Origin of the sequence: Gemella sp. 27098_8_155 (assembly GCF_041433725.1) — a bacterium.
Classification (GTDB): Bacteria; Bacillota; Bacilli; order Staphylococcales; family Gemellaceae; genus Gemella; species Gemella haemolysans_D.
The window spans coordinates 1-50,807 of the sequence record NZ_JAPWCA010000014.1 but is presented as its reverse complement, the minus strand read 5'-3'; the positions used below and the strand labels follow the sequence as shown (position 1 = coordinate 50,807).

50 protein-coding genes, 1 tRNA gene, 2 pseudogenes, 1 riboswitch and 1 other annotated feature are annotated in these 50,807 nt (G+C 30.4%); of the genes and pseudogenes, 19 read left to right on the top strand and 34 right to left on the bottom strand.

The annotated features are described in order from the left end of the window. On the bottom strand, positions 1 to 2,410 hold a 2,410-nt coding region (locus O5Y44_RS06745; RefSeq protein ID WP_371465789.1), incomplete at its 3' end, for a Spy0128 family protein. Between the two features lie 747 nt (positions 2,411 to 3,157). Between O5Y44_RS06745 and prfB the strand changes: the two are divergent. After that, positions 3,158 to 3,274, top strand: a pseudogene (gene prfB / locus O5Y44_RS06740) (peptide chain release factor 2); the annotation flags it as partial. Positions 3,275 to 3,316: 42 nt separating this feature from the next. Here prfB and O5Y44_RS06735 read toward each other — a convergent pair. Both O5Y44_RS06735 and def read right to left on the bottom strand, forming a co-directional pair. Next, entirely contained in the window at positions 3,317 to 3,751 is a 435-nt protein-coding gene (locus tag O5Y44_RS06735; RefSeq protein ID WP_271965154.1) for a YehR family lipoprotein, read from the bottom strand. Positions 3,752 to 3,855: 104 nt separating this feature from the next. Beyond that, positions 3,856 to 4,410, bottom strand: a complete 555-nt coding sequence (gene def, locus O5Y44_RS06730) for a peptide deformylase (RefSeq protein ID WP_048802461.1) — start codon at positions 4,408 to 4,410, stop codon at positions 3,856 to 3,858. A 249-nt stretch (positions 4,411 to 4,659) separates the two neighbouring features. On the opposite strand from def, the gene O5Y44_RS06725 reads away from it, so the two are divergent. Continuing rightward, positions 4,660 to 6,351 carry a M3 family oligoendopeptidase gene (locus tag O5Y44_RS06725; RefSeq protein WP_371465787.1) on the top strand — a complete coding sequence of 564 codons (1,692 nt, stop codon included), beginning with the start codon at positions 4,660 to 4,662 and terminating at the stop codon, positions 6,349 to 6,351. A gap of 230 nt (positions 6,352 to 6,581) precedes the next feature. Next, positions 6,582 to 7,316 (top strand): HAD family hydrolase, encoded by a 735-nt coding sequence (locus O5Y44_RS06720; RefSeq protein WP_271965147.1) that lies wholly within the window; start codon positions 6,582 to 6,584, stop codon positions 7,314 to 7,316. A 76-nt stretch (positions 7,317 to 7,392) separates the two neighbouring features. On the opposite strand, the gene O5Y44_RS06715 is transcribed toward O5Y44_RS06720, so the two are convergent. After that, on the bottom strand, positions 7,393 to 8,100 hold the full coding sequence (locus O5Y44_RS06715) for a nicotinamide mononucleotide transporter family protein (RefSeq protein ID WP_371465785.1): 708 nt from the start codon (positions 8,098 to 8,100) through the stop codon (positions 7,393 to 7,395). A 395-nt stretch (positions 8,101 to 8,495) separates the two neighbouring features. Here O5Y44_RS06715 and efeO point away from each other — a divergent pair, with 395 nt between their 5' ends. Genes efeO through O5Y44_RS06690 form a run of 5 tightly spaced genes read left to right on the top strand, consistent with a single transcriptional unit; the run spans position 8,496 to position 13,204 of the window. After that, positions 8,496 to 9,374 (top strand): iron uptake system protein EfeO, encoded by an 879-nt coding sequence (efeO, locus tag O5Y44_RS06710; protein ID WP_371465784.1) that lies wholly within the window; start codon positions 8,496 to 8,498, stop codon positions 9,372 to 9,374. 1 nt (position 9,375) lies between these two features. Further along, entirely contained in the window at positions 9,376 to 10,611 is a 1,236-nt protein-coding gene (efeB, locus tag O5Y44_RS06705) for an iron uptake transporter deferrochelatase/peroxidase subunit (RefSeq protein WP_371465783.1), read from the top strand. Further along, positions 10,589 to 12,286: an FTR1 family iron permease gene (locus O5Y44_RS06700; RefSeq protein ID WP_271965137.1), complete on the top strand. Its 1,698-nt coding sequence runs from the start codon at positions 10,589 to 10,591 to the stop codon at positions 12,284 to 12,286. The genes efeB and O5Y44_RS06700 overlap by 23 nt, the downstream gene beginning before the upstream one ends. Before the next feature lie 7 nt (positions 12,287 to 12,293). Next, a complete protein-coding gene (gene tatC / locus O5Y44_RS06695; protein WP_316447087.1) occupies positions 12,294 to 13,010 on the top strand; it encodes a twin-arginine translocase subunit TatC in 717 nt (238 codons plus the stop codon). Continuing rightward, the gene (locus tag O5Y44_RS06690) at positions 13,010 to 13,204 is read left to right on the top strand and encodes a twin-arginine translocase TatA/TatE family subunit (protein ID WP_271965135.1); all 195 of its coding nucleotides are present in this window, start codon (positions 13,010 to 13,012) and stop codon (positions 13,202 to 13,204) included. Before tatC ends, O5Y44_RS06690 begins: the two co-directional genes overlap by 1 nt. A gap of 54 nt (positions 13,205 to 13,258) precedes the next feature. On the opposite strand, the gene O5Y44_RS06685 is transcribed toward O5Y44_RS06690, so the two are convergent. From O5Y44_RS06685 to treR, 7 genes are all read right to left on the bottom strand, one after another. Further along, positions 13,259 to 14,176, bottom strand: coding sequence for a homoserine O-succinyltransferase (locus O5Y44_RS06685; protein WP_271965134.1), 918 nt, complete (start codon positions 14,174 to 14,176; stop codon positions 13,259 to 13,261). A gap of 64 nt (positions 14,177 to 14,240) precedes the next feature. Then, positions 14,241 to 14,469, bottom strand: a binding site (T-box leader). Positions 14,470 to 14,574: 105 nt separating this feature from the next. Beyond that, positions 14,575 to 15,138 carry a histidine phosphatase family protein gene (locus O5Y44_RS06680; protein ID WP_048802870.1) on the bottom strand — a complete coding sequence of 188 codons (564 nt, stop codon included), beginning with the start codon at positions 15,136 to 15,138 and terminating at the stop codon, positions 14,575 to 14,577. A gap of 90 nt (positions 15,139 to 15,228) precedes the next feature. Beyond that, positions 15,229 to 15,795, bottom strand: a complete 567-nt coding sequence (locus tag O5Y44_RS06675) for a histidine phosphatase family protein (protein ID WP_271965131.1) — start codon at positions 15,793 to 15,795, stop codon at positions 15,229 to 15,231. Between the two features lie 9 nt (positions 15,796 to 15,804). Continuing rightward, the gene (gene nrdF / locus O5Y44_RS06670) at positions 15,805 to 16,773 is read right to left on the bottom strand and encodes a class 1b ribonucleoside-diphosphate reductase subunit beta (RefSeq protein WP_371465781.1); all 969 of its coding nucleotides are present in this window, start codon (positions 16,771 to 16,773) and stop codon (positions 15,805 to 15,807) included. A 24-nt stretch (positions 16,774 to 16,797) separates the two neighbouring features. Then, entirely contained in the window at positions 16,798 to 18,888 is a 2,091-nt protein-coding gene (gene nrdE, locus O5Y44_RS06665; RefSeq protein WP_371465779.1) for a class 1b ribonucleoside-diphosphate reductase subunit alpha, read from the bottom strand. Continuing rightward, entirely contained in the window at positions 18,875 to 19,255 is a 381-nt protein-coding gene (gene nrdI / locus O5Y44_RS06660; protein ID WP_003147301.1) for a class Ib ribonucleoside-diphosphate reductase assembly flavoprotein NrdI, read from the bottom strand. The genes nrdE and nrdI overlap by 14 nt, the downstream gene beginning before the upstream one ends. Positions 19,256 to 19,557: 302 nt before the next feature. Continuing rightward, entirely contained in the window at positions 19,558 to 20,280 is a 723-nt protein-coding gene (gene treR / locus O5Y44_RS06655) for a trehalose operon repressor (RefSeq protein WP_271986908.1), read from the bottom strand. Positions 20,281 to 20,453: 173 nt separating this feature from the next. On the opposite strand from treR, the gene O5Y44_RS06650 reads away from it, so the two are divergent. The 4 genes and pseudogenes from O5Y44_RS06650 (at position 20,454) to O5Y44_RS06635 (ending at position 22,461) form a co-directional block, all read left to right on the top strand. Beyond that, the gene (locus O5Y44_RS06650; RefSeq protein WP_316447082.1) at positions 20,454 to 21,134 is read left to right on the top strand and encodes a TIGR01906 family membrane protein; all 681 of its coding nucleotides are present in this window, start codon (positions 20,454 to 20,456) and stop codon (positions 21,132 to 21,134) included. Positions 21,135 to 21,225: 91 nt separating this feature from the next. After that, positions 21,226 to 21,540 (top strand): annotated as a pseudogene (locus O5Y44_RS06645) (YuzB family protein); the annotation flags it as partial. Positions 21,541 to 21,552: 12 nt separating this feature from the next. Beyond that, on the top strand, positions 21,553 to 21,777 hold the full coding sequence (locus tag O5Y44_RS06640) for an immunoglobulin-like domain-containing protein (protein WP_371465791.1): 225 nt from the start codon (positions 21,553 to 21,555) through the stop codon (positions 21,775 to 21,777). A gap of 183 nt (positions 21,778 to 21,960) precedes the next feature. Continuing rightward, positions 21,961 to 22,461, top strand: a complete 501-nt coding sequence (locus O5Y44_RS06635) for a universal stress protein (protein ID WP_271986911.1) — start codon at positions 21,961 to 21,963, stop codon at positions 22,459 to 22,461. Between the two features lie 107 nt (positions 22,462 to 22,568). Here the strand turns inward: O5Y44_RS06635 and alr are convergent, their stop codons facing one another. The 6 genes from alr to lysA all read right to left on the bottom strand — a co-directional run bounded on the left by alr (position 22,569) and on the right by lysA (position 29,013). Beyond that, on the bottom strand, positions 22,569 to 23,642 hold the full coding sequence (alr, locus tag O5Y44_RS06630; RefSeq protein ID WP_371465777.1) for an alanine racemase: 1,074 nt from the start codon (positions 23,640 to 23,642) through the stop codon (positions 22,569 to 22,571). A gap of 213 nt (positions 23,643 to 23,855) precedes the next feature. Then, positions 23,856 to 25,013 carry a M20 metallopeptidase family protein gene (locus tag O5Y44_RS06625; RefSeq protein ID WP_371465776.1) on the bottom strand — a complete coding sequence of 386 codons (1,158 nt, stop codon included), beginning with the start codon at positions 25,011 to 25,013 and terminating at the stop codon, positions 23,856 to 23,858. A gap of 17 nt (positions 25,014 to 25,030) precedes the next feature. Next, a complete protein-coding gene (dapD, locus tag O5Y44_RS06620) occupies positions 25,031 to 25,732 on the bottom strand; it encodes a 2,3,4,5-tetrahydropyridine-2,6-dicarboxylate N-acetyltransferase (RefSeq protein WP_371465775.1) in 702 nt (233 codons plus the stop codon). A 282-nt stretch (positions 25,733 to 26,014) separates the two neighbouring features. After that, positions 26,015 to 26,758 (bottom strand): 4-hydroxy-tetrahydrodipicolinate reductase, encoded by a 744-nt coding sequence (gene dapB, locus O5Y44_RS06615; RefSeq protein WP_316447079.1) that lies wholly within the window; start codon positions 26,756 to 26,758, stop codon positions 26,015 to 26,017. Between the two features lie 2 nt (positions 26,759 to 26,760). Continuing rightward, positions 26,761 to 27,651, bottom strand: coding sequence for a 4-hydroxy-tetrahydrodipicolinate synthase (dapA, locus tag O5Y44_RS06610; RefSeq protein ID WP_371465774.1), 891 nt, complete (start codon positions 27,649 to 27,651; stop codon positions 26,761 to 26,763). A 69-nt stretch (positions 27,652 to 27,720) separates the two neighbouring features. Next, entirely contained in the window at positions 27,721 to 29,013 is a 1,293-nt protein-coding gene (gene lysA, locus O5Y44_RS06605) for a diaminopimelate decarboxylase (protein WP_371465773.1), read from the bottom strand. A 95-nt stretch (positions 29,014 to 29,108) separates the two neighbouring features. After that, positions 29,109 to 29,244, bottom strand: a riboswitch (Lysine riboswitch). Between the two features lie 212 nt (positions 29,245 to 29,456). On the opposite strand from lysA, the gene O5Y44_RS06600 reads away from it, so the two are divergent. Next, positions 29,457 to 29,780 carry a thioredoxin family protein gene (locus O5Y44_RS06600; RefSeq protein ID WP_371465772.1) on the top strand — a complete coding sequence of 108 codons (324 nt, stop codon included), beginning with the start codon at positions 29,457 to 29,459 and terminating at the stop codon, positions 29,778 to 29,780. Between the two features lie 198 nt (positions 29,781 to 29,978). Here O5Y44_RS06600 and O5Y44_RS06595 read toward each other — a convergent pair whose 3' ends face one another. The 12 genes from O5Y44_RS06595 to spxA all read right to left on the bottom strand — a co-directional run bounded on the left by O5Y44_RS06595 (position 29,979) and on the right by spxA (position 39,876). Next, positions 29,979 to 30,869: a restriction endonuclease gene (locus O5Y44_RS06595; RefSeq protein ID WP_371465771.1), complete on the bottom strand. Its 891-nt coding sequence runs from the start codon at positions 30,867 to 30,869 to the stop codon at positions 29,979 to 29,981. Between the two features lie 777 nt (positions 30,870 to 31,646). After that, entirely contained in the window at positions 31,647 to 32,267 is a 621-nt protein-coding gene (locus O5Y44_RS06590; RefSeq protein ID WP_371465770.1) for a DNA alkylation repair protein, read from the bottom strand. A gap of 81 nt (positions 32,268 to 32,348) precedes the next feature. Beyond that, positions 32,349 to 33,617, bottom strand: coding sequence for a trigger factor (gene tig, locus O5Y44_RS06585; protein ID WP_271965101.1), 1,269 nt, complete (start codon positions 33,615 to 33,617; stop codon positions 32,349 to 32,351). 220 nt (positions 33,618 to 33,837) lie between these two features. Further along, positions 33,838 to 34,536, bottom strand: coding sequence for a M48 family metallopeptidase (locus tag O5Y44_RS06580; protein WP_371465769.1), 699 nt, complete (start codon positions 34,534 to 34,536; stop codon positions 33,838 to 33,840). 22 nt (positions 34,537 to 34,558) lie between these two features. Continuing rightward, positions 34,559 to 35,236 (bottom strand): YggS family pyridoxal phosphate-dependent enzyme, encoded by a 678-nt coding sequence (locus tag O5Y44_RS06575; RefSeq protein ID WP_371465768.1) that lies wholly within the window; start codon positions 35,234 to 35,236, stop codon positions 34,559 to 34,561. Positions 35,237 to 35,702: 466 nt separating this feature from the next. Next, positions 35,703 to 36,161 carry a DUF4064 domain-containing protein gene (locus tag O5Y44_RS06570; RefSeq protein WP_371465767.1) on the bottom strand — a complete coding sequence of 153 codons (459 nt, stop codon included), beginning with the start codon at positions 36,159 to 36,161 and terminating at the stop codon, positions 35,703 to 35,705. Beyond that, the gene (locus O5Y44_RS06565; RefSeq protein ID WP_271988061.1) at positions 36,161 to 36,607 is read right to left on the bottom strand and encodes a Fur family transcriptional regulator; all 447 of its coding nucleotides are present in this window, start codon (positions 36,605 to 36,607) and stop codon (positions 36,161 to 36,163) included. Before O5Y44_RS06565 ends, O5Y44_RS06570 begins: the two co-directional genes overlap by 1 nt. A 3-nt stretch (positions 36,608 to 36,610) precedes the next feature. Beyond that, entirely contained in the window at positions 36,611 to 37,162 is a 552-nt protein-coding gene (locus tag O5Y44_RS06560; RefSeq protein WP_048802844.1) for an NUDIX hydrolase, read from the bottom strand. Between the two features lie 22 nt (positions 37,163 to 37,184). Next, on the bottom strand, positions 37,185 to 38,105 hold the full coding sequence (gene rnz / locus O5Y44_RS06555) for a ribonuclease Z (protein ID WP_371465766.1): 921 nt from the start codon (positions 38,103 to 38,105) through the stop codon (positions 37,185 to 37,187). 73 nt (positions 38,106 to 38,178) lie between these two features. Continuing rightward, the gene (locus O5Y44_RS06550) at positions 38,179 to 38,460 is read right to left on the bottom strand and encodes a hypothetical protein (protein ID WP_035467019.1); all 282 of its coding nucleotides are present in this window, start codon (positions 38,458 to 38,460) and stop codon (positions 38,179 to 38,181) included. Positions 38,461 to 38,464: 4 nt separating this feature from the next. Further along, entirely contained in the window at positions 38,465 to 39,343 is an 879-nt protein-coding gene (locus O5Y44_RS06545) for a CvfB family protein (protein ID WP_371465765.1), read from the bottom strand. Between the two features lie 128 nt (positions 39,344 to 39,471). Further along, a complete protein-coding gene (gene spxA, locus O5Y44_RS06540) occupies positions 39,472 to 39,876 on the bottom strand; it encodes a transcriptional regulator SpxA (RefSeq protein ID WP_271988069.1) in 405 nt (134 codons plus the stop codon). 407 nt (positions 39,877 to 40,283) lie between these two features. Here spxA and O5Y44_RS06535 point away from each other — a divergent pair. The 6 genes from O5Y44_RS06535 to fni all read left to right on the top strand — a co-directional run bounded on the left by O5Y44_RS06535 (position 40,284) and on the right by fni (position 45,245). Next, a tRNA-Leu gene (locus O5Y44_RS06535) sits at positions 40,284 to 40,367 on the top strand. 156 nt (positions 40,368 to 40,523) lie between these two features. Then, positions 40,524 to 41,414 (top strand): cation diffusion facilitator family transporter, encoded by an 891-nt coding sequence (locus O5Y44_RS06530; protein WP_371465764.1) that lies wholly within the window; start codon positions 40,524 to 40,526, stop codon positions 41,412 to 41,414. A gap of 203 nt (positions 41,415 to 41,617) precedes the next feature. Next, a complete protein-coding gene (locus tag O5Y44_RS06525; RefSeq protein ID WP_371465763.1) occupies positions 41,618 to 42,424 on the top strand; it encodes a mevalonate kinase family protein in 807 nt (268 codons plus the stop codon). Next, positions 42,406 to 43,317: a diphosphomevalonate decarboxylase gene (mvaD, locus tag O5Y44_RS06520; RefSeq protein WP_371465762.1), complete on the top strand. Its 912-nt coding sequence runs from the start codon at positions 42,406 to 42,408 to the stop codon at positions 43,315 to 43,317. Before O5Y44_RS06525 ends, mvaD begins: the two co-directional genes overlap by 19 nt. After that, a complete protein-coding gene (locus O5Y44_RS06515) occupies positions 43,284 to 44,273 on the top strand; it encodes a mevalonate kinase family protein (RefSeq protein WP_371465761.1) in 990 nt (329 codons plus the stop codon). Before mvaD ends, O5Y44_RS06515 begins: the two co-directional genes overlap by 34 nt. A gap of 21 nt (positions 44,274 to 44,294) precedes the next feature. Continuing rightward, positions 44,295 to 45,245, top strand: coding sequence for a type 2 isopentenyl-diphosphate Delta-isomerase (fni, locus tag O5Y44_RS06510; RefSeq protein ID WP_371465760.1), 951 nt, complete (start codon positions 44,295 to 44,297; stop codon positions 45,243 to 45,245). A 202-nt stretch (positions 45,246 to 45,447) separates the two neighbouring features. Here fni and O5Y44_RS06505 read toward each other — a convergent pair whose 3' ends face one another. The 5 genes from O5Y44_RS06505 to O5Y44_RS06485 all read right to left on the bottom strand — a co-directional run bounded on the left by O5Y44_RS06505 (position 45,448) and on the right by O5Y44_RS06485 (position 50,371). Next, on the bottom strand, positions 45,448 to 45,612 hold the full coding sequence (locus tag O5Y44_RS06505) for a cytochrome C biogenesis protein (protein ID WP_204644489.1): 165 nt from the start codon (positions 45,610 to 45,612) through the stop codon (positions 45,448 to 45,450). A 192-nt stretch (positions 45,613 to 45,804) separates the two neighbouring features. Then, the gene (rpsU, locus tag O5Y44_RS06500; protein WP_003147339.1) at positions 45,805 to 45,978 is read right to left on the bottom strand and encodes a 30S ribosomal protein S21; all 174 of its coding nucleotides are present in this window, start codon (positions 45,976 to 45,978) and stop codon (positions 45,805 to 45,807) included. 214 nt (positions 45,979 to 46,192) lie between these two features. Then, positions 46,193 to 47,095 (bottom strand): class I SAM-dependent methyltransferase, encoded by a 903-nt coding sequence (locus tag O5Y44_RS06495; RefSeq protein ID WP_048802832.1) that lies wholly within the window; start codon positions 47,093 to 47,095, stop codon positions 46,193 to 46,195. Between the two features lie 86 nt (positions 47,096 to 47,181). Next, positions 47,182 to 48,477 carry a GIY-YIG nuclease family protein gene (locus tag O5Y44_RS06490; protein ID WP_371465759.1) on the bottom strand — a complete coding sequence of 432 codons (1,296 nt, stop codon included), beginning with the start codon at positions 48,475 to 48,477 and terminating at the stop codon, positions 47,182 to 47,184. After that, a complete protein-coding gene (locus O5Y44_RS06485) occupies positions 48,446 to 50,371 on the bottom strand; it encodes a DEAD/DEAH box helicase (protein WP_371465758.1) in 1,926 nt (641 codons plus the stop codon). Before O5Y44_RS06485 ends, O5Y44_RS06490 begins: the two co-directional genes overlap by 32 nt. Positions 50,372 to 50,807: the final 436 nt, after the last annotated feature.

Genomic DNA, 50,807 nt, shown 5'->3' with positions numbered 1-50,807 from the left:
TGTATTCATTTATAAATCTTTTTTCGTTATTAGGATAACTTACCTCAGATGTAAGATTACCTTTCCCATCATCTGTTACTTTTACAGTGACATTAATTTCTTTATTGTCATATCTTACCCCGTTAATAGTTTTTCCACCATTAACTTCCACTATAACAAAATTATATGTACCTTTTTCTGTAAAATTAACATTTCTAAATACAATTTCTCCACTTTCAGAATTTCTAACTTTTTGAATTTCTCTACCATCTTCACTTTTTAGAATAAATTCAAATTCATCTTGTTTAAGTTTCTCTAGACGATTACCTGATAATTCTTTTGAAACAGCTATATCTATATTTAACGGATTAACACTATACTTATTTTTAATAGTTAAATTATCTGTTTTTTCTACACTATATCCCGCTGTTTTTTCAGTTAAGATATTTCCTTTATCATCTACTTCTTTTACGCTATAAGTATATTCGCTTCCTGCCTCGGTTGTTTTTGGTAAATCGGTCCATTCTACACTACCATTTATTTTAGGTACTTCTTTGTTGTCTACTTTAACCTCTTCTTCAACTCCATTAATTGAACGATACAATTTGAAAAATAATGTTGGACGTACCTCACTTTGACCACCTTCCCAAATTTTATTAGCGGTAATCTTTGTTTTTGGTACTTCATATGTATTTATAACTTCTGTTTTAGCATTATTATAAGATACTACATAATTTCTTTCTCCTACAGTTACTTTATCTCCTGTTTCTAATGGTAAATCAGTCTTTTCTTGAAGTTCGCGGACAGAGTAGACTAGTTTAGATCCATCAAGATTTCTTTCTGGTAATTGGTCTGTCCATCTATAAGTATAAACACCATTAGCACTTGTTACAGTTGGAGTATATGATCCAGTAACTGGTTTTGCATTACTAGCATCTTCACCTTCTTTATGTACATATAAACCTAATTTGACTTCTTTATAATCAGAAGAAACTCCATTTTTCCATACCTTCGTAGCTTCAAAATCAATAGTTTTTCGTTTATTAGGAATGTTTAAAGTCGACGTATTCTTTTTATTAGCTTTTTCCTTAGCAGCGTCAATTTCAAATGGATATTCTTTTTCATTAAGTTTATAACCATCTTTAGCAACTTTTTCTTTTGCAATATATTTTCCATCAGGTAATAATCCTGAAACTGCTATACCTTTTTCATTTGTAGTAATAGTTTCTACAAATTCACCATTTTCTTTCTTAATATCAAACTGAACACCAGAAAGAACAACTGAGGCATCACCCTCATCATATTTAAGTATCTTAACTTTACCTGCTAAATCAGCAGTTATCGTTGCCCCAATAGCTTTTGTACTTTTAAGATCTTTAACATGTGTTGTCTCAGTATTTTTTTTACCTGCCCACTCTGTCCAAGTAGGTTGAGCTTCGTCATCTATTTCCATACCAACACTATTGTATAATCTAGTTGTATCTTGAGGTGACGTTGAGCTATATTCTAATAGAAAACTCTTTGTTCCTGTATTAGTAGGTAATAATAAATCAAATCCCGTTTTACTATTTGTAAAAGTAAGTAAGGCTGTGTTGTCTGAATCAGCCTTATAAACAGCTGCATCTGTTGTAACCTTATATACTTTTCCTGTAGAAACAAGATCTTTCTCATATGTTGATTCTTCTGTATATACAGCTTCTTTTAGAGAGAATGATTTTTCAATATATGTTGCTAATGAACCTTTACTAGTATCAAAAAAGTCCTTGATTTTAACGACTTTCCCCGATAAATCTTTTTTAGAGCGGTTCACTCGAACCCAGTAATTCATATTACCACCATCATAACCCGCTTTATAAACAGTTTCCCCTTTTACGTTCTGATTAGCAGCTTTCAAAACTTTGTAAGTAATAGATTGTGTTTTTCCATTGGGAAGAGTATAAACAATAGTCTTATCCTCATTCGTTACTGTTTGTTTAGCCGAAACTTTAAATGTTCCATGTATATGATGTTTATCTTCTACTTTTTCGTTAAAAGTAAATGTAATTTTACCTGTGGCACTTGAAGCTACTACTTTACCTAAAGTTTCATTACTATTAGTATCAACTAATGGAAGTTCCGCATCTTCTAACTTTAACGGTGATGGTATATCTACAGAGAAACTATCACCATTTCTAATTGCACCAGGAGCTTCATTAAATGAATATTCCCCAGCAAAATTTACATTAGCTTCCGTTTGATCCTTCCCGTGCAGTATATTTCCAGGTAATACATTGTCATCTAACGTTGACAATAAACGAAGGTTTGTAAGTTGTACCTTATTATTTAAATCAGCTGCCTTCACTTCCTTTAAAATACTATTATTAAGAATCATAGATATTAATAAAATCGGAATTGTAAGTAGGCTAATTATCTTCTTGAACCTTCTTTTCATATTTTTTAAAAAACCTCCTATTTTTATATTTAATTGTCAATTTACAAAAAGCGATTATTTACGCTAAAAATCCTATCCTCCTTCCTAATATATAAATAAAATCTAATTTTATATACAATAATAATTTCTGTATATTAAACTAGATTAGTATGTATTAATTTTATTCGTTTTAACAAATTGAAGTTTTAACACCTACTATGAATAATTATACTCTTATTTTTTTTTTTTTTCAATTATTCTGTTTTTTAAATTTTATCAATGTTTTAAAACCCTATAAACACCTACTTAAACTACAGATGTAAACCTTTTATTTTTTTCAATTGTTTTATTATCCATGAAAATAATTATGTATAAATAAGTATTTTAAATTAATTATATGAAATAAGCAAGGTATATCTAAGATTTACATATTAGTATATAAGGTTTCCGAAACTAATATCTCTATTTTTAGAATTTTATAAATTACTGTGTAGCAAAATAAAAACTATATAATTAAAATAAAAAACTTCAAAAATTAATTTCTAGGAAAATCAAATTTTTCAAAGTTACTACTAATACTATTTTATTAAAATAAATACTTAATGAAGTATTATTTATCAGCTTATTCCTACTACTTTTATGAAATAATTTTACGTTTTTTCATTAAACACTATAACTAAATACACGCAAGACATTTTATCTGTCTTACGTGTATTTTTTCTATATTAAATTATAGTTTTTCGTATTCGGCAGGTACATCAAACGGGAAAAGATCACAGAACAAACTACGAAGTATCTACAGTAGATAAAGTAATGGATGGCGAGATAATAGATTTTATCGATGCTTATCTACATTACAATATGAAAGAAAAAGAAGTACTATAGAAAAATAGACCTACCGGTGTGTACCGATAGGTCTATTAATTTTTATTTTTTCTCATCAAATCTTTCTTCTATAAGTTTTTCTTCTGTTTTTTTCAAACTTACTTTTTTATCTCCAGAACTTGGCCATGGAAGACCTTTTAATTCATTAATATCAGCTACAGAATAATCAACCGTTACAGTTTCTATGGCAACATTATCTTGATAATCAACCTTGTCTTCTAAACCTTTTATACCTTTGAACTTTTGTCCTAATTTCTCCGCTTGCTTTTTAAAAGCTTCTTTAGTTAGTCCTAATTCAGAATAAGTAATAATATTTTTGGCTGTTTGTCTTGTTACAACATCACCTTTATAATAAAGTGTAATTTCCATTTGTACACCAGGTTGTTTCTTAACATAAACCTTACTACCTTCTTTTTCAGCACATCCGACTAAAAATACTAATAAAAAAACTGATATAATTTGTAATATCTTTTTCATTTTATAAACTCTCCTATCCTTTAGATAACAATATTATACCATAGTTTGAAAACAATACAAACATTATTAGAAAAAGCGATACAAATTTGTATCGCTCTTTATTATTATAATTTTTCGTATTCGGCAGGTACATCAAATGGATTTTCTTTATTAATATGATCGTAAAACATAATTCCATTTAAGTGATCAATTTCGTGTTGGAAACAAATTGCTGGTAAATCTGTTAAAGTTAAAGTAACTTTTTCATCGTTTTCATTATAACCAACTACTTTAATTTTTGAATAACGAGGAACATATCCTTTAATTTCTTTATCTACTGATAAACATCCTTCTCCACCAGCTAAGTAACATTTTGCAACTGAGTTTGAGATGATTTTTGGATTATATAATGCATAAGAAACTGTATTTTCTGGGAACTCTTCGTCTGGAATGTGCACTGCAATCATTCTTTTTGAAACATTAATTTGCGGTGCCGCTAATCCTATCCCTGGTTTTAATCCTAATTTTTCTGCTTTCTCATCATCTTGAGATGCAATTACATATTCTAATAATCCACGTAAAATAGCTTTATCTTCGTCTGAAATCGGACTTTTTACTTCTTCAGCACGTGCTCTAAGTGTTGCGTGTGGATCAATAATTATATCTTTAGTTGTAATCAAATTTTTTTCTCCTTTATTTCTAATTATTTCTCTCGGTCTTTCATCCTTATTTTATTATTTCATAAATAGCTCAGAATGTCAAAGTTTCCTACCCGACAGTTTTTTAAAATTTTATTTTACGAAACATATTAGTATAATTTTCAATCTTTGTTTTAGAATTTTCTGAATTTTACTTTTGTGTTTTTCTATATTTCATGATATCATAGTAGTATTGATAATTTATAAATAAGATTTTTAGGAGGGTGTATTATGACTTTTGAAAATTACCAATATACTAGACCAGATACTGATCAAATAAAAAAACAATTAGAAACATTAATAGAAAAATTAAATTCGGCAAATAATGTTGAAGAAACTTTAGAAATTTTTAACGAATACAACAAACTTCGTAATAGCGTTGAGACATTAGCTCAATTAGTAGAAATTCGTGCAACAATCGACACTACTGATAAATTTTATGAAGCTGAAAGAGATTTTTGGGATGACTTCAATCCTGAATTAGCTTCTCTTCTTAGCAAATTTGACAAAGCAATGTTCGATTCTAAATTCAAAGAAGAACTTAAAAAAGAAATTGGGGAACACTACTTTAACCTAATTGAATCTTCTCTTAAAGTATTTAGCGATGAAATCATCGATGATTTAAAAGAAGAAAATAAACTGACTTCTGAATATACTAAACTTACTTCAAGTGCTAAAATTCCATTTGATGGTGGAATTCACAACTTAAGTGGTATGGCTAAATATACTCAAGATGCCAACCGTGAGACTCGTCTATTAGCAAGTCAGGCTGTCGCAAAATTCTTCAAAGAAAACTTAGAACAATACGATAGCATATATGACCGTATGATCAAAGTTCGTACTCGTATCGCGAAAAAACTTGGTTTTGATAACTTCGTAGAAGTTGCTTACCTTCGTCTACGTAGAACTGACTACAATGCAAAAGATGTAGCAAACTACAGAAAACAAATTTTCGAAGAAATCGTTCCTGTAGTTGAAGAACTTAAAAAAGCACAAGCTAATCGTCTAGGACTTGAAAAACTTTCATTCCATGATGAAGGTGTAACATTCAAATCTGGTAACCCTACTCCAAAAGGTGACCGTCCTACACTTGTTGATTATGCTAAAACAATGTATAAAGAATTATCACCAGAAACTGATGAATTCTTTACATTTATGACTGAAAACAACTTATTAGACTTAGATACAAAACCAGGAAAAGCTGGTGGTGGTTACTGTACATTTATTCCAGATTACAAAGCACCATTTATCTTCGCTAACTTCAACCAAACTCCGCATGATGTTACAGTTTTAACTCATGAAGCTGGACATGCATTCCAAGTTTTCCAAAGTAGAAATCATATGCCAGATTACGTTTGGCCAACATTTGAAGCTTGTGAAATTCACTCAATGAGTATGGAATTTTTAACATGGCCATGGATGAACCTATTCTTCAAAGAAGATACTGATAAGTTCAAATACTACCACATGACTACAGCAATTAAATTCTTACCTTATGGTGTTACTGTCGATGAATTCCAACACGAAGTATACGAAAATCCAGAATTAACACCACAAGAACGTCGTATGAAATGGTTAGAAGTAGAAAGAAAATACCTACCATCACGTTACTACGAAGAAATTCCAGAACTTGATGAAGGATTATTCTTCTATAGACAAGGACACTTATTCAGTGTACCATTCTACTATATCGATTATACTTTAGCTCAAGTTTGTGCCTTCCAATTCTGGAAAAAGGCTAACGAAAATAGAGAAAAAGCATGGGAAGAATACCTACACCTATGTAAACAAGGTGGAACTAAACCATTCTTAGAATTAGTTAAAGAAGCAAATCTAGAAAATCCATTCAAAGATGGAACAATTTCTAATATTGTGCCAGAACTAAAAAAATACCTTGACTCTGTAGATGCTACAAAATTCTAAAACTATACTTAAAGGCGAGTGATTCAAAAGACCTAAATTTTAACAAAGTGTCTATGAAAACTCATAGACGCAGTGGTTTATTGACATCTAAATTCGCTTTATAAAAGCTTTTTAGATATCTAATAAACTGTGCGGGGGTGACTCCACAAAATCGATTTCTTAAGAAATCACGATTTTTGAGTCACTCCCTTTAAACATAAATAATAATTAATTTAGTAGGAGGATAAAATATGAAAGAAAAGAAAATAGCGGCATTTTTCGATATTGATGGAACTCTATATAGAGATTCTCTAATGACAGAACATTTTAAAAAATTAATTAAATACGAAGTTGTAGATGAAAGATATTGGATAAATGGCGTAAAAGATACATATATCAACTGGGATAAGCGTTTTGAAGACTATGATAACTATCTATTTGGTGTATCTGAAGCTTATGTTCAAGCAATAACAGGTCTTCATAAAAAATATATTGATTTTGCAACAGAGCAAGTAATGAAACTTAAAGCTGATCGTGTATATAAATTTACTAGAAATATTATTGAAAAACATAAAAAAAATGGACACCTTATTATTTTTATCTCAGGTAGTCCTGACTATCTTGTTGAAGCTATGGGGAAAAAACATCATGCATTTCTTGCGATTGGTAGTAAATATATTATAGAAAATGATAAATTTACAGGTGAAGTAATTCCAATGTGGGATGCAGATAGTAAAAATAAAACGATTGACAAGTTAGTTGAAGAATATAATATTGATCTTTCTGAATCATTCGCATATGGTGATACAAATGGTGATTACAACATGCTAAGACGTGTCGGCAATCCCGTTGCAATGAATCCAAGTCGTGAACTTCTTAGTAAAATCAAAGAAAATAAAGAGCTAGCTGAAAAAGCTACTATTTTAATCGAAAGAAAAGATGTTATTTATAAAACACGAGCAACTATTGATATTGTTGAAATATAAAATATAGAACAAGAGCCTGACCTAATCGTCAGACTCTTGTATTTTTTATTCTATATCTATTGAATCTATTGGTTCTTTAAGACTGTTCCTCAGAATCTTTCCATACAAATAGTGCTCCAACACTGTTGATAATGTAGAAGATGTATTTACCAACATTAGCGAAGTTCCCTTGAACTACTGCTTTTGTAAGTTGAACAAAATTGTATAATAACCAGAACGGCCATTGTGTCGTTAACTTAAATGTATTTAATCCATTCCCCATTAATGAAAATGCAAATGCGACTGTAGTGATGTATGCAAGAGTGTTCATCTTACCTTGATATCCAATGTAATTTGTTGCATAAGAAAATACAAATGAAAGAATCGCAATTGCTGTTAATACTGTATACAGTTTTGCTTTAGACATTGTATTTGGTTTGTCTGTAAACTTATTCCATACATAGATTGCACCTAAATAGATTAAAAATGTCACTGGATATGTAATGATTGCCGCCTTATTTCCTAAAATATAATCAATCACTCCCGATAACACTGCATTAATAATACCAAAATAGTTTCCAAGTTTACTTAATTTTCCTGTGAATCTTGTCGATAACATTGAAATACCAACATTAATAACAGAAATAAATCCAAATGGGACAAGTGCAGTCCACGGTCCCCAATCAACGAATTTATCCAATCTCGTTGCTAAATATCCAGATGCGATAGCTATACCAATTACTAAAGCAACTCCTAATAAATCAAACCATTTTGATGTTGCAAATATTTTTAACTTTTGTTTCATAAAGCATATTATTCCTTTTTTTTAAATTATTACATTTTATGATGTAATCCTAATTTTTTAGGTTCTTAGCATCTTTTTTATATCACTTACTAAAAATCTTATTTTCATTATACATTAAACATTTTCAACTTTCAATATAATTTTTTTACGCTTTCATACAGTTATTATACAACAAAAATAATTTCTTAAAATATAATTACTATATTTACTTTATTAAAGTTTTTAATCTGATACATAAAAATCATTTAGTTTTTTACTTCATCAGAAATTTTTTTATTTTTACTATAAAACTTTTATTTTTTTAAAATTTTCTTTCTAATCACTTTACTTTCTAATTGATAGTGATTATAATTTATAATAGGAAAAATATTTATCATGAAAGTGAGTTTAAATTAATGAATAAAAATAAATTATTTTTAGCCCTAATGGCTGGAACTATCGTTATTAGCGGATGTTCTGCTAAATCAGATAAAAAGGAAGAAAATAAATCAGCTCAAGTTGATACATCAAAAGGAACAAAAGAACAACTTAAACAAGCTACTGAGCTTTACAAAAAATTCGTAGAAAATCAAGTAGATACTCTACTTAAAGATACTGAAAAATTTGCTGAAACTATTAAAGCAGGAAATCTAGAAGAAGCTAAAAAACAATATCCACTTATTCGTATGGCATATGAACGTTCAGAACCAATTGCTGAAAGTTTTGGAGAATTAGATGTAAACATCGACTTCCGTCTTGCTGACTACTTAGAAGAAAAGAAAACTGAAGATGGGTGGCGTGGATTCCACAAAATAGAAAAAATTATGTGGGAAAAAAATACTACTAAAGGTACTGAAGAATATGCAGACCAACTAGTAAAAGACATTAAAGAACTAAAAGCTAAAGTTGCTACTGTGGAAGTTACTCCTGACTTAATGGTAACTGGAGCTGTTGACCTACTTAACGAAGTTGCAACACAAAAAATTACAGGTGAAGAAGAAATCTTCTCTCACACTGACCTTTACGACTTCAAAGCTAATATCGAAGGTGCTGAAGAAATCTTCAAAATCTTTAAACCTTTAATCGAGAAAAAAGACAGCAAATTAGCAAAAGATTTAGTTGAAAAATTTGCTACAATCAACGGTTTATTAGATAAATACAAAACTGATGACAAACACTATAAACTATATACTGACTTAACAAAAGAAAATACAAAAGAACTTTCTGAAGCAGTAACTAAATTAGGTGAACCACTTTCACAAATGGGTGTAATTTTAGACGAAGAGGCTAAGTAATATGGAAGAATCTGGTAAAAAATGGATCGATAAAAAAATAACAAGACGTGATTTCCTGAAGAAAGCAGGAATGACTGGAGCTGGTGCCGTTGTCGGAGCCTCTGCTCTTGGAGGTTTTTTCGCTAACAAAGCTGAAAATAACAGAGCTATTGCTGATGGAGATGAAAAGATAACATTCTATGGAAAGCATCAGACTGGTATTACTACTCTTATGCAAAAATGTGTTTATTTCGTCGTATTAGATTTACACTCAACTAAACGTGACGATGTTATTGATATGTTCAAAGAATGGACAAAATACAGTGAAAAATTAATGAACGGCGAACTAGTCGAACCTGCGCTTAAAAACCATTATTTACCACCAAAAGATACTGGAGAAACGGTAGGATTAAACCCCTATCGTTTAACTCTTACATTTGGAATTAGTCCAAGTTTCCTGAAAAAAATGAACTTGGAAAACAAAAACCTTGAAGAGTTTAAAGACCTACCACCTTTTGCTAGGGAACAACTTAAAGAAAAATATACTGGTGGAGATATATGTATTCAAGCATGTGCAGATGATGAACAAGTAGCCTTTCACGCTATTCGTAACCTAGTTAGAAAAGCTCGTTCTACAGTAACTATGAAATGGAGTCAATCAGGTTTCGCGGCAATAGGAAATCGAGTCGAAACACCTCGTAATCTTTTTGGATTTAAAGACGGTACTGCCAACGCTACTAAAGAAGAGCAATTTGATAAGATCGTATGGTGTGATAAAGATAACTGGATGAAAAATGGAAGTTATATGGCTGTTAGACGTATTCAGATGCACCTTGAAACTTGGGACAGAACAAATTTAAACGAACAAGAAAATACCTTTGGAAGATATAAAGAAAGTGGTGCTCCTTTCGGAGAAACTGATGAATTTGCACCTATTGACCTTAACAAGAAAGGTCCAGATGGAAAACCTTTAATACCTGTAACTTCACATGTCCATTTAGCACATAAACCAGGTGTTGAATTACTTAGACGATCGTATTCTTATTCAGACGGCATAAATGAAACTACAGGTCAATTCGACTCAGGTCTCCTATTTATTTCTTTCCAAAAAGATCCAAAACAATTTATTACAATTCAAAACAGCTTAGGAACTGAAGATAAAATGAATGAATACATAACTCATATAGGTAGCGGCCTATTTGCTTGTTTTGGAGGAATTAAGGAGGGTGAATATATTGGCCAAAAACTTTTTGACTAAGATTATTTTAGCCTTTATCGTGATTCTTAGTTTTAGCTCACCATATTTAAAAACTATTGTAGCTAAAGAATCATATAGTAATCTTTTCATTAAAATTACAGATGCCAACACCGCATTAACAAACAATGATAAAGATAAAGCTAAAAAATTAATAGATGAATTTAAAACAGAATTTGAGTCGACAAAAAATTCAGATTCTGAAGCTGGAAAAAAAGTTAAACAAACATTAAAATCAAATGATATCAATGAAGAGCAACTAAGAGAGCTATCAACTGCCCTACTTGCTTTTGAAAATGAACAAAATCCTCTAGATGTAGAAGCAGAAAAGAAAGCTTTTAAAACGAAACTCTTTCCTGCTTTTGATAAACTAGAAAAAGCAATTGATACTGAAAATATAGAAACTATGAAAGCAGAGTATGTAAAGTACAATGCTGCTTGGGTTAGAAATGAAGGTATTGTAAGAACACTTGAACCTGCCTACTACGGCAAAGTCGAGACAACAATGTCCTTCCTTCGTAGTTCAATGGAAGTTGAGCCTTACGACTATCAAACTACAAAAATGTATTTAACAGATTTAAAAAACTTCCTTGATGACTTTCTATCAGGAAAAAAACTAGAACAATCTTCAGATGTGAAAACACTTGAACAAGGTATAAAACTTCTAGAAGAAAGTTACTCAGCATTCAAAGATGGTAACAAAGCTCAAGGTTCTCAAAAAATGAAGAAATTCATTGAAGTTTGGCCTATAATCGAAGGTGAAGTTCGTACGCGTAACGCTTCGTTATATACTAAAGTAGAGAGTGAAACTCCTATTATTATGGTTAAAGGTAGCGAACAAAAATATCAAGATCAACTTAAAAATTTGATTTCAGAACTTTCTAAAATCGATACGAAGTCTAACTATACTGCAATAGATTCTATGTTAATATTACTTCGTGAAGGTGTAGAAGCACTTATTATAGTTCTTTCTTTAGCTAGTGCTTTAAAAGCAGCAAAACAAAGAAAAGGATTAATCTGGATATACACAGGTGCTATAGTAGGTATTCTTTCTAGTATACTTGCAGCTGTAGTCTTAAAATACTCTTTCCCTGCTCTATCATCTGGTACTAACAGAGAGATTATTGAAGGTGTTGTTGGTATCTTTGCAGTAGTAATGATGATAGGTATCGGAATTTGGCTACATAGTAAGAGTTCTGTTAAAGCATGGAAAAAATATATGGACTCTAAACTAAATCTAGTACTTTCAACTGGAAGTTTTATATCTATGTTCACACTTAGCTTCCTAGCTGTGTTTAGAGAAGGGGCCGAAACTATTCTATTCTATGCTGGAATCATGCCACTTATTTCAACAACTAACTTATTAGTCGGTATAGCACTTGCTGTTGTTGCCTTGATTATTATCGGTATAATTATGGTAAAAGCCTCAGGAAAACTTCCTATCAGTAAAGTATTCCTAGTACTATCTTGGTTAATCTATATTCTAGGATTCAAGATGCTTGGAGTAAGTATACATGCTCTACAAATTACTGATATTGTTTCAAATCATATTATAGACTACTTACCTACTATTGAAATTTTAGGAATTTATCCTAGTTACGAAGTAGTAATAGCTCAACTAATTTATATCGTTGTTGTAGCTATTAGTATATTTTATGAAAAATCTAAAAATAAATAGGTAACAAATGATGAAATATGGAGATAAAATATCTACCGTAGATCATCTAACTGAACTAAGAAAGAGATTAATACTAAGCCTTGTGTTTTTTATTGTCTCTTTCATAGTAAGTTTATTATGGTCTGCGGATATTTATAAATTTTTAACTAGTAATTTTAATAATAAATTGATTGTTCTTGGACCTAATGATATACTATGGATATATCTAACACTCGCAGGTATTTGTGCCTTTACTTTTTCGATACCATTTATCTGTTATCAAATTTGGGCATTTATAAAACCTGCTTTAGAAGAAAAAGAAGCTCGTGCATTACTTGCTTATATTCCAGCAGTATTCATTTGCTTCACAGTAGGTTTAATCTTCGGGTTCTTTCTAGTAACCCCTGCTATTTTAAATGTGCTTCTTTCTATTGGTGATGACTTATTCAATACACAATTAACAGCTCAAAATTACCTATCGTTTGTAATTAATACTACGATTCCGATAGCAATACTTTTTGAATTCCCTGTTGTTGTAGCATTTCTAACATCATTAGGTATTCTAACACCATCATTTTTAACACGTAATAGAAGATATGCATATTTTATACTAATCGTAATAGCTGTTGTTATTACGCCTGCTGACTTTATCAGTGACATCGTTATGTCTATACCATTAATTTTAATTTATGAAATTAGTATCATTATTAGCAAGTATATTTACAACAAAAGAGGTGAAAAATAATGGGATTTTTACGTGATATCGGGGCCCCCGGAGTTATAGTTCTTATTATAGCTGCTCTAATCATCTTCGGTCCTAAACGTCTACCTGAACTTGGAGAATCAATAGGAAAAATGTTCACATCATTTAAAAAATCAATTTCAGGTCTAACTGAAGAAGAAAATTCAACAAAACAAAACGAAAAAAAAGACAACTAAAAATAGACTTTACAATATGTTTAAAGCATATCTGTAAAGTCTATTATTTTTGTCTTATTTTGATAATTCAGTTAAATCATATGGTGTTTGTTGATAAACTTGGTTTAACCAGTTGTGATAGAATAAGTAAGCAACACCTCTCCATCTATTTTTAGGAGTCTTAGTATCATCATTTTCTGGGTAATAATTCACCGGAACTTCTATAGGTAAGTTACTATTTTTATCACGAATATACTCATTGTGAAGTGTATCTGCATCATATTCAATGTGTCCAGTCACAAATATTTTTCTTAAATCTTTAGTTGCTGCAAGAAGTGTTCCAACCTCTTCTGATCTAGCTAGTACATCAAGTTCAGAAATAGTAGATAGCTTCTCTTCCTCTATCTTAGTATGTCTAGAATGAGGAGCTAAGAAAGTATCTGTAAATCCTCTAGTTAATGTGTGATTTTCTAGAAGAACATCATGTTCAAAAACCCCAAATATCTTATCATCAACTTGCTCTTTTTTTACACCAAAATGGTAATATAAACTTGCTTGTGCTGCCCAACATATATTTAATGTTGAAAATACATGTGTTTTACTCCAATCAAAAATTTGATTTAACTCTCCCCAATAGTTTACATCTTCGAATTCTAAATGTTCAATTGGTGCTCCTGTAATAATTAGTCCGTCATAATAGTTGTCTTTCACTTCATCAAATGTTTTATAGAATTTTTCTAAATACGATTGTGCTGTATTTTTTGCCACGTGACTAGTAGTATGTAAAAATTCTACTTTGATCTGAAGTGGAGAATTCCCTAAAAGTCTTAATAACTGACGTTCTGTTTCTTCTTTCTTCGGCATTAAATTCAAGATTAGTATTTTTAAAGGTCTAATATCTTGGTTTTTCGCCCTATTTTCCTCTATTACTACTACCCCTTCTTCCAGCAGTTTATTTTTTACTGGTAATTCATTTTGTATACATATTGGCATCGTCTATCTCCTTAACTACTCTTTTTCTTAAATAAAAAAACTCGCCACTATTACAAACTTATGTAATAGGGACGAGTCTATCGTGTTACCACCCATGTTCGTGAATAAACTTATTCACCTTTATCGATACGTGTTCATATCATTGTGCTATATCGTGCACCTACGTAATTACCTATTAGATAATTATTACTCCGAGACCATTTTCAATTATATCTTTTCTTACTTTCTTCCACCAACCGAAAGTTCTCTGCTTTGAATCGATTATAATCTACTTATCTCTTCAATGTGTTTCATATTAGTTTACTTAACATTATAAAGAATTTAACACTATTTGTCAATAGAAAGCGCCTTAAAAATCTTAGAATCAAAGAAATCTTCGTTTCTCTATTATCTATGAATTACTTGTTAAATTCAATAAGTTCGAACTTGTTTCCATCATAATCAAGAACACTAACTGAAGTATTTACTATTACTCCACGTCCTACTTCTTTAATACCTTTTTGCGTTAAGAAAGAACGGATTAAACCACCATGACATACCGCTAATATTGTCTTATCTGGGTGTTCTTCGTGCTTTTCTTTAAAGAATGCTTCTACTCTATCTGCTGCATCTGAATCTAATTCCATACCTCTTGTTTCTCCAGCCTTAAGACCAGCTCCGTACTCTGCAAAAGATACACCTTCGTATTCCCCATATGATTTTTCTATTAATCTTTTATCTTTTATTACAGATAAATTTTTATTTTCTTCACTATTTGAATTGTCTAGCATGTATCTAGCAGTATCAAATGCTCTTCCTAAAGTGCTACTATAAGCAACATCAATAGTATATCCTTCTATTTTTTTCCCTGCAGCAATACCTTGACGGATTCCTTCTTCATTCAAAGGAATATCTGTATGTCCTTGAACTAATTTATTTTTATTATAATCTGTTTCTCCATGTCTTGCTAAAATAATACGCATGATCTCATCTCCTTACTAAAAAATTAGGGAGCGACCAAATAAAATCAATTTTTATAAAACTATGATTTCTTAGCCGTTCCCTTAATAATTTTAAATATTAAATTTCTCTAATATATAGTCTCTTCCGTCATAGTGCAGTACGTTTAATGCTGTGTTGTTAATCAACATATTAGATTCAGGATATAATCCTAATGTACGTAAAAAGATACGAATAAAGGCACCATGACAAACTACTAAAATCGTCTGATCTTTGTGATTTAGATATTTTTCATTAAAGAATGAGCTTGCTCTTTCATAGACTTCCTCATCTTTTTCAATAGACTCTAAGCCAGTCTGAGCTTCTAATGCTGAAAAATATTCATCAAAAGTACTCTCTTCGAAATCACCGAAGAATTTCTCTATTAAACGAGCATCTTCAGTAATTTCTTTATTGATATTAATCTCATTATTAGAATTATCAAGCATTAGTCTAGCTGTCTCTACAGCACGTTTTAACGGGCTACTGAAGGCAAAATCAATGTCATACTCCGTTAACTTTTGACCTGCATTTCTCGCTTGACCTCTTCCAGTTTCATTTAATTCAATATCACTGTGTCCTTGAATTAATTTATTTTTGTTATAATCTGTTTCACCATGTCTTACTAATAATATTTTCATGATTTTTACCTATTCAAAAATGAAATCTTCATCTTCAATTGATTCAACATTCATACTTACAACATATCCATCACCTTTAACACTGAAGAAGTCATGGTTTTTAGTGTTAGTATTCATTGCATTTTCAATGATTGGATTAATTTCTTTATCTTCGAAGTATCCAGGGTATCCTAAGTTAGCTAAAGCACGGTTAGCATTGTACTCTACGTAGTCTTTAACATCTTCATATAGACCAATCTCGTCGTAAATATCTTTAGTATATTTTAATTCATTTTCATATAAATCTAATAATAATTTATACATTTCTTTTTCAGCACGCTCTTGCTCTTCTGGAGTTAAAGTTTTGAATAATTCTTGAGCATCAAATCCTGTGAAACTTCCGTGGATAGTCTCATCTAACAAAATCTTACGGATAATTTCTCCAGATGTCGTTACTTTTCCTTGCCCAGCAAGATATAATGGATAGAAGAAACCACTATAGAAAATATAACTTTCTAAGAATACTGAAGCTACACGAGCCATATATAAGTCATAAGTTGGAACTTCTGGTTTAAATAACCTCATGTAATAATCTTCAATTAATTTCGCTTTGAATTGAAGCTCTGGATTACTTGGAACCCATTCGTCTAATAAATAATCTGTTTCTTGTGAAGGGATTAATGATGTAAAGATTGTTGAGTAACTTTTCGCGTGAATTTGCTCCATCATTCCCATAAAGCTGTATACAGCTTGTTTTCTCATATCTTCAGTATGTAGAGATACAAGAGGCATACCTTTATCACCTTGTTGAGTATCAAGACCAGTTAAACCAGCTAATACTTTTTTGTAAGCTTCACGTTCTTTATCATTTAAATCTTCGTTCCAGCTCTTAATATCTTTTGACACTTTAAACTCAGTATCAACCCAAAATTGAGCAATATTTTGACGCCAATACATAAATGTTAAATCATCTTGTTTATTCCAGTTTACAGCTTTCATAATTAGTAATTTTTCCTCTCTTTTCTATATAGCACATGAAGTACATTCTTCTACAGAAAGTAGTTTGTTTCTTGTGTAATATAGTGATTTCAATCCTTTGTGATGAGCATAAATATAATATCTGGCAAGTTCTCTTGTTGTGATATCAGAATTTACGAATAAAATCACAGAAATACCTTGGTCTACATGTTCTTGAATAACTGCCATTAAATCAATAAGTTTCATTTGATCTATAGTAAACGCAGATTTATAGAACCATTGAGTTTTTGGACTTAAGTATGGCATTGGATAGAATGTTTCAGCATTCCCATAACTTCTACGTTCAATTTTATCAACAATCGGCAATACACTTGATGTTGAGTTTTGAACATAAGAAATACTTTGTGTTGGTGCTATTGCCATTCTATAAGCGTGATATAGTCCATTTTCTTTTACTCTATTTTTTAGACTTCTCCAGTCTTCTCTTGTTGGAATATGAATTCCTTCAAATAACTCTTTTACTTTATCAGTTACTGGTAAGTAGTCATTTTCAATATATTTAGTGAAGTATCTACCATTATAGTAATCTGATTTTTCAAAGTCTTTAAATGTTTCATTACGTTTTTTAGCAATTTGCATTGAACGTTCTAATGTATAGTAGTTCATCATCATGAAGAAGACATTTGCAAAATCTTTCGCTTCTTCACTCTCATAAGCTATTAAGTTTTTAGCTAAGTATCCGTTTAAGTTCATAGCACCTAATCCAACAGAGTGGAACTCATCATTAGCTTTTACTACCCCAGGTGCGTTTTTAATCTTAGTAGAATTACTTACAAATGTTAATGCATCCATACCTGAGTAGATAGATTCTTTAATTTTTTTACTTTCCATTACATTTACAATGTTTAATGAAGCTAGGTTACAAGAAATATCACGCTTAATAATGTCATCTTCACCGTAGTCTTTAATTATTGAAGTTTCTTGTAATTGGAAAATCTCAGTACATAAGTTACTCATCTTAACTTGTCCAATTTCACGAAGTGCATGATCTTTATTCGCGTTATCTTTGAACATTAAGTATGGGTATCCTGATTGTAATTGAGTTTGCGCTATTAAATTAAGCATATCACGAGCATCAAATTTACGCTTCATGATATTTTCGTTCGCTACAAATTCATCATAGTGCTTAGCGATATCAATATCATCAAGAACTAATCCATACTCTTCATAAATAGAATGTGGTCCAAACATGTAGAAATCTTTGTTCTCACGAGCTAAATCAAAGAATAATGATGGTACGATAATACCTGTAGAAATTGTTGGAAGACGTAATTCTTCATCGGCATTAACTTTTTTAGTATCTAAAAATTCTAATACGTCGTAGTGGAAGATGTTTAAGTAAACAGCTCCAGCTCCAGGACGTTGTCCAAGTTGATCCGCATATGCAAAACCTTGTTCTAAAGATTTAGCTACAGGAATAACACCTTTAGCTACCCCTTTAATTCCTTTGATACTCTCACCACGTGCACGAAGTTTTGATAAGTTAATCGCAACACCTCCACCAATTTTTGAAAGTTGTTTAGCTGTAGAATCGATGTAGTTAATTGAGTTAAGTGAGTCACCTACTTCTAATAAGAAACAAGATACTAACTCACCACGACGACTTCTTCCAGAGTTTAGGAATGTTGGAGTTGCTGGTTGTAATCTTTGTTCAAGCATAGAAATCATTAACTCTTTAGCTAAAGCAACATCTCCGTCAGCTAAATACATAGCAACGATGAATACATGTTGGTTAAAGTTTTCTAAATATTGTTTTTTATCATTTGTTTTTAATGCATAATCTTTATAGAATTTACTTGCTGCCATGTAACTTTTGAATTCAAATTTAAAGTTTGCAGCTAATTCTAAACATTCTAGAATTTCATCTTCAATATATTTATCAAAGATATTATAGTAGTAATTTTCTTCTACTAAGTATCTAAGTCTTTTGATTTCTGAACTGAATTTCTTTGTACGAAAGTCTACTTCACGAAGAAATTCTTCTATAGCTTCAACATCCTTTTCTAATTTGAAAAATCCATTGTCGTCTCTTTTTGTCACTTCATTATTTAGTTCAATATGGTTAAATTTCTCCATTCTTTACACTCTCCAAATATATTTTTTTAAATTTTATTAAGTCTTTTGTATTACCGTGTAATTCTATTTTCATAAGTAATGGCACATTATACTTTTCACTAATCGTCTCTGAAGCTTTAGCAAATCTATTACCCCAGTTTTTATTACCACTACCTACTACTCCTTTTAAGTGCTTGTGATTAGTTTCTAAAAACTCTTCTACACCATCAGGAACTTGTCCAAAACCAATCGTAGGTGTTATTAATATATAGTCAAAATCAACTTCATAATCAATATCAAATAGATCAATAACATCCTCTTCGGGAATCTTACACATATCTACAAATCTCTTGCAATTTCCAGTTAATGAAAATACAATTATCTTCATTCTCTCTCACGCTCCCACAAAAATATTTCCGAAATTATTTCCCGGAAATTTATGACTTATATCAATTATACACTCTATTTTATTATTTTTCAATCATTATTTTTTTCATGAAAAGGCTTAAAATCTTTTTTGGAAATTTGTATATCTATTTAATAATTCAAAATTCTATTAAGCAACTTTACACACTACAACGATTAAAATCATCATAAGAAAAAAATTTTTTTCCTTTTAGTTTTCTTAATTTTACATAAAAAAAACTTTAAACAAAATTCCCCTGTTTAAAGTTTTCTTCTATAATATGTTTAGTTTATTATATCGCTTTTTCTTCTCGCAAATTCAGAAAAATAGAATTTATCAACTCTATGACGACTCTCTGTATAATGTAGGAAATCTGTTCCTTCTGTGTATATATCACTTCGTAAAACTGCAATATGTTTGTGACCATTTAAATCAATATATGTAGTATCTTCTTCATTAACAGGTTCAATTTTAAAATCTTTATTTCCATAAGAGATTTTAATTCCTAAATCCTTTTCTAGATATTCATATAATGATTCCTCTACACGATTTGTAGGTAGATCCCCTATTGTACTTTTTCTAATATAATCTTTATCTAGGATTACTGCTTCTCCATCAACGATTCTTTGACGTACCAGATAGATTAGTTTTTCATCTGGCTTAACAAGCCCAAGCCTTACTAAAAAATCCGGAGCATCTACTTCTTTATTCACCAACACTTTAGTAGTTGCATCTACATCTTGAAATTGGCGACGTTCTTTAAAACTTAGTATTCCCGTTACAGGTAATCTAAATCTATGAACATCTAACACTATAGATCCTTTCCCTTGTATTTTGTGAATATAACCATTTTCTAATAATAGAAGTAATGCTTTTCTTATAGTTTCCCTAGAAACATTATATTCTCTTGCGAGTTCATTTTCACTTGGTAAGAGAGAGTTAGACCTGTATTGCCTATTCTCTATTTTTTCTCTTAACTCTAAATAGATCTTAAAAAACTTATTCATGATTTCCCCCAAAATAAATAACTATATGTGTATATTTTACCATAATTTACATAAATATTAAATATTTTTTACTCAAAAACTTTTATAAATCCTTGTATTTTTGTTAATTTGTGTAAATATGTAAACCAAATTTAAAGCAAACCTCATTTCTACAACTATGTTTATGTGTTATAATGTTTATTGGAGGTGCAATAATGAGAAAATATATTATACAGTTCCTTATTGTTATAGAAAATTTTTCACTATTTATTAGTGGAATACTAGCCATAATATTTTACAATTGTTTTAATTTAAATTTTTATAAAAGTTTCTATCAAAAAGAAAATTTAGCCCCAAAAATTGGAACTACATACGAAGAATTAATAAAAAATACCACTAATTTACTAGATTATCTGAATCATAAAGCAATATTAAATCTTGATTGGTATACAGATAAAGATATACTTCATATGCAAGACGTTAGGACACTATATAGTTTAAGCTACAAAACAATGATATTTTTTATCGTAGTTTTTACTATTTCTACTATATTGCTGATAATACTTTGTAAGAAAAGAACTATTTTCTATATAACAAATACATTTAACAAAGTACTACTTGCATTTATTATAGTAATAGGTATCCTATCTTGTATCATTTCATATAATTTTACTTCATTTTGGATAAAATTCCATCAGTTGCTATTTTCAAATGATCTTTGGTTATTAAGTCCTGATGAGTCAAACTTAATTCAAATGGTGCCCGAAGAATTCTTCATAAGTCTCATTACAACAATAATCTTACATATCTTTATACTATTTATTTCATTGTTTATATTAAATACTGTGGTAAAGAAAAGAATGAAAAATAATTAAACTTAAAGATGATATTAAAAATTTAATTTCTTATAATTATGTGATATAATTAATTTTAGTTTCAAATAAATAAATTACGAAAGGATAAATTATGGCTCAAAATGATAAAAATGTTGTTACTGAAGATAAAGTAACATTTAGATTATGTGATGATTGCCTTGGTGTAAATCTTAAAACTTTGATTCCAAAACTAAAAAAGAAAGCACCAAATGCAGAATTTATCATAGGATGTCAATCTTATTGTGGACCCGGAAGAACTCAGACATTCACACTTGTTAATAGTAGAATTTGTATAGCAGATACTGAAGTCGAACTGATGCCTTTAGTTGATGAAAAACTTAGAGATCGAATGAGTGCCGAAGACGAAGAAAAATACAGAAAGCGTCTTGAACGTCGTCTTGAACGTACTTTCTACTTCATTATACCTGAAAATGCAACTATAAAAGTTGGTGAAGAAGTAGATGTCGATAAAGAAGGAGTAATCGCTCGTAAAGCAGGAAAATCTTATCTAGATGATCTTATTATCGAAGGAGAAGTTGATAATACTAAACCTGGAACTTACGAACTTATATACCGAGTTAATATCGATAATAAAGAACACAAGAGAAAAAGACTTATCACTGTTGTTGATGAAAACGTATAATTAACATTCATAAATATATATCAATCTAAACCTATGAGATAATCGTTGTATATACCTCTACTCATAGGTTTTTTCTTTATTTTTATGAAAAAAATATTTATACTATTTTTTGAAAATTACGTTTACTTTTTTTGTAAATATGATATAATATAAGTAAAGACATAGTAGTCGGAGGTTATGATCATGGAAAATAAATATTCTAAAATTTTAGTCGCAGTAGACGGTTCAAAACAAGCTGAATGGGCTTTCAAAAATGCCGTTGCCATTGCTCGAAGAAACGAGGATGCAGAGTTATATATCGCGTCTGTTATTGATGCGACAATCGCAACTTCTGGTTTATCAGATCCTTACATTTTCAACTCTTTCTACAAACGTACTAAAGAATTAGTTGATAGCTATGTAGAATCTGCTAAAGAAGACGGATTAACTAAAGTATTCGGTATCGTTGAACAAGGTATTCCTAAAATTGTTCTTAGTGAAGATATTGTTGACGAAAAAGGTATCGATCTTGTAGTTTGTGGATCTTCTGGTTTAACTGGATTCAAACGTATGCTTATGGGATCAGTGTCTGAAGGTATCGTTAGATATGCAAAATCTGACGTAATCATCATTAAACAACGTTCTATCCCAGCGGATTTCGAAGCAACTATCGCTAAAAAATTCCAAGAAGAACAAGAAAAATAAGCATCTCTAAATAAGATTTAGATTAATATATTTTAATTTAAATTCATTTAAAATTTTTCCTTTTTATAATGAACGACGCATATATCGTATGCGCCGTTCATTTTTTATTAATAAATCTTTTCAACTTTTAAACTATCATAATTCAATGCTGCAAGTTGCACAGAATTCGGTCCAAAATACTTAGTATAATCATGAAGCTGTTGCTTATCGTCATAAATATAAACCCTATCTCCGATACTTTCTTCATCACCTATTTCTACTACTAAGTGACTCATCATTGTTGAATAAATATTTCTCTCTTTACCATTAATTAAACATGTTTTTCCTTTTAATCTATCTCTTAGTATTCCATCACCATAGCCAATATTAACAACTCCTACTTTTTTATCAGCATCAGCTATATACGAATTTGAGTATCCAATACATTCGCCTTTATTCAAGGTTACTATATTAATAATTTCACCATAAACAGTAATCGGGTTTTTTATAACTAAATCCTTAAGAGCAACTGGATTTTCCTTCACATTATAAGGCATAGCTCCATAAAGAATAATCCCTAACCTCTGATGTGTTGTTTTCTCAAAAGTACCATCTCGTAAAAATGAAGCACTATTTTGTAAGTGAACTACTTCAAAATCATGATGATATTGTGCTTCTTCAAGAACTTTCAATACCAATTCTTTTTCTTTTTCATAGAATCCATCAAACTCATCAGCAAATGAAAAATGAGACCAAAATCCTTTTAATTTCAGATTGTTCTCTTTACAGAAATTTATAATTTCTAGTACTTCTTCGAGATTTCTTGCTCCAGCACGTCTCATACTACCCGCAAATTCCAATTGCAGCGTTAAGTCTCTAACATTTTCAAGATTTTCTTTTAAATATTCAAGACCCGCTATATTTATCTCAACATTGTATTCTCTAACTAAATCAAAATTATAAGTTGGATTTAAAAGAAAAATATTAGCATCTTCTCCTAATGTTTCTCTTATTACTTTACACTCTTCTTCTTTTGTCGTTGCAAAGTAATTTATCCCTACTTCCGAGTATAATTTTACACATTCTCTTAAATCTAAATTATACGCATTGTTTTTAACTACAGCTATTATGTCCTGTGCTCGTTCTTTTAAATTTATTGCATTTTGTCGTATGTTATTATAATTTAACTCAATTGTTGCCATAAAAATCCTTTCTTAGATAAAAGGGAGTGACTCTAAAATCATGATTTCAGAGAAATCGATTTTTTAAAGCCACCCCCGCAAATTTCATCAGATATCTAAAAGCTTTTATAAAGTAAATTTAGATATCTATAAACCACTGCGTTTATGAATTCTCATATAAACTTTTTAGGACCTTTAAATCAGCCCTTTTTATTTTACTTAAAATCAACAAAGTTATTTGTTGTAATGATTCAATATTCCTAGGTAATATTTAACCCCTACTTTTAATATTTTTTCATCAAAGTTGAAAGTTGGTGTGTGTAATCCTGAAACATAGTTTTTTTCTTCATTTCTTAAACCTAAAAAACTATAGTTTATAGGAGACAATCTACTAAAGAATGAGAAATCTTCTCCGTATAAATAAGCTTCTTCTAACTCAATATAATCAATATTTTCTTTTTCTATAACTTCTTTAATTACTTTATAAGGAACTTCATCATTAATTACCGCTGGATAACCTTCAGCAAAGTCAACACGAATACTTGCTCCAGTAAGATGTTCAAGACCAACACGAGTATTTTCAATTGCAGCTTTTATCGTAGCCAGATCTTCCATGCTGTATGTTCTAATAGTTCCTTCTAGGTAGGCATTCTCCGCAACAACATTCATAGCATCTCCGCCGTACATTTTACCGATATGAATAATATTAGTATTACGCGCTTTTGTATGTAATGCATTAAGTTTTAACATCTCTTGGAAGAACATTGTAGCTACATTAAGAGCATCGATTCCAGTATTTTTTAAACCTACATGAGCTGCACGCCCTTTAATATAGATTCTATATTCATTAGCACTAGCCATAATTTCTTTTGGTTTAGAGATGATATGCCCTTCTGGATAATCTGGATTCATATGTAAGGCATAACTTGCTAAAATGTTATACGGTGAAAAATTAAAATCATTGATTAATAAATTTCCACCGCCGAAAGTTTCTTCAGCTGGTTGAAATACGAAAATGCTATTCACCTTCGTATCATTATTTTTGTAATAATCTACCGCTTCTATAACACTACCTAAAAGCATAGTAGTATGTCCATCATGTCCACAAGCATGCATCACACCATCATTATTTGATTTAAAATCAACATCATTTTCTTCTGTGATAGGCAATGCATCAATATCAGCTCTGAATAAAATCGTATCTTTAGTTTCTACGCTTGCTTTGCAGATTACCACCAACCCTGTCTCAAGAGTTTCTTGATATTCTATACCATATTCTTTTAAGACACTAGCGATAAATTCTTTAGTTTTATGCTCTTCCAAAGATAACTCTGGATTTTGGTGCAGATGTCTACGCCATGATGTTAAATTCTCTTCAGTAATTACTTTCATCTTCTCTTCCTACTTTATTATAAGTTTCTTAATTCTGCGATAATATCTACTTTTTCTTCTGCAACTTCACTACGTGTTTTGATTACTCGTGCTGGAACACCCGCTACTACATCTCCACTAGCTACATCTTTTGTTACTACACTTCCAGCTGCAACAACAGCATTGTCTCCAATTTGTACACCTTCTAAGATAACAGCATTAGCTCCGATAAGAACATTGTTACCTACACGTACTGGTGTAGCATTAGCTGGTTCAATAACACCTGACAACACAGATCCAGCACCAACGTGAGAGTTTTCTCCAACTTCTGCACGCCCACCTAAAATAGCATTCATATCGATCATAGTATTTTTACCAATTTTAGCTCCGATATTAATAACAGCACCCATCATGATAACCGCATTATCTCCGATACTAACGTGTTCACGAATTGAGCATCCTGGTTCGATACGAGCGTTAAACTGAGTTAAATCAATCATCGGCACACCACTATTACGGCGATCATTTTCTACACGGTAATTTACTACCACAGCTTTATTAGCTTCGTAAAATTCCACCCAATCAGCAAAATCCGCAAAGATAACTCTTGAGTTTCCTTCACCATAAACTTCTAAAGTTTCTGGAAATTCTACATCAGCGTTAAAATTAACATAAACTTTAACCGGTGTTTTCTTTTTAGATGTTGCTATAAATTTAATAATCTCTTCTGTTGATTTCATTTCTTTCTCCTATTATCTATATGATTTTTTTCTATTTTATATCTAATTTTTACATATGTCAAACTAACTTTATTATAATATTCTTTGTTTAAGGGAGTGACTCAAAAATCGTGATTTCGTAGAAATCGATTTTTTAGAGTCACCCCCGCACAGTTTATTAGATATCTAAAAAGCTTTTATAAAGCTAATTTAGATGTCAATAAACCACTGCGTCTATGAGTTTTCATAGAGACGACTCAATAAAACTCTTTTAAAGAATCCCTTGAATCGCTTCTGACTTTATTATTCTATACCTAGTACATCTTTCATAGAATATAATCTAGGTTCATCAACACTGTTAAGCCACTGTGCAGCTGTAACAGATCCTTTTGCGAACATTTTTTTACTTAGAGCTGTATGTTTAATCTCAATTACTTCATCTTCTCCAGCAAAAATCACTTCATGCTCACCTACTATAGTTCCACCACGAACCGCGTGAATTCCAATCTCTTTTTCTTGGCGTTTCATATCTCCGTGACGACCATAAACTCTAGTATAATCTTCTACATCTTTAACCGCATCTACTAACATTTTTGCAGTTCCACTAGGTGCATCCACTTTTTTATTGTGGTGTTTTTCAATAACTTCGATATCATATCCTAATAACAATTCACTAGCTTTTTTCACTAATTCTACTAAGACATTTACTCCTAAGCTGTAATTCCCAGCGAAAACTACTCCAACATGAGTCGCTAGTTCATCGATTAATTCTAATTCTTCTGCAGTATGACCAGTTGTCGCTATTACAACTTTCGTTGTTGTACGTTTAGCATACTCCACTAGTTCAGCAGTCCCAGCGTGATGAGAAAAATCAATAATCACATCAGCCACCTTTTCTAAAGATTCATATGAAGTATAAGTAGGAAATTTTTCTTCTAATAATTCACGACCTACACCTGCAACAATTTCTAAATCAGTACTGTCTTGAATATAGTTTTTTAGAACTTGTCCCATAGTTCCATTATAACCACTTAATAAAACTCTCATTTTTACTCTCCTTGTAATGAATTAAGTCTTGCAATCTCTTGCTCTAATTTTGTCGCTAATGTTGGAGCAACGTGTGTCATAGGTAGACGGTAGTGACAAGCTGATTTCCCGATTAATTCTACACATTTTTTAACTGGCATTGGGTTTGGTTCAGCAAATAACATGTGGATGAAGTCTAAGTATTTAAGTTGTAATTCAAACGCTTTATCCACTTGTCTTTCTAAAGCATATTTACACATTAAGTGAGTTGCTTTTGGATAAATATTAGCTAAAACAGAGATTGTCCCTTTACCACCTGCTAAAATAATAGGTACATTAATGTCATCATTTCCTGAGTAAATATCAATTTTATCCCCTACTAAGTTTCTAACTGCTAAAGTATGAGCAATATCCCCTACCGCATCTTTGTATGCCACGATATTTTTGTGCTGAGATAAGTGTAAAATAGTCTCAGGAGCCATAACTTGTCCAGTTCTTCCTGGTACATTGTAAAGTACAATTGGTAAATCTACACTATTCGCGATTGCTTCAAAGTGTTCAATTAGACCTTGTTGGCTAGTTTTGATGTAATATGGTGTTACTACTAATAATGCATCTGGTCCTAATTTTTCAATTTCTTGGCTTAATCTAATTGAGTGAGCTGTATCGTTAACCCCACTACCTGCAATAACAGGTACACGTCCTTCTACTCTATCAATAGCAAATTTAATTACCGCTACTTGCTCATCGTCAGGCATAGTTGAACTCTCACCAGTAGTTCCCGCTACGATAATCGCATCTGTACCTTCACTAATTTGGAATTCGATTAACTCTCCAAACGTATCATAATCTACACTTCCATCCTCGAAAAATGGTGTTACTATTGCTACTCCGCTTCCTGTATAAATTGTCATAATCTTGTTCTCCTTGTTTCTAACTTATTTTATATAATTTTAATAATATTTTTTATGTTATTTTTTAAATTAAATATCTTGTCTAATTAAATCTTCTAAAGTCTCACCTTTTACTACTAGGCGACTAGTTCCATCTTTTACAAATACTACCGGCAATTTCGGTAATCTATTGTAATTGCTACTCATACTGTAGTTATACGCTCCTGTTGATGATACTAATAGTAAGTCACCTTGCTCAGCTTTAGGTAATTTCGCATCCATTACTAACATGTCTCCAGACTCACAGCATTTACCAGCAACTGTATAAGTTGTATCTGCTTCTTGATTCATTTTATTAGCTAACATTGCCTCGTATTTTGCTTTATATAATGCATAACGAGGATTATCTGCCATACCTCCATCAACGAACACGTATTCACGACCTGCAAAAGTTTTCTTAACTCCACCAACACTGTATAATGTGCTACCTGCGTTACATGTTAAACTTCTACCAGGTTCAATAACTACCTTAGTTAAATCTAAACCGAAATTATCACTTTCACGTTCCACTACTTCGATATACTCTCTTAAAAATTCAGCAAGTTCAAAAGGTCTATCTTCTTCAGTATAATAAACTCCGAACCCTCCACCTAGATTAAGAACACTTATAGTTAAACCTAATCTTTCTTGAACTTTTTTCGTAAATTCCATAACCACTTTTACAGCTTCGAAAAATGAAGTTTTCTCAAAAATTTGTGATCCGATGTGTGAATGGAATCCTACAAAGTTAAGATTACTTTGATTATTAATATCTGCGATTAAATCATAAATTGTTTCATCATATACTGAATAACCAAATTTCGAATCATCTTTTGCAGTTTTGATGTATTCATGAGTATGCGCATCGATACCTGTATTAATTCTTAGAAGTACATCTACAGTATTCCCACTCTCTCTTACGATTTCATTAATCATTTCATATTCATAGTCATTATCTATAACGATAGTTCCTACACCAACTTCTAATGCATATTGTAGTTCCTCACGAGTTTTATTATTTCCGTGGAAATAAGCTCGTCTCATATCATATCCAGCTTTATATGCTGTGTGAATCTCACCAAGTGAAACCACATCTACACCTAAACTTTCTCTACTCGCAATTCTTAATACTTCTAAACAACTAAAAGCTTTCGATGCGTAAAGAACTTCTGTATTGAACTTCGAACTTTTAAAATTATTAATAAAAGTTCTACATTGGTTCACTAACATATTCTCATCATAAACATAAAGTGGTGTCCCGTATTGAGCCTTTAACTCACTTACTCCAACACCTGAAATATTCAGTTCACCATTTTCTACCGTCATACCATCAAATAATCTCATTACTTTCTCCTTCAAATAAGTTATGAAAAATAGACTACAAGAACAAAAGGTCCTTGTAGTCTAGCTTATAATTCTATCCTATTCCTCTTGCCCTTATTATAAAAAGCTCACCATGAAGAAAATGGGCATTTTCTAATGACAGTGTTATGCCTATTCGACATAACCCCAGTGAAATAAATCACTTCGGCGATGCTACCTTTTAAATTAGTCATCGCGGCCTCTTTTTATAATACTTATCTATTTACGTTGTATAAATAATATCATGGTTTGAAATTATTGTCAATAGTTTTCAGAAAATTTTTATAATATCCTAGTTTTGGTGTTTACATATACACAATTAGTATTGGTTGTAATTACTCTTTAAAACAACTATAATATACTCATACTAAAAGAAGATTGCACAATATACTCTTCTTAATATAAAAAATAAAGGATTATAAAATATGATTGACTTCACAAAAAATGATGACTTAAATAAAATCATCAATGACAATGACATAGCGATTATTCAATACGGAGCAGCAACATGTATGCCATGTCACTCAATAAAGAACAGAATTACTACTTGGCAAGAAAATCACAAAGACATTGCAGCATACTACATTTCATTAGAAGAAAATATGGAAATTGCTGCTCAACGAGGCATTCTTTCTGCACCAACTGTAGAAGTTTATATTGAAGGAAAACTATCCATTCAAAAAAGCGGATACTTCAGTCTAGATGAAATTCTAGAAAAAGTAAGTGCTGTAAGTGAACAAATTAAATAAAAAATATGGGAGTGACTCAAAAATCGTGATTTCATAGAAAATCGATTTTGTCGAGTCACCCCCACACAGGTTATTAGATATCAAAAAAGCTTTCATAAAGCGAATTTAGATATCAATAAACCACTGCGTCTATGAGTTATCATATACACTTTTTTAAAAGTTATTATTTTTAAATCGCTCTTGTTATTAGTCATTAATTTATTTGGCTAATATATCTACAGGTTCTTCGCCTAGAAATAGTTTTACATCATTTATATCAACAATTCTAAATCCTTTTATTTTTGATTCCAGTTGTCTTACTGACTTAGTCACCCTCGATGTATCGATAAGTAATATCTTTTCATAGTCAGGCGCTTTTTCTTCTGCTCTCTTAAGAAATTTCATAACATGCTCAGAATGTAAATATGTCTGACCTTTATATGATTTTATTTCTACTACATATTTCTTACCATTTTTTTCAAGACATAGATCAAAATCCCTACTTCTATTTTTGGGTTCCGTAACTTTATAACCAATATTTTTAAAAGCATACGCAAGTAATAGTTCTTTACCTATTGGCGAAGTTAACTTCTCTAAAGCTGCAAGTAAGGGTTTAGGTTTAATCTTAATAACCGATTTCTTTAATCCCTCAGGATCTTTTGTTAATAGTTTTCTATTAAATCCAATAATATAATCTTCCACTATAGCAAAATGACCATGTGCTATACAGTTTCTAATCGCTGTTAATAAAGCATTTATTTTTGAAAAAGTAGTATATTTTGTAACTATTATTTTTTGACAATTAGAACAAATATTTTCCTCAAAAAACCTCCATTCATCATTACTTATAACATCCTTTGAACCTATCCACTTCACATCACGACTTTCATTCATTCCCATTCGACTCATTACATAGGTAAATGAAAATTCATCGTATATCTTATCAGAAATTAATTCATTTTTATCTGATTGGTATGAATCAATATTCGGTGTATACCAAAGTAATTTTTTTATTACAGTATCCATTTCTTCTGAAAGTTTAATTGGTCTAGGACTGTGGTGTATTTTATAATTTTTTTCTCTTCTACTACTGCAACATTTCTTAAACATATCCTTCTCCTAAAGTTAGTAAAATTTTGAAATCAGTTTATATTAATTTTATTATAACATAGATCATGTACATAAAAAAAGACACGTAGGGGTGCATATACGTATTTTAAAAAGGAATACTAAATTTTCAAAATTCAGGAATTTTTTGATTAGGTTATATCTGTTATTTACATAATCTTAAAAATATAATTTTAATTCTAAATATAATAAGAATATCTTTTCTGATAGAATCTATAGTGATATAATTAAAGTAGGCTACTTGCCCGGAAGGGAGGTGTTTATATGGTTTATATATTCATCCAAATCCTTGTTGGTCTATTTGTAGGAGTTATTCTCCTGTTTATAGAATATTTTTATTTCCTAAATGATAAAAATAACAAGAAGAAGTAGTCTTATTTAGGCGCGACGTATGTGTATCACTTCATGTATGAATATATATTAGCCTACTAAAATGAGTACGCTAATACATATAAAAAAGCAACTGAATCCGCATTTCAGTTGCTTTTCGTGTTTATATGTGAATATATTCATCCAATTCACTTACCTACATTCTAACACATCTATTTTCTTCTTGTCAATACATTTGAAGGGGAGATATAGTAAAATTATTACGATATTTTCTAAGTAATTTTCAGTTCAAATATAAAACTAAAATTTAATCTAAAACTGGTTTTCAACTGAAGGCTACCTTGTATAATTAACCGAATTTGACAAAGAACAAAAATTTGTCCAAATTTTGAGGCAATTACCAACTTTTTCTATATTATCTTATTTTATTTACTCGACGACAAACCTACTCGCTAATTTATATACTTGTTTAATTTCCTTAGTCTCTAAGTTCCAAGTTTTTAATTCTTCTTTTATTAATTCTGGAAATTTTCTACTTATATCTCTTAGTGCATTTCCTACTGATTTTATTACATATTCACTAGCGTCTTCTTTTAATGGTGCTATTCTTTTTATTGCTTCTTGTGGATTTTCTTTAAAGTACGGTCTACTAGTCCATATTCGTAATCCTTCTGTGACTGCTCTTCTAGTATTTGGATTATCTGAACTTAGCCACTCATCAACTACTGGGATTGAATTTTCATAACCTTTATTTTTACAATATTCATCAAATGCTTTCGCAAGAACCTCTTGTACTCTCCAATTATCATCTTTAGATACTTTATCTCGCATAAAAGTTAGGATATCATGATCATCCGATAAATATCCAAAAAGAAATATACTATACATTCTGACTTGATATACTTTTGACTCATAGGATAAGAAAGCTAACTTCTTAATATAAGCTCTATCATTATTTTTATAATCAGCTAAGGCTCTTTTCTCTTCCTTCTTGAATCCACTCTTTATTAGAGAAAATTCTTTCTCTAGGCTTTTAATATATTCGTTCAAATAAATTCACCACCTTATTATTACTAAAAAAAGCATATAGAATGATAGACACTCTATATGCTTAAGGATGATTTGCTAAAATTAGTTGTTAGCTTTTAAGAAATCAACAGTTTTTTGGATTACTAACTCACCACGTAAGTCTTCAACACTAATACGTTGTTTGATTCCTTCTTCAGTCATGTTGTACATAGTAGCAAGTTCTTTAACTTCTGCATCGATGTCAGCATCTGTTACTTCAACTTTTTCTACTTCGGCGATTTCACCTAATACGAATGAAGTTTTGATTTTGTTTTCTGCATCAGATTTCATTTCAGCTTTAAGTTCAGCTTCACCTTTTCCAGTGAATTGTTGGTATAAATCAAATGATAATCCTTGACGAGATAAGTTTCCAGTGAATTGTTCAAACATAGAATCAACTTCTTGTTCTACTAATTTTTCTGGTACAGAAAGTTTTGCATTTTCTACAGCTGTAGAAATTACTTTATCAGAATAAGATTTTTCTGCTAAGTTTTCTTTTTCTAATTTAATTTCTTCTTTTAATTTTTCTTTGTATTCAGCTACTGTTGAAGCTGCTTCTTTAGTGAATTCTTTAACAAATTCGTCAGTTAATTCTGGTAAAACTTTTTCTTTTACGTCGTGAACTGTAACTTCGAATTTAGCTTCTTTACCAGCTAAGTCAGCTACTTGATAGTTTTCTGGGAATGTTACGTTAACTTCTGTGTCAACTGGTGCAACTTTTCCTTCTAATTGTTCTTCGAATCCAGGGATGAATGAACCTGATCCTAATTCTAATTCGTAACCTTTAGCTTCTCCACCTTCGAAAGCTTCATCTCCGATGAATCCTTTAAAGTCGATAACTACGATATCACCTTTTTTAGATTCTCCTTCTTTGATTTGCCATTCAGCTTGACGGCTTAATAAGCTATCTAATCTTTCTTCTACATCAGCATCAGTTACTTCTACTGAGTCTTTTTCTAATCCAAGGTTTTTGTATTCACCTAATTCAACATTTGGTTTAACAGTAACAACTGCTTCGAATTTAACACCTTCTTCTTTGCTGATTTCTTTAACATCGATATCAGGCATAGCTAATGGTGAAACTTCTAATTCGTCGATAGCTTTAGTGTAAGCTCTTGGTAATACATAATCAACTGCATCTTGGTATAATGCTTCTTCACCGTACATTTTGTTGAATACGGCTCTTGGTAATTTACCTTTTCTAAATCCAGGTGCGTTAACACGTTTAACTGCACGTTTGAATGCTTGGTCTAATCCTTTCGCAAATTCTTCTTTTGTTGCTGAAAAAGCGATAACTACTTTTCCATCTTCTTTATTTAAAATTTGTGACATTTATTTTTCCTCCAAAAATACTTTTAAGTATCATCAAAAATGTTAGTATAAAAATACTAAAAACTCTTGATTAATTATATAGTAAATAGCGTAAAAAGTCAATAATTACACATCTAAATTATTGTTTTCAAAAGTAATTTTCATACTTTCAAAAAATTTTCAAACTACAGATAATTTAATACTAAATTACAAAAAAATTGTAATACTTCTTGCTTTTTTATTATCTACCTACTATTTTTTTACTGAATTCTTTTATCAATTTATCATTTTCTCTAAAGTTTGGATAATATTTTCCTAACAATGCATAAAATCTAGGTGTGTGATTTGTTTCTAGTAAATGAGTAAGCTCATGAACAACTATATGTTCTAAACACTCAATCGGATATTTTATAAGTTCATAGTTTATCCAGATTCTTTTCGCTTCAATATTACAAGTTCCCCAGCGGGTTTTCATCTTTTTAATTCTTAGTTGTTCAGCATGGACACCCATGATTTTTTCGTATTTATTAATAAACTCTAAAGCTTTGTTATAAAGAACTTTTCTCAGATAACTCGTAACTATTTGTCCCCTGTCTTGATCTTTATCCTTTATAACTAAAATGATTTTATCATCGGATAATTTTACTACATTTTTATTCCCTAATCTTACTTCTAAAACAAATTCTTTTCCAAAAATAATATGTTTTTCACCAGTTACATACTGTTTCACAGTATAGCCATTCATTAATATATTGTTTCTTCTTAATTTGATTTCATCAATATTTTCTTGAATCAATTTCTTTATAATATAATTAGGTGTTCTTGGAGGGGCACTTACTACAACCTCAGCGTTTTTTTCGACTTTTAAATAAATGTTTTTCATTTTTCTTCTGTACTTAATCATAACGACTAAATCACCTATATTTATTACTCTTTTCATACTCCCCCTCCTTTATTTCTTATTATTTTAGCTCGTTACCAACTAAAGCTGTACCAACTCTTATATGAGTCGCACCTTCTTCAATCGCGATTTTGTAATCATTACTCATACCCATAGATAAAAATTCACACGGTGCATATGGTAATTTAAGTGCTTTTACTTCATCACGTACTTGTCTTAATTTTCTAAAACAATTACGCAACACATCTTCATCATCAACAAAAGGCGCCATTGTCATTAGACCTACAACTTTAATTTTCGAATATTGTTCTAATGATTTTATAAACTCTACTGTTTCTTCCGCTGTTAATCCATGTTTACTTTCTTCACCAGAAACATTAACCTGTACGAAACAATTAACTTCTTTTTCCGCACGTTTTTCGATTTCCTTAGCTAAGCTATCTCTGTCTAGAGCATGAAAATAATCTACCTCGTTTATAACATCACGTACTTTTCTAGTTTGCAAGCTTCCTATTAAATGCCAAGTCTTACTAGAATATTTACTTTTTCTCTCAACATAATTTTGAGGACGATTTTCAGCAAAATCTGTAATTCCCGCTTCTATCGCTTCTTCAACTCTAGTATCTGTAACATACTTAGTTACAGCTATTAATTTCACTTCATCAGCATTTCTACCAACTTTTTCACAAGTTTCAGCTATTTCTTTTGTTATGGTCTCAAAGTTTTTTCTAACGTTCATTTTCTCTCCTACTTACTCTATTTTTTTAATGTTATATTATAATTATAACATGATGTTTATTATTTTGTTATTAATTAAATAAAAAAGGGAGTGACTCAAAAATCGTGATTTCTTAAGAAACAAGATTTTGTCGAGTCACCCCCGCAAAGTTTATTAGATATCTAAAAAGCTTTTATAAAGCGAATTTAGATATCAATAAACCACTGCGTCTATGAGTTTTCATATACACTTTGTTAAATTTTAGGGATTTTTGTCAGTCCCATAACAAGTAGTCGGACGGAGTCGCACCGCCATCTTCCTTCTTAATTAAGAAGGACGTCATCCTTTTTGAACTACTGCCCTACTTGTCGCCCTCATTATATCAGATTTTTACTTTATACTCAACTATTCACATAATTCCACAAATTCCTTAAATTTATTAAAAGAGGTAATAAAAAATTTCCGAAGAAAATGAATTCCTCGGAAGTTATGCTTTACGCTTATATTTTTCTGAATTTCTTATTAATATTATTCTTAATCCCAAGAAGAAATATATTATACAACTAATAAATAATATACCTAAACTAAAGATTAACAATAAGATGCTATACACTAAGAATAGAAATGCAACTACATTATGGTTTATACCTTTTTTCAAAATTGCAAATAATAATATTAAAAATAAAACTATTAAAAGTGCGAAATATACCCAAGCAAGTTGTCCCATTACTTGGAAGATAAAGTGCATATCCTTCGTAGAAACATTGGCACTATCTTGAGTAAGACGCGTTTGTTCACGAATTTGATCAACTATCTTATTTCTTAAATACTCGTTTCCTACATATCCTCGAAATAGATTAATCATTCCACCTACAAATGCAATATATACAATATAAACTATACTAGAGATAAGTAATAATATCTTCTCTAATTTATCAAAATACATTAATTTTCACCTTTATTTTTGCAGTTAGCACAAGTTCCATAAAACGATAAAGAGTTATCTTGAACCTCAAAAGAATATTCTTTTTTCATATATTCAATAAGTTTATTGAATATTGGGTTAGATACTTTTTCAATGCTATTGCAGTTAGTACATATTAAATGATGATGAAGTTCGTCATCTACAGATTGTCTCAAATGATATTTAGAAACACCATTGCTGAAAGATATTTTTTCTAATATTTTTAACTCATAAAAAATATCTAGAGTTCTATAAACGGTAGCTATACCAATATCTGGTGTTTTTTCTTTAAGAATAAAATACAGTTCCTCTGCACTAAGATGTTTATCTTCATTTTCAACTAAAATCTCTACAATCTTTTCCCTTTGTGGAGTTAATTTGTATGAAGATTTTTGAATAATTTTAATTATTTCTTCATAAATACTCATATACTATTTCGCGCCTTTCCTATTTTTCAAGTAAGCTAATGCAAGCATCGTCTTACTGTCAGTTATAACATTATCATCTAAAAGCTTGAATGCTTCTTCAATTTTATATTTTCTTAAATTAATAAATTCATCGTCATCTGGATCAATTTCTCCAGCATATTCTAAATTATCAACATAGTAAATTGTGATTAACTCAGAGCTATAACCTAATGCTACGTGAACATCGCATAGTTTTTCCAGTCTTTCTTCTTCTACTACATATCCTGTTTCTTCACGTAATTCTCTAATAGCAGATAATTTCTTATTATCTTCACCTGGTTCTAGTTTACCTGCAGGAATTTCTAAAGTTACTGCTTCTATAGCTTTTCTATATTGTTCAACAAGAACTACTTCATCATTCTTTGTTAAAGCTAATATTGCTACAGCACCCCTATGATTTATCAGCTCGCGTTTTGAAGTTTCTCCATTAGGTAAAGTTACTGTATGTACTTCTACATCTAAAACTTTCCCCTTAAATATTTTTTCAACTTCAATAGTTTTTTCTTCTAAATTCATTTTCACAATCTCCTCTACATTTTTACAAACTATATTCTTCTAGATCATGTGCTATCTTTACATTACATTTATCACGTAATGATTCTATAGCCTCTTTTTCAATATTTCTATCATATCTAGCACTAATATGTGTTAGATATAGATTCTTAACCTTACTTTGTGATATTATTTTTTCAATATCTAAAATACTTAAATGATAGTTTTTTCTCGCATGGTGTGCATCTTCTTTAAGTAAATAAGTGCACTCTGAAATTATAACGTTACTATTTTTAACAAACTCCCTTAAACCATCAAAGTACCTAGTATCCGGTATAATAGAAATTTCTTTTTCAGGTTTGTCTTCGGATAAAAATTCGCTTGAATTATACACTGTTCCGTTATATTCGAAAATATCTGCTTCTTTAATTTCTTTGTAAAACGGACCTGGCATAATACCTAGCTCTTTCAATTTATTTGCATTCAAACTTCCTTTTTGCTTTTTGAATACAATTTTATATCCAAAACATTCAACATTATGTGTTAACGGAAAACTAAAAACAGCTACATTTTTATTATCTATTATACACTGTTCACTAGAAATTTCAATATATTCTACCCTATAAGAAAGTGAACAATGTGTGAACAACAAATTATTTTCTATGAAATCTTTAATACCAATTGGTCCATATATAATAACATCAGAAGCCTTGGTGTCTAAAAGAAAACTTCTAGACGATAAGAATCCAATTAATCCAAGAACATGATCAGCATGAAGATGGCTAATAAATATTTTAGTTATTTTTGTTGGTTTAATATTTGTTCTTAAAATTTGATGTTGTGTCGCTTCACCACAATCAAACATCCAGCATTCTTTTAATTCTTGCATAAAATTAAAAACAAAACTCTGTGTATTTCTAAATTTTCCAGGAAGCCCTGCTCCTGTACCTAAAAATTGTACTTCCATCGTATTCCTCAATTCAATTTTCTAAAATAATAGTGGCCTAAAAAGAAATCCCATTTAAGCCACCTTATGTAATTTATAGTTTAACTACAAAAATCTGTGCATCTTGTAGACAAGTAATAACGTGTTCTACACCTGCTGGGATTTCTAATAGTTCAAATTCATTTACAGTTTCTACTTCTTCTTCAAAAGCTACTGTAATTTTCCCACTAATGTTTAGTAATAAAATATTTTTATCATTACTATATGAGTCTGTTTGATTCCCTGTTTTAAGATTCATGTGCACTACTTGATATCTATCATTCTCTAAAACAATTCCACCTAATAATGCATTTTTATCTAATTTAATTTTTTTCATAGTTTTATCTTCCTTTACGTTTGTATAACCCGTCTTCTTCAATCATAATTAATTTATTCTTGAACAATCTTCCTACCGCACGTTTAAAGCTTCCTTTACTCATTCCAAATACTGCTTTAATCTCTTCTGGATCTGATTTATCAGTAAATTCGCAATAACCGTTATTTTCGATATAGTCCATTATTGCTTGACCATCGCTATCCATCCTTTCATGTGCACGTGGTAAGAATGAACCATTGATTTCTCCGTTATCTTTAACTCCTATAACACGTAGTGTCACTTTCTCACCAAGGCGTGGTTCTTTCTCACGTTCACTTTCATGAACGAAAACTTTGTAACCATCTTTTGTTAGTAAAAATGTTCCCACACGCATTAAACGATAAGGATAAGCTTCAATATCCTTGTTTTTCATACTCTTAGTAGCTTTTGAATATAATGATGCTACAATTGTTTCTGTCGCTAGACGAGCAAATAATTGACCACTGAAGTCACGACGAAGTGTTATAAACAGCTCGTCCCCTTCTTTTGGCCAAACACTTCTTAACTTAGGTAAATCTTCTCCTAAAAGTGGGATTTCACGAGAGAACCCAATATCAAGCCCTACCCTATCTTCCTCAACTTTTACAACTTTACTAAATGCATAATCACCATAAGTTACTTCTGGTATATTTGGTGTTGCGAATAATTTCCCACTACGTGAAGGATATACGAACATTGAATACTCTTCTCCAATTTCGTAATCATCTAAACTTTCAACGTCAGATTCGTTACAGCTTATTTCTTCTTCATTAGGTCCTTTAAAAACTAATGATGAACTTTTCTTTTCTACTAACTCTAAGAAATGAATTTCTCCAGTAATAAATTTTATATCTTCTCTTTCCATCAAGTACCTCTTTCTTTTATTTTTGTTAAATACTTTACAGTATTATTGTTGAGTATCTTCTCATAAAAAAAGGCTGATACCTAATATCAACCTTTAAATTAATCGGTAAAAGTAGTATCAGGGCGTACTTACTTAACCATATTTTTTATTTGTTTTAATTGATTTACTCTTATTTCCTTTGGAAGAAATCTTCTTATTTCATCTTCATTATACCCAACTTGTAATCTCTTATCATCAACAATGATAGGTCGTCTAAGCATTCCTGGATTATCTTGAATAACTTTATATAACTCTTGAATAGACATACTTTCGATATCCAAGTTTAATTTTTGGAACGTTTTTGATCTAAAGGAAATTATATCTTCTGTTCCGTGCTCTGTGATAGATAAAATATCTTTAATTTCATCTGTTGTTAGAGCTTCTGAAAAAATATTTCTTTCCACAAAGTCTATCTCATTTTCTATAAGCCAAGCTTTTGCTTTTCTACAAGAAGTACAACTAGGCGATGTAAACAACGTAACTACCACCAGCATTCACACTCCTTTATAAAAATAACATTAATATTTTTATAATTCTATATACTACTATATTATACTACATATATTATCGTTTTACAATATACTATTAGAAAAAATATTTTAATTTGTCAACTAAAAACACTTATTTTACATTGTTTCACACTTGACTATCCTTGTAAACACAAGCATAATGTTGTACCCTTACATTTTTTATTTGATTAGTTAAAATAAATTATATAATAATAAACTCATAAAACACTTCTTTATATAATCTAACTATCATATTATACAATCTAAAACTAAAACATAAATAAAATCTATCAAAAATTCCTATTATTTATCAAAAATTATTATCTAGAACCCTACTTTATACCTTGTACTGAAATTGACAAAGTATTTTATGTGTGTTATCATAGACGTATGCCAGCATGGCGGAATTGGCAGACGCACTGGACTCAAAATCCAGCGATGGCAACATCGTGCCGGTTCGACCCCGGCTGCTGGTATTAATATTTAAACAAAGGCACTAAGTATTTCTTAGTGTTTTTGTTTCGTTAAAGTTCACCTAAGTGAAATAATTTTAATTTTAAAATAACATTTTTTCTCTTGAATAATTTTTTTAAACCTGTTATAATGGTAAAACATTATTTTAGGAGGAAGCCATGAATAATTCAATTTTCGATAAATTAAAACGTGCTGAACAAGGTGCCAAACTTAGTATTCTGTCATATTTATTGCTGACCGTTTTAAAACTTTGCGCTGGTCTATTTTTTAAATCTTCAGCCTTAGTTGCCGATGGTATTAACAATGCTACCGATGTAATTTCATCAGTATGTGTACTTATCGGTTTGAAAATTTCTAGAAAACCAGCAGATGAAGATCACCTTTATGGTCACTTTAGAGCCGAGCTTATATCTACATTAATAGCTTCATTTATTATGCTATATGCAGGGATCGAAGTAGTAATGTACGCAATAAAAAAAATCATCTCAGGAACAATTGAACAACCTAACCTACTTTCTGCAGTTGTCGCTTTTATAGCGAGTGCTATTATGCTTGCAGTTTATTTCTATAATATTCGTCTAGCTAAAAAAATTGGAAGTAAATCTCTTAAAGCTGCGGCTCTTGATAATCTTAGCGATGCTTTTGTTTCTATCGGAACATTAATAGGAATCATCGCTACATATATCGGACTTCCAATAGCTGATTCAGTAGTCGCTATAATCGTAGGATTACTTATTATTTACACTGCTGTTAGTATTTTCAAAGAATCTACACACGTTCTTACTGACGGCGTTGATACTGAAGTGATAGATAAGGTTAACGATATTGTAAATGATATTAAAGGTGTAACATCAATAGTAGATACGAAAGGTAGAACTCATGGCTTACTATACTTTATCGATATTACTGTTACTGTAGAACCATCATTAAATGTTAAACAAAGTCACGACATTACCGTGAAAATTGAAAAAGCATTATCTAAAGAATTCTATTATTGTGAAACTTTAGTACACTTAGAACCACATGGTATTGCTTGCCATTCATATTAAAATATTCCAAGGTGAAATTATACTTCTTTTAACTTAAGTTATTTCTAGTATAATTTCATCTTTTTTACTGCACCGACGTTTGACAAAAACAAATACTAAAAGTATAATTATTGTACGTATAAAAGTATTTTTAACTATTAATTATCTTGCAATTAAATAGTATAAAATACTATTTAATTATAAAAATTGGAGTTATTAAATTTATGACGCACGCAAAAGCAATATTCTTCGGTGAACATGCAGTCGTTTATGGATACAAAGGAATTACTATTCCACTTCCACAAATGAATGTAGATGTCACTTTAGAAGAAACAGATACAATTCAACAAAGAGATGAGATTCTTAGCTTTATCGCTAATACATGTGGAATCGATAATAAAACAAAAATTAATATTACTAGTACCATTCCTGTAGGGCGTGGACTAGGTTCTTCTGCTGCGCTGAGTATCGCTATTGCACGTGCAAAAAAACTTCCAAATGTCAGAGAAATCGCTAATAAATGCGAGAAATTTATCCACGGGAATCCTAGCGGTATTGATGTAAATCAAGTACTTAGTGACACTCCCCTTTTATTTTCAAAAAAAGAGGGGGCTAGTGAGTTAAATTTCGATTTAAACAGTTATTTACTAATTATCGATACAGGTGTTGTTGGAATCACTAAAGAAACTCTAAAACACATAGCTGATAATTATTTAAAATACGAGAAATATATTACTGAATTAGGTTCAATCACTGATTTAGTAATTGAACCGTTAAAAAATAAAAACATCGATCTTGTCGGACAATATATGTATAAAGCTCATGATTTACTACGCAAACTAGGGGTAAGTCATGCGAGCAACGATGAGGTTGTGGAAATTTGTAAAAACAATAATGCAATTGGTGCCAAGCTAACTGGTGGTGGTGCTGGTGGTTGTTGTATTAGCCTTAGCAAAACAAAAGAAAATGCATTAGAAATTCAAAATGCATTAAAAGAGAAAGGATATTCATCATGGATAGTTACAGTTTAGGTTATGCTAACATTGCCTTAGTTAAGTACTGGGGGAAAAAATCTAAAGATCCTGTCTTACCTTATAATCCTAATATTTCTTTAAGATTAGACAATCTTTTATCAAAAACAAAAATAGAAAAAAATGACAACAATGTTGATGAATTTTATATCAATGACGAAAAACAAAGTCAAGAAGAAGTAGATAAGATGATTAAATTTATCTCTAAATTTACACCTACTGAACGAGAAGCTATAACTATAAGAAGTTATAATACTGTACCTACTGCTGCAGGACTTTCTTCAAGTTCTAGTGGTACTATGGCATTAGTTCTTTCTTGTAATGAATATTTCAAATTAAATAAAACTACTAAAGAATTAGTTGAAATAGCCAAAGAAGGTTCTGGTTCTTCATGCCGAAGCTTCTATAAACTTGCTGCTTGGCTTGAGGATGGAAGTGTTGAAGAGTTAGAATGCTCTCTAGACTTCGGAATGATGGTCCTTGTAGTTAGTGAAGATAGAAAGAAAATTTCTAGTCGTGTCGCTATGGAGCGCTGTGTTCAAACATCGACAACATTCGGTGCTTGGGTAGAAAAAGCTAAAAACGATTTTGTATTAATGAAAGAAGCTCTAAAAGAAGCCGACTTTGAAAAAATTGGTGAGATTACAGAAAGTAACGCACTAGCTATGCATGGTACAACTTCTACATCTACTCCAAGTTTTTCATTCTTAACTGAAGAAAGCTACATGGCTATGGATATCGTAAAAGAACTACGTTCTAAAGGTTATAGATGTTACTTCACTATGGATGCTGGCCCAAATGTGAAAGTACTATACTTAAGGGAAGATCAAGACAAATTATATGAGGAAATTTCAAAATTATGGAAGAAAAAAATAATTTTGTGCATGGAGTAGCATATGGTAAGCTCTATCTCGCTGGTGAATATGCGATTTTAGAAGATTACGCTTCTGCACTAATAACAAGTGTCCCTAAAAAAATTACAGTATTTGTAGAAGAAAGTAATAAAACTACTATCTTCGATACAATTAATAAAACTTCTGTTGGCCTTTTTGAAGAAAATAGTAACTTCACACTAGTTCAACAATTTATCCAATTTTTAACAGAATATACAAATAGTAATAAAACATTTGCTCTTACTATTTTCAATGAACTTCATAGCGATGATAAAAAATACGGGCTAGGCTCATCTGGTGCTGTTCTTGTCGCTATATCTCGAGCAATATTATCATTCGAAAATATTACGTATAATGATCTAACTATTTTCAAATTGGTTGCCCTATTTAATATTAAACACAATCTAAGCGGATCTATGGGAGATGTTGCCGCGAGTATCAATGATGGGATCACCTTCTATCAAAAATTCAATGCCAAGTTCGTTAATAATATGATTCGCCAAAACAAGTCTGTTAAAGAAATAATTAATACAAATTGGGATGGACTTCTTATTGAAAAAATACAGCCTAAAGCTGATTTAAGCATCTTAGCACGTTGGACCGGTGAAGCTGTTGATACGAAAGAGCACGTTAAACTTTGGAAACAACATAAAGATAATTACAAAGAAGAATTTAAAGTTTTTGTAGAGACTTCTAATCACCTTGTAAAAACATTAAAAGATAATTTAGTAGAAACGGATGCATCAAATGCTCTTAATACGATAAATAAACTTAGAGAAAATCTATTATATTTAGAAAGTTTCTCTAAAATACCTATGGAAACTAATGCAATGAAAAATTATATTGACTCACATTCTGCTGGTAAACAGAGTGGTTCTGGTAGCGGTGATATTGTATTAGGATTTGAAAAAAATAACGATAGGTATCAGCTACAACTGAACTTAGAAAAACTATAATATACTACGAAAGGATTAATTATGAGAAAAAAAGATCATATTAGATTGGCACTTGCTGATAAAACAAAAGTAACTAGCTTGGACTCATACGCAATTGATTACAATAGTATTCCACTTTTCGGATTAGATGATGTGGACACTTCTACATCAGTTTGTGGGGATCGTTGGGAATATCCATTCTTCATCAATGCTATAACTGCTGGTGGAGAAGATTGTAATAAAATTAATCAAGATTTTATGGAAGTTAGTGAAAAATGTGGAATTAAATTTTTCCCAGGATCATATTCTCCAGCTCTTAAGAGTAAAGAAGACGAAGAAGCTTATCCTAAAGGCTATTCGATAAACTTAGGATTAGATAAAGATCCAAAACTTGTTTTAGAAGCAATTGAAAAATCACAAGCAAAATATATTCAACTTCATACTAATCCTCTTCAAGAAATCGTTATGCCTGAAGGTGATCATAACTTCGAAAGTTGGTACGCTAACCTAAAAGAAGTTAGCTCTAAATCTCCTATTCCTGTAATCTTAAAAGAAACAGGTTTTGGCATGAACGAAGCTACTATTAAACTAGCAATCGATTTAAATATTCCAGCCGTGGACATCAGCGGTATGGGTGGAACAAACTTCGCTAGAATCGAAAATGGACGAAGAACTGATAAATCAACATACCTAGAAGCAATTGGATACACTACAGCAGAAAGTCTAGAAATCGCCTACTCTTATAAAGATAAAATAGATATTATCGCAAGTGGTGGTATTCGTAATCCTCTAGATGTTGTAAAATGTCTAGCTTTAGGAGCTAAAGCAGTTGGTGTTTCTAAAATTTTCTTAGAAATCCTTGTAAATGAGGGAAAAGATGCACTAATTCAAGAAATCGAAAAATGGAAAAAAGAAGTTAAGTTCTTGATGATACTTATGAATGCTAGAAACATAGCTGAATTAGATAAAAAAATAAGAAAAATAGAATTCTAAAATAAGAAGATTCCGTCCGTATTGGATGGAATCTTCTTATTATTTATGCTGGGAAAGACTCAAAAGACCTAAATTCTAACAAAGTCTATATGATAACTCATAGACGCAGTGGTTTATTGATATCTAAATTCGCTTTATAAAAGCTTTTTAGATATCTAATAAACTTTGCGGGGGTGACTCAACAAAATCGATTTCTACGAAATCACGATTTTTGAGTCACTCCCTCTTCTAATGCTGCTAGTCTTTTAATTGCTTTATTTAAATCATCTTGTAAATCATTAATTTTATTTTTATTCTTCTGATTTTCAGCAATTAAGTACCAACATGAAATTAATAACATAATATTTAAACAAATTATTGCAAACATACTATTCTCCTAGTGATAATAATTAAAATAAGAATAACACAATTTCTTTCTTTTAACAAGAGCAGTCCTACTCCATTATATAAAGATATAAAAAAACCTCATCTTTCGATGAGGTCCTTATTTTTTAAATAAATCTAAAAGAGGGAAAGTTTTTTAGATTTTATTAATAAATTGCGTGATAATTACCAATTATTAATATTTACGTTTTCTAGCCGCTTCAGATTTTTTCTTACGACGAACGCTTGGTTTTTCATAAAACTCACGTTTACGAACTTCTTGGATAGTTCCGTTTTTAGAAACAGCACGTTTGAAACGACGTAGTGCATCTTCTAGTGATTCATTTTTACGAACTACAGTTTTTGACATTGGATTTCCCTCCCTCCGATACTACAAAATCTTAATTTAATACTTAATTAAATGTTTAGAATGTAAAATAAATACAAACATTCAATCATTAAGACTGCTCTTTGAGCAATCTACTTACATATTGTATTATATTCTTACGTTCTTGTCAACCTTTAATAGCAATTTATTAACATATTTCTACGAAAATAACCTTTTCATTTATACATTAATGATGCTATTTTTCTAATAACCAATTTTTAAATTCTTCAATAAAATTAGCATAACCTTCTTTATTTTTATGACTAGGTACTTGAGCTAAAAATACTTGATTTGGCAATTTAGTTTGACCTTTTTTAGTTATTAAAATAATAGCTTTTTGTTGAGATGCATTTTTGAACATCTCATCAGGTAAAGTAATTACCGCATTTAAATTAATATCTTCTTCTAAAAATTTCTTGAAATTGTCTTCAAGCTCAAGAACTTTTTTAGGAACTACTAATACTCCTACACCATTATCATTTAAATAATTAGATGCTTGCTCGATGAATAGTAAAGCATTTAAGCTATATCCTTCAGCACTACAAAGTTTATAGTTTAAGCTATTATCCTCATCAGCATAATAGCCAAAAGGTACATCACTGATAATAACATCTTGTTTTTTAATATTTAAAGGTTTAAGTGCATCTTGATTAATAATCTCAACATTAGTTTCTAATAAATTGAAAATATTTTGTTGTAATCTAGCATAGTTATTATCAACATCTACAGAAGTTAATTCGTAGTCACCTTTTGATAAGGCAGCTAAGTTAATTAAGAAGTTTCCACTTCCACTAGCAAAATCAGCTACAGAAATCTTCTCGTTATTATATAAACACTCTAAAATGTGAGATACATACATAGTAATAACTTCTGGTGTAATGTCGTAACTTGGATTATTTAACTCTTTAAGAGCTTTTAATAGTAAAAACTGATAAGCTTTTTTAATATCCTCTTTAGAGAAATTGTCGACAATATCAAAATACTCTTCATCATTCTCTAAAGTTAAGTATTTCACTAAAGAATCAAAATACAACCCTTCACCTTTATTCTCTTCTACCTGTTTATCTATCTTAAAAAATAATTTTTCTAAATCTGACATGGTTCCTCCTTATTAACTATTCTAATCGTTTCTATAAATACTTACCTATTATAACATGAATAAAAGAATAATCAATAAAAGTTAAACTATTTCATAATACTCATTTGTAATTTTAAGATAATATCATTTATTACTTTTTCTAACTTCTCCAATTCTATAGAAAACCATTCTCTTGGTCTATACATTCTTCCATTCGGCATAGGTATCTCTATTTCTACTCGATAGTCTGATATAACATTATGGATAGCTTTTTCTAACTTCTCTGCATTCACATTAGCTACCTGCCAAGTTGTTACTATTGCAACATCTGAGTAAAGATATGTTTCTTCATTTTTTGCATTCGAGATTCTTTGCTCGACAGTATTCTTCGTAACTCCCACTTTATAAAAATTAGGTATACTTTGTATTTTACTATTTGAACTTAAAGACTGTAAAATATATATATTCCCTGTGACTATATCTTTAGTTTTATAAAATTCACTATTTCTATTAATAATATTACTAACTTTAAAAGATTGTTTTCTTCGGAAATCAGCAGCAAGAGAATTACGACGTAATTTTTCGTGATACATACCATTCTCATAGATTACTTTCATCTTGGCATTCTTAGTTGCAGTTCCTTTTTTATTTACTACTACCTCTTGATCCCCCATACTCTCTACAAACAACATTTGACCATTTACAATAAAGTAGTCTCCAGCATTTATATTAGCTGAACTCTCGCCTTCATTAACTATAGGTAACAATTCACGTCTTCCACTAGTAATATCACTATGAATATTTTTAAACATTCTATCGTACTGTTCAAAATCATCTAATTTTTTTATAACAGCGTAATCCCTTGGCTGTGCCCTTTTTTGTTTATAACTCGCATATCTACTCGTGTCTAACAATGATTTTTCTAATTCTGTATCATAATCATCATTTTCTAAGAATATCTCATCAAAACTATCCATATCATCGCAAATTGCATCTAAACCATCAAAACTCTTTTCTAGATTTCCCATATCATATATTATTTTACTTTCACACACTGAATTGTTCAATTTATCATTTGATAAATCATTCTCATCATTTTGTCCTAGTAAATTAAATTCATCTAAATATTTCACCTTCTTGGCTAGTTCCTTATCTAAGCGATAACTTTTTAATCTATTAAATAGAGTTCTTTCTCTTCCAATCTTTTTTTGTTCTGGTTCTCTTCCATTTTCTCTATAAAATTCAACAATTTCTAGAAAAGATTGGATTATAGGATCTTGAGCTTTTTCTACAAGTTTCGGTTGTTCTTTTAAATGTTCAATAAAAAAATCATCATTGAAAATATCTTCTAATTTATTGAAATCAGCCATATTATTCAGTTCCTCGCTTGTTTCTAAGTTCATTAAGTTTAACTAACGCAAATGCTAATCTTCTTTCATATTCATCTACTGAATCTTTTAAAGGTTTCCTTTGATTTTCTGATACAAATCTTTTTATTAATGGGTAAATAACTAAAAGTTCCTCAGTAGTAAAATTATACTTATTCTTGTCAATTTCTCGTTGAATTATCTTAAGTGTAGGAACATCTAAATTCTTAGACATAACCTTGTATGCCTCTTGGAAAGGACAAACTTGTCTTATTAAATCTATACTAAGCTCGTCTACCTTAATCAATTTATTTCCAAATTTTAAAAATTCTGATCCCTCTTTAGCTTGTACAAACGTTCCAGATTTAAGTCCCATATCAACTATTACATAATCTGCAACTTCTTTAATTTCATCATTAGTTAATTTAGGATACTTAGTTTGAATAACCTTAGGAATTAATATATCATTTACCACCTTAACATCCGTTTGAGTCATAGCTTTTTGAATGTCATTATCTGAAAGAATAGTTGCTCTTAAATCAGATAAATCTTTTTCTACTATATCTTTCACCTTTTGAGTCGATGGATCTTTTAACCCTGATATAAACACCCCTGTTCCTGACGTTCCTTTTTCATCATCACCTTTACGAGGTTTAAAATGAACATCTGGTTTTAATACACTCTCCATTAGAAGTGATGCTGATATAGCTTTTAAGAAAGTATTAACTGTTGAATTTATTTCATCATTTTCTGCATCTGGACTAACAATCAAGTTGGTAAACTGAGCATGATTTTTATTTGAACTATCCCTTGTACAACGACCTATTATCTGTACTATTTCTGTTAGTGAACTTCTATAACCTATTGTTAATGCATGTTCACAATAAGGCCAGTCAAATCCTTCTTTTGCCATTCCTAATGCAATAATAATATCCATATCATCAACATCACTAATGTTAGCCAAATATTTAGATATCTTACTTCTAACCAATGGATTGTCTTCCACTAAATCAGCTACTTTTAGTAATCTACCATCAGTCGTTCTTATTAAATGAATACTATTTTCTTCATCATAATCTTCATACTCACCTATAATATCAAATATTTTCTCCACTTCCTCATGCTTATCTTTGGTAGATTCTCTTGAATTTACATTTGGAATATGAATAATTGTTTTTTTGCTTGTATCTAACACATCATGTAATGAGTCTAAATAACTCCCTTTATAAAAACTATAGTTTATACTAAAACTTTTTAGATACTCATAACCATCAAGTTGCTCATAATATGAATAAGTCACTTTATCAAACTTATCTTCGTCAATTTCTTCCAATATAGTTATACTATCTCCTCTAAAATATGAACCCGTCATTGCTACTATATGAGCTGAAGTATTACGAATAATATTTTTTAATGCTGTTCCTAAAACAGAAGAGTCTTCAGATGAAACATGATGGAACTCATCTATCGCAACTAAAACATTGTCGAATAACTTATCATCAAGTTTTTCATATGCATGTCTAAAAGTAGAGTGAGTAGCAATAATAATTTCCTCATTTGAATTCATAAATTCAACAAATGCTTTCACCTTACTTTTTTCGCTACCTTCTAGTGTAAGATTATACTTCTTATTTACCTTCCAATCAGCATAAAAACCATAATCTGTTAAATTAGTATCCTTAAATGAAGCTCCTATAGATCTTTCAGGAACTGCAACAACTACTTTTTTTACTCCTTGTTTTAAAAGTTTATCCAATGCTATAAACATTAAAGCACGTGATTTCCCTGATGCCGGTGGTGATTTAATAAGCAAATGTTGTGAATTTCTCTTCTCAAAAGCCCTAGCTTGCATTTCACGCATTCCCATGCTATTTGTTTTTTTACTATTCCCATTCTTATTATAATTTATTTCAACTAATTTATTTTCCATAATAATATTCCTTTAATTTTTTAATTCTATAATTCCTATTATCTCTACTACTATAGGGCTTATTGCACTTTTGATTATATCCTCATTATTACCAGTGCAACTTACTGCAACTTAAATTTCTTATATCACAACTCTTATTATCATTGCTACTATAGCTTTTATTATACCTTTGATTATATCTTCATTATTACTTGTGCAACTTACCGCAACTTAAATTTCTTGTATCATAACTCTTATTATCGTTGCTACTATAGCTTTGATTATATCTTCATTATTACTTGTGCAACTTACTGCAACTTAAATCTCTCACACTACAACTCTTATTATCATTGCTACTATAGGCTTTACTATACCTTTAATTATATCTTCATTATCACTAGTGCAACTTACTGCAACTTAATTTTCTTACACTACAACTCTTATTATCATTGCTACT

What these genes read in the sequence shown, in the direction of transcription:
- O5Y44_RS06735 (WP_271965154.1), bottom strand. Translation starts at nt 3,751, where the DNA reads ATGAAAAAGATATTACAAATTATATCAGTTTTTTTATTAGTATTTTTA.
- O5Y44_RS06725 (WP_371465787.1), top strand. Translation starts at nt 4,660, where the DNA reads ATGACTTTTGAAAATTACCAATATACTAGACCAGATACTGATCAAATA.
- O5Y44_RS06720 (WP_271965147.1), top strand. Translation starts at nt 6,582, where the DNA reads ATGAAAGAAAAGAAAATAGCGGCATTTTTCGATATTGATGGAACTCTA.
- O5Y44_RS06715 (WP_371465785.1), bottom strand. Translation starts at nt 8,100, where the DNA reads ATGAAACAAAAGTTAAAAATATTTGCAACATCAAAATGGTTTGATTTA.
- efeO (WP_371465784.1), top strand. Translation starts at nt 8,496, where the DNA reads ATGAATAAAAATAAATTATTTTTAGCCCTAATGGCTGGAACTATCGTT.
- efeB (WP_371465783.1), top strand. Translation starts at nt 9,376, where the DNA reads ATGGAAGAATCTGGTAAAAAATGGATCGATAAAAAAATAACAAGACGT.
- tatC (WP_316447087.1), top strand. Translation starts at nt 12,294, where the DNA reads ATGATGAAATATGGAGATAAAATATCTACCGTAGATCATCTAACTGAA.
- O5Y44_RS06690 (WP_271965135.1), top strand. Translation starts at nt 13,010, where the DNA reads ATGGGATTTTTACGTGATATCGGGGCCCCCGGAGTTATAGTTCTTATT.
- O5Y44_RS06685 (WP_271965134.1), bottom strand. Translation starts at nt 14,176, where the DNA reads ATGCCAATATGTATACAAAATGAATTACCAGTAAAAAATAAACTGCTG.
- O5Y44_RS06680 (WP_048802870.1), bottom strand. Translation starts at nt 15,138, where the DNA reads ATGCGTATTATTTTAGCAAGACATGGAGAAACAGATTATAATAAAAAT.
- O5Y44_RS06675 (WP_271965131.1), bottom strand. Translation starts at nt 15,795, where the DNA reads ATGAAAATATTATTAGTAAGACATGGTGAAACAGATTATAACAAAAAT.
- nrdF (WP_371465781.1), bottom strand. Translation starts at nt 16,773, where the DNA reads ATGAAAGCTGTAAACTGGAATAAACAAGATGATTTAACATTTATGTAT.
- nrdE (WP_371465779.1), bottom strand. Translation starts at nt 18,888, where the DNA reads ATGGAGAAATTTAACCATATTGAACTAAATAATGAAGTGACAAAAAGA.
- nrdI (WP_003147301.1), bottom strand. Translation starts at nt 19,255, where the DNA reads ATGAAGATAATTGTATTTTCATTAACTGGAAATTGCAAGAGATTTGTA.
- treR (WP_271986908.1), bottom strand. Translation starts at nt 20,280, where the DNA reads ATGAATAAGTTTTTTAAGATCTATTTAGAGTTAAGAGAAAAAATAGAG.
- O5Y44_RS06650 (WP_316447082.1), top strand. Translation starts at nt 20,454, where the DNA reads ATGTTTATTGGAGGTGCAATAATGAGAAAATATATTATACAGTTCCTT.
- O5Y44_RS06635 (WP_271986911.1), top strand. Translation starts at nt 21,961, where the DNA reads ATGGAAAATAAATATTCTAAAATTTTAGTCGCAGTAGACGGTTCAAAA.
- alr (WP_371465777.1), bottom strand. Translation starts at nt 23,642, where the DNA reads ATGGCAACAATTGAGTTAAATTATAATAACATACGACAAAATGCAATA.
- O5Y44_RS06625 (WP_371465776.1), bottom strand. Translation starts at nt 25,013, where the DNA reads ATGAAAGTAATTACTGAAGAGAATTTAACATCATGGCGTAGACATCTG.
- dapD (WP_371465775.1), bottom strand. Translation starts at nt 25,732, where the DNA reads ATGAAATCAACAGAAGAGATTATTAAATTTATAGCAACATCTAAAAAG.
- dapB (WP_316447079.1), bottom strand. Translation starts at nt 26,758, where the DNA reads ATGAGAGTTTTATTAAGTGGTTATAATGGAACTATGGGACAAGTTCTA.
- dapA (WP_371465774.1), bottom strand. Translation starts at nt 27,651, where the DNA reads ATGACAATTTATACAGGAAGCGGAGTAGCAATAGTAACACCATTTTTC.
- lysA (WP_371465773.1), bottom strand. Translation starts at nt 29,013, where the DNA reads ATGAGATTATTTGATGGTATGACGGTAGAAAATGGTGAACTGAATATT.
- O5Y44_RS06600 (WP_371465772.1), top strand. Translation starts at nt 29,457, where the DNA reads ATGATTGACTTCACAAAAAATGATGACTTAAATAAAATCATCAATGAC.
- O5Y44_RS06595 (WP_371465771.1), bottom strand. Translation starts at nt 30,869, where the DNA reads ATGTTTAAGAAATGTTGCAGTAGTAGAAGAGAAAAAAATTATAAAATA.
- tig (WP_271965101.1), bottom strand. Translation starts at nt 33,617, where the DNA reads ATGTCACAAATTTTAAATAAAGAAGATGGAAAAGTAGTTATCGCTTTT.
- O5Y44_RS06580 (WP_371465769.1), bottom strand. Translation starts at nt 34,536, where the DNA reads ATGAAAAGAGTAATAAATATAGGTGATTTAGTCGTTATGATTAAGTAC.
- O5Y44_RS06575 (WP_371465768.1), bottom strand. Translation starts at nt 35,236, where the DNA reads ATGAACGTTAGAAAAAACTTTGAGACCATAACAAAAGAAATAGCTGAA.
- O5Y44_RS06570 (WP_371465767.1), bottom strand. Translation starts at nt 36,161, where the DNA reads ATGTATTTTGATAAATTAGAGAAGATATTATTACTTATCTCTAGTATA.
- O5Y44_RS06565 (WP_271988061.1), bottom strand. Translation starts at nt 36,607, where the DNA reads ATGAGTATTTATGAAGAAATAATTAAAATTATTCAAAAATCTTCATAC.
- O5Y44_RS06560 (WP_048802844.1), bottom strand. Translation starts at nt 37,162, where the DNA reads ATGAATTTAGAAGAAAAAACTATTGAAGTTGAAAAAATATTTAAGGGG.
- rnz (WP_371465766.1), bottom strand. Translation starts at nt 38,105, where the DNA reads ATGGAAGTACAATTTTTAGGTACAGGAGCAGGGCTTCCTGGAAAATTT.
- O5Y44_RS06550 (WP_035467019.1), bottom strand. Translation starts at nt 38,460, where the DNA reads ATGAAAAAAATTAAATTAGATAAAAATGCATTATTAGGTGGAATTGTT.
- O5Y44_RS06545 (WP_371465765.1), bottom strand. Translation starts at nt 39,343, where the DNA reads ATGGAAAGAGAAGATATAAAATTTATTACTGGAGAAATTCATTTCTTA.
- spxA (WP_271988069.1), bottom strand. Translation starts at nt 39,876, where the DNA reads ATGCTGGTGGTAGTTACGTTGTTTACATCGCCTAGTTGTACTTCTTGT.
- O5Y44_RS06530 (WP_371465764.1), top strand. Translation starts at nt 40,524, where the DNA reads ATGAATAATTCAATTTTCGATAAATTAAAACGTGCTGAACAAGGTGCC.
- O5Y44_RS06525 (WP_371465763.1), top strand. Translation starts at nt 41,618, where the DNA reads ATGACGCACGCAAAAGCAATATTCTTCGGTGAACATGCAGTCGTTTAT.
- mvaD (WP_371465762.1), top strand. Translation starts at nt 42,406, where the DNA reads ATGGATAGTTACAGTTTAGGTTATGCTAACATTGCCTTAGTTAAGTAC.
- O5Y44_RS06515 (WP_371465761.1), top strand. Translation starts at nt 43,284, where the DNA reads ATGGAAGAAAAAAATAATTTTGTGCATGGAGTAGCATATGGTAAGCTC.
- fni (WP_371465760.1), top strand. Translation starts at nt 44,295, where the DNA reads ATGAGAAAAAAAGATCATATTAGATTGGCACTTGCTGATAAAACAAAA.
- O5Y44_RS06505 (WP_204644489.1), bottom strand. Translation starts at nt 45,612, where the DNA reads ATGTTTGCAATAATTTGTTTAAATATTATGTTATTAATTTCATGTTGG.
- rpsU (WP_003147339.1), bottom strand. Translation starts at nt 45,978, where the DNA reads ATGTCAAAAACTGTAGTTCGTAAAAATGAATCACTAGAAGATGCACTA.
- O5Y44_RS06495 (WP_048802832.1), bottom strand. Translation starts at nt 47,095, where the DNA reads ATGTCAGATTTAGAAAAATTATTTTTTAAGATAGATAAACAGGTAGAA.
- O5Y44_RS06490 (WP_371465759.1), bottom strand. Translation starts at nt 48,477, where the DNA reads ATGAACTTAGAAACAAGCGAGGAACTGAATAATATGGCTGATTTCAAT.
- O5Y44_RS06485 (WP_371465758.1), bottom strand. Translation starts at nt 50,371, where the DNA reads ATGGAAAATAAATTAGTTGAAATAAATTATAATAAGAATGGGAATAGT.